At 69.1% G+C, this 57,671-nt stretch carries 49 protein-coding genes and 1 pseudogene (2 of these 50 only partly in view); 28 read left to right on the plus strand and 22 right to left on the minus strand.

The features are described 5' to 3' along the window. The 3 genes from ACFRAV_RS02625 to ACFRAV_RS02635 all read left to right on the plus strand — a co-directional run. Positions 1-1,701, plus strand: partial view of a zinc ribbon domain-containing protein gene (locus ACFRAV_RS02625; protein ID WP_382550845.1) — the 3' portion only. It extends 423 nt beyond the left edge of the window; the window shows 1,701 of its 2,124 coding nt (coding positions 424-2,124); its start codon lies off the left edge, out of view; its stop codon occupies positions 1,699-1,701. Positions 1,702-1,714: 13 nt separating this feature from the next. Further along, positions 1,715-2,173, plus strand: coding sequence for a hypothetical protein (locus ACFRAV_RS02630; RefSeq protein WP_382550847.1), 459 nt, complete (start codon positions 1,715-1,717; stop codon positions 2,171-2,173). 154 nt (positions 2,174-2,327) lie between these two features. After that, positions 2,328-2,708: an antibiotic biosynthesis monooxygenase family protein gene (locus ACFRAV_RS02635; RefSeq protein ID WP_382550849.1), complete on the plus strand. Its 381-nt coding sequence runs from the start codon at positions 2,328-2,330 to the stop codon at positions 2,706-2,708. On the opposite strand, the gene ACFRAV_RS02640 is transcribed toward ACFRAV_RS02635, so the two are convergent. The 9 genes from ACFRAV_RS02640 to ACFRAV_RS02680 all read right to left on the minus strand — a co-directional run bounded on the left by ACFRAV_RS02640 (position 2,697) and on the right by ACFRAV_RS02680 (position 12,623). Next, the gene (locus ACFRAV_RS02640) at positions 2,697-3,713 is read right to left on the minus strand and encodes an RNA-binding protein (protein ID WP_382550851.1); all 1,017 of its coding nucleotides are present in this window, start codon (positions 3,711-3,713) and stop codon (positions 2,697-2,699) included. The two genes, ACFRAV_RS02635 and ACFRAV_RS02640, sit on opposite strands and share 12 nt — an antisense overlap. Before the next feature lie 37 nt (positions 3,714-3,750). Beyond that, positions 3,751-4,746: a hypothetical protein gene (locus ACFRAV_RS02645; protein ID WP_382550854.1), complete on the minus strand. Its 996-nt coding sequence runs from the start codon at positions 4,744-4,746 to the stop codon at positions 3,751-3,753. 261 nt (positions 4,747-5,007) lie between these two features. Then, positions 5,008-5,637, minus strand: a complete 630-nt coding sequence (locus tag ACFRAV_RS02650) for a hypothetical protein (protein ID WP_382550857.1) — start codon at positions 5,635-5,637, stop codon at positions 5,008-5,010. Between the two features lie 83 nt (positions 5,638-5,720). Beyond that, on the minus strand, positions 5,721-8,078 hold the full coding sequence (locus tag ACFRAV_RS02655; protein ID WP_382550859.1) for a hypothetical protein: 2,358 nt from the start codon (positions 8,076-8,078) through the stop codon (positions 5,721-5,723). 20 nt (positions 8,079-8,098) lie between these two features. After that, a complete protein-coding gene (locus tag ACFRAV_RS02660) occupies positions 8,099-8,536 on the minus strand; it encodes a hypothetical protein (protein ID WP_382550861.1) in 438 nt (145 codons plus the stop codon). Between the two features lie 356 nt (positions 8,537-8,892). Further along, the gene (locus tag ACFRAV_RS02665; RefSeq protein WP_382550864.1) at positions 8,893-9,765 is read right to left on the minus strand and encodes a hypothetical protein; all 873 of its coding nucleotides are present in this window, start codon (positions 9,763-9,765) and stop codon (positions 8,893-8,895) included. Further along, positions 9,762-10,982: a hypothetical protein gene (locus ACFRAV_RS02670; RefSeq protein WP_382550866.1), complete on the minus strand. Its 1,221-nt coding sequence runs from the start codon at positions 10,980-10,982 to the stop codon at positions 9,762-9,764. Before ACFRAV_RS02670 ends, ACFRAV_RS02665 begins: the two co-directional genes overlap by 4 nt. Further along, a complete protein-coding gene (locus ACFRAV_RS02675) occupies positions 10,979-11,257 on the minus strand; it encodes a hypothetical protein (protein WP_382550868.1) in 279 nt (92 codons plus the stop codon). Before ACFRAV_RS02675 ends, ACFRAV_RS02670 begins: the two co-directional genes overlap by 4 nt. 733 nt (positions 11,258-11,990) lie before the next feature. Then, positions 11,991-12,623, minus strand: a complete 633-nt coding sequence (locus ACFRAV_RS02680) for an MBL fold metallo-hydrolase (protein ID WP_382550870.1) — start codon at positions 12,621-12,623, stop codon at positions 11,991-11,993. A gap of 113 nt (positions 12,624-12,736) precedes the next feature. On the opposite strand from ACFRAV_RS02680, the gene ACFRAV_RS02685 reads away from it, so the two are divergent. The 13 genes and pseudogenes from ACFRAV_RS02685 to drmB all read left to right on the plus strand — a co-directional run bounded on the left by ACFRAV_RS02685 (position 12,737) and on the right by drmB (position 35,958). After that, on the plus strand, positions 12,737-13,264 hold the full coding sequence (locus tag ACFRAV_RS02685; protein WP_382550872.1) for an STM3941 family protein: 528 nt from the start codon (positions 12,737-12,739) through the stop codon (positions 13,262-13,264). A 191-nt stretch (positions 13,265-13,455) separates the two neighbouring features. Then, a pseudogene (locus ACFRAV_RS02690) lies at positions 13,456-13,572 on the plus strand (IS5/IS1182 family transposase); the annotation flags it as partial. A 264-nt stretch (positions 13,573-13,836) separates the two neighbouring features. Beyond that, on the plus strand, positions 13,837-14,250 hold the full coding sequence (locus ACFRAV_RS02695) for a very short patch repair endonuclease (RefSeq protein ID WP_382551113.1): 414 nt from the start codon (positions 13,837-13,839) through the stop codon (positions 14,248-14,250). 206 nt (positions 14,251-14,456) lie between these two features. Then, positions 14,457-17,000: a Z1 domain-containing protein gene (locus ACFRAV_RS02700; RefSeq protein ID WP_382551116.1), complete on the plus strand. Its 2,544-nt coding sequence runs from the start codon at positions 14,457-14,459 to the stop codon at positions 16,998-17,000. Then, positions 16,997-18,028, plus strand: coding sequence for a PD-(D/E)XK motif protein (locus ACFRAV_RS02705; RefSeq protein WP_382550875.1), 1,032 nt, complete (start codon positions 16,997-16,999; stop codon positions 18,026-18,028). Before ACFRAV_RS02700 ends, ACFRAV_RS02705 begins: the two co-directional genes overlap by 4 nt. After that, entirely contained in the window at positions 18,025-19,974 is a 1,950-nt protein-coding gene (locus tag ACFRAV_RS02710) for a hypothetical protein (RefSeq protein WP_382550878.1), read from the plus strand. The genes ACFRAV_RS02705 and ACFRAV_RS02710 overlap by 4 nt, the downstream gene beginning before the upstream one ends. Next, positions 19,971-20,870 (plus strand): hypothetical protein, encoded by a 900-nt coding sequence (locus tag ACFRAV_RS02715; RefSeq protein WP_382550881.1) that lies wholly within the window; start codon positions 19,971-19,973, stop codon positions 20,868-20,870. Before ACFRAV_RS02710 ends, ACFRAV_RS02715 begins: the two co-directional genes overlap by 4 nt. Then, positions 20,867-22,780, plus strand: a complete 1,914-nt coding sequence (locus ACFRAV_RS02720) for a DUF6339 family protein (protein ID WP_382550884.1) — start codon at positions 20,867-20,869, stop codon at positions 22,778-22,780. Before ACFRAV_RS02715 ends, ACFRAV_RS02720 begins: the two co-directional genes overlap by 4 nt. Before the next feature lie 86 nt (positions 22,781-22,866). After that, on the plus strand, positions 22,867-24,291 hold the full coding sequence (locus ACFRAV_RS02725; RefSeq protein WP_382550887.1) for a DNA cytosine methyltransferase: 1,425 nt from the start codon (positions 22,867-22,869) through the stop codon (positions 24,289-24,291). A gap of 454 nt (positions 24,292-24,745) precedes the next feature. After that, a complete protein-coding gene (locus tag ACFRAV_RS02730; RefSeq protein ID WP_382550890.1) occupies positions 24,746-29,473 on the plus strand; it encodes a sacsin N-terminal ATP-binding-like domain-containing protein in 4,728 nt (1,575 codons plus the stop codon). After that, complete coding sequence (locus tag ACFRAV_RS02735; protein ID WP_382550893.1) at positions 29,470-30,987, plus strand: NERD domain-containing protein; 1,518 nt, start codon at positions 29,470-29,472, stop codon at positions 30,985-30,987. Before ACFRAV_RS02730 ends, ACFRAV_RS02735 begins: the two co-directional genes overlap by 4 nt. Next, positions 30,984-34,151 carry a helicase-related protein gene (locus ACFRAV_RS02740; RefSeq protein WP_382550896.1) on the plus strand — a complete coding sequence of 1,056 codons (3,168 nt, stop codon included), beginning with the start codon at positions 30,984-30,986 and terminating at the stop codon, positions 34,149-34,151. The genes ACFRAV_RS02735 and ACFRAV_RS02740 overlap by 4 nt, the downstream gene beginning before the upstream one ends. Further along, positions 34,138-35,958, plus strand: a complete 1,821-nt coding sequence (drmB, locus tag ACFRAV_RS02745; protein ID WP_382550899.1) for a DrmB family protein — start codon at positions 34,138-34,140, stop codon at positions 35,956-35,958. The genes ACFRAV_RS02740 and drmB overlap by 14 nt, the downstream gene beginning before the upstream one ends. A 53-nt stretch (positions 35,959-36,011) precedes the next feature. On the opposite strand, the gene ACFRAV_RS02750 is transcribed toward drmB, so the two are convergent. After that, positions 36,012-36,656: an ATP-binding protein gene (locus tag ACFRAV_RS02750; RefSeq protein ID WP_382550901.1), complete on the minus strand. Its 645-nt coding sequence runs from the start codon at positions 36,654-36,656 to the stop codon at positions 36,012-36,014. A 213-nt stretch (positions 36,657-36,869) separates the two neighbouring features. Here ACFRAV_RS02750 and ACFRAV_RS02755 point away from each other — a divergent pair, with 213 nt between their 5' ends. Both ACFRAV_RS02755 and ACFRAV_RS02760 read left to right on the plus strand, forming a co-directional pair. Next, positions 36,870-37,715 (plus strand): helix-turn-helix domain-containing protein, encoded by an 846-nt coding sequence (locus tag ACFRAV_RS02755; protein WP_382550904.1) that lies wholly within the window; start codon positions 36,870-36,872, stop codon positions 37,713-37,715. After that, on the plus strand, positions 37,715-37,954 hold the full coding sequence (locus ACFRAV_RS02760; RefSeq protein ID WP_382550906.1) for a DUF397 domain-containing protein: 240 nt from the start codon (positions 37,715-37,717) through the stop codon (positions 37,952-37,954). Before ACFRAV_RS02755 ends, ACFRAV_RS02760 begins: the two co-directional genes overlap by 1 nt. A 68-nt stretch (positions 37,955-38,022) precedes the next feature. Here ACFRAV_RS02760 and ACFRAV_RS02765 read toward each other — a convergent pair whose 3' ends face one another. Together ACFRAV_RS02765 and ACFRAV_RS02770 are read right to left on the minus strand one after the other, a co-directional pair. Continuing rightward, positions 38,023-38,334, minus strand: a complete 312-nt coding sequence (locus ACFRAV_RS02765) for a hypothetical protein (protein ID WP_382550909.1) — start codon at positions 38,332-38,334, stop codon at positions 38,023-38,025. Between the two features lie 153 nt (positions 38,335-38,487). Continuing rightward, positions 38,488-38,949: a DUF5707 domain-containing protein gene (locus ACFRAV_RS02770; RefSeq protein WP_382550912.1), complete on the minus strand. Its 462-nt coding sequence runs from the start codon at positions 38,947-38,949 to the stop codon at positions 38,488-38,490. A 327-nt stretch (positions 38,950-39,276) separates the two neighbouring features. On the opposite strand from ACFRAV_RS02770, the gene ACFRAV_RS02775 reads away from it, so the two are divergent. From ACFRAV_RS02775 to ACFRAV_RS02785, 3 genes are all read left to right on the plus strand, one after another. Then, entirely contained in the window at positions 39,277-39,891 is a 615-nt protein-coding gene (locus tag ACFRAV_RS02775; protein ID WP_382550914.1) for a DsbA family protein, read from the plus strand. 185 nt (positions 39,892-40,076) lie between these two features. Then, entirely contained in the window at positions 40,077-41,282 is a 1,206-nt protein-coding gene (locus tag ACFRAV_RS02780; RefSeq protein WP_382550917.1) for a hypothetical protein, read from the plus strand. A 217-nt stretch (positions 41,283-41,499) separates the two neighbouring features. Beyond that, positions 41,500-41,895 (plus strand): protease inhibitor I42 family protein, encoded by a 396-nt coding sequence (locus ACFRAV_RS02785; RefSeq protein WP_382550919.1) that lies wholly within the window; start codon positions 41,500-41,502, stop codon positions 41,893-41,895. Between the two features lie 111 nt (positions 41,896-42,006). On the opposite strand, the gene ACFRAV_RS02790 is transcribed toward ACFRAV_RS02785, so the two are convergent. After that, positions 42,007-42,384 carry a VOC family protein gene (locus ACFRAV_RS02790; protein WP_382550922.1) on the minus strand — a complete coding sequence of 126 codons (378 nt, stop codon included), beginning with the start codon at positions 42,382-42,384 and terminating at the stop codon, positions 42,007-42,009. A 121-nt stretch (positions 42,385-42,505) separates the two neighbouring features. Beyond that, the gene (locus ACFRAV_RS02795; RefSeq protein ID WP_382550925.1) at positions 42,506-43,012 is read right to left on the minus strand and encodes a DinB family protein; all 507 of its coding nucleotides are present in this window, start codon (positions 43,010-43,012) and stop codon (positions 42,506-42,508) included. A 264-nt stretch (positions 43,013-43,276) separates the two neighbouring features. On the opposite strand from ACFRAV_RS02795, the gene ACFRAV_RS02800 reads away from it, so the two are divergent. Together ACFRAV_RS02800 and ACFRAV_RS02805 are read left to right on the plus strand one after the other, a co-directional pair. Then, positions 43,277-43,924 (plus strand): hypothetical protein, encoded by a 648-nt coding sequence (locus ACFRAV_RS02800; protein WP_382550928.1) that lies wholly within the window; start codon positions 43,277-43,279, stop codon positions 43,922-43,924. 140 nt (positions 43,925-44,064) lie between these two features. Further along, positions 44,065-45,168, plus strand: a complete 1,104-nt coding sequence (locus tag ACFRAV_RS02805; RefSeq protein WP_382550931.1) for a MerR family transcriptional regulator — start codon at positions 44,065-44,067, stop codon at positions 45,166-45,168. Between the two features lie 89 nt (positions 45,169-45,257). Here the strand turns inward: ACFRAV_RS02805 and ACFRAV_RS02810 are convergent, their stop codons facing one another. Next, positions 45,258-45,938 carry an NAD(P)H oxidoreductase gene (locus ACFRAV_RS02810; protein ID WP_382550934.1) on the minus strand — a complete coding sequence of 227 codons (681 nt, stop codon included), beginning with the start codon at positions 45,936-45,938 and terminating at the stop codon, positions 45,258-45,260. A 130-nt stretch (positions 45,939-46,068) separates the two neighbouring features. Between ACFRAV_RS02810 and ACFRAV_RS02815 the strand changes: the two genes are divergently transcribed. Then, on the plus strand, positions 46,069-47,061 hold the full coding sequence (locus ACFRAV_RS02815) for an AraC family transcriptional regulator (RefSeq protein ID WP_382550937.1): 993 nt from the start codon (positions 46,069-46,071) through the stop codon (positions 47,059-47,061). 112 nt (positions 47,062-47,173) lie between these two features. Here ACFRAV_RS02815 and ACFRAV_RS02820 read toward each other — a convergent pair whose 3' ends face one another. Both ACFRAV_RS02820 and ACFRAV_RS02825 read right to left on the minus strand, forming a co-directional pair. Further along, positions 47,174-47,644: a MarR family transcriptional regulator gene (locus tag ACFRAV_RS02820; protein ID WP_382550939.1), complete on the minus strand. Its 471-nt coding sequence runs from the start codon at positions 47,642-47,644 to the stop codon at positions 47,174-47,176. Between the two features lie 170 nt (positions 47,645-47,814). Beyond that, complete coding sequence (locus ACFRAV_RS02825) at positions 47,815-48,558, minus strand: SDR family oxidoreductase (protein ID WP_382550941.1); 744 nt, start codon at positions 48,556-48,558, stop codon at positions 47,815-47,817. A 104-nt stretch (positions 48,559-48,662) separates the two neighbouring features. Here ACFRAV_RS02825 and ACFRAV_RS02830 point away from each other — a divergent pair, with 104 nt between their 5' ends. Further along, the gene (locus ACFRAV_RS02830) at positions 48,663-49,511 is read left to right on the plus strand and encodes a LysR family transcriptional regulator (RefSeq protein WP_382550943.1); all 849 of its coding nucleotides are present in this window, start codon (positions 48,663-48,665) and stop codon (positions 49,509-49,511) included. Between the two features lie 130 nt (positions 49,512-49,641). Then, positions 49,642-50,184, plus strand: a complete 543-nt coding sequence (locus tag ACFRAV_RS02835; RefSeq protein ID WP_382550945.1) for a GNAT family N-acetyltransferase — start codon at positions 49,642-49,644, stop codon at positions 50,182-50,184. An 87-nt stretch (positions 50,185-50,271) separates the two neighbouring features. Here the strand turns inward: ACFRAV_RS02835 and ACFRAV_RS02840 are convergent, their stop codons facing one another. Next, positions 50,272-50,787, minus strand: coding sequence for a hypothetical protein (locus ACFRAV_RS02840; protein WP_382550948.1), 516 nt, complete (start codon positions 50,785-50,787; stop codon positions 50,272-50,274). A gap of 232 nt (positions 50,788-51,019) precedes the next feature. Beyond that, on the minus strand, positions 51,020-52,108 hold the full coding sequence (locus ACFRAV_RS02845) for a peptidoglycan-binding protein (protein ID WP_382550950.1): 1,089 nt from the start codon (positions 52,106-52,108) through the stop codon (positions 51,020-51,022). A gap of 688 nt (positions 52,109-52,796) precedes the next feature. Between ACFRAV_RS02845 and ACFRAV_RS02850 the strand changes: the two genes are divergently transcribed. Continuing rightward, positions 52,797-53,117 (plus strand): hypothetical protein, encoded by a 321-nt coding sequence (locus ACFRAV_RS02850; RefSeq protein WP_382550953.1) that lies wholly within the window; start codon positions 52,797-52,799, stop codon positions 53,115-53,117. 72 nt (positions 53,118-53,189) lie between these two features. Here ACFRAV_RS02850 and ACFRAV_RS02855 read toward each other — a convergent pair whose 3' ends face one another. Next, a complete protein-coding gene (locus ACFRAV_RS02855; RefSeq protein WP_382550956.1) occupies positions 53,190-53,903 on the minus strand; it encodes a hypothetical protein in 714 nt (237 codons plus the stop codon). A gap of 215 nt (positions 53,904-54,118) precedes the next feature. After that, positions 54,119-55,417 carry a trans-sulfuration enzyme family protein gene (locus ACFRAV_RS02860; RefSeq protein ID WP_382550958.1) on the minus strand — a complete coding sequence of 433 codons (1,299 nt, stop codon included), beginning with the start codon at positions 55,415-55,417 and terminating at the stop codon, positions 54,119-54,121. Between the two features lie 117 nt (positions 55,418-55,534). On the opposite strand from ACFRAV_RS02860, the gene ACFRAV_RS02865 reads away from it, so the two are divergent. Beyond that, entirely contained in the window at positions 55,535-56,032 is a 498-nt protein-coding gene (locus tag ACFRAV_RS02865) for an Lrp/AsnC family transcriptional regulator (protein ID WP_382550961.1), read from the plus strand. Between the two features lie 158 nt (positions 56,033-56,190). Here the strand turns inward: ACFRAV_RS02865 and secD are convergent, their stop codons facing one another. After that, a protein-coding gene (gene secD / locus ACFRAV_RS02870; RefSeq protein WP_382550963.1) for a protein translocase subunit SecD crosses the window boundary here: on the minus strand, positions 56,191-57,671 show its 3' portion. It continues 1,012 nt past the right edge of the window; the window shows 1,481 of its 2,493 coding nt (coding positions 1,013-2,493); the start codon falls outside the window, past its right edge; its stop codon occupies positions 56,191-56,193.

The raw sequence follows: 57,671 nt of genomic DNA on the forward strand, positions 1-57,671 counted from the left end.
CACCAGCGCACCCCGCAGGAATGGGACGCGGTCCGGGCGACCGTGGAGGGCGGGGAGCACCTTCCCGCGAGCGTGATCCGCGCCCGCACCCGCCAGATCGCCGCCTTCCTCACAGCCCACGGCCGGCTGCCGAACGACCTGTTCGAGGTGGAGGGTGTTCCGAAGGTGGCGCGGATGCTGACGCTGGCGGCGGTGGACCGGCAGCAGGCCACCCTCGAGCGCCTCGCCCACGCCCCCACCCGGGCGGTGCTGCGCGTGCAACTGCCCACCCGCCCCGACCCGCGCAGTCACGGGGACTGGGCCTGGGTGACGTGCCCCATCAGCCTGCCGCCGACGGTGCCGGCGAACGCGGTCCTGCACCTGCCCACCCTGCGCCCCACCGGCACCGACGGCACCGACGGCAGCAACGGCAGCAACGGCAGCAACGGCAGCAACGGCAGCAACGGCAGCAACGGCAGCAACGGCAGCAACGGCAGCAACGGCAGCAACGGCAGAAGGGTGCGGGCGGATGTCGCCTACACCCATGCCGTTCCCCGGCGCGCCCGGACCGGTCACACGGTGGCCCTCGGGGTCGACTGGGGCCTGAACACCCTGCTGTCCGCCGGAGCCGTCCGCCTCCACGAGGACGGCACGATGACCGCCCTCGGATCCGGCGGCCAGTTCCGGGCGGCCGGGGTGATGGCGAAACAGCACCGGCTGCGCCGCCACGGCGAACACCTCCACGCGAAGACCAGCCACCTCCAGCGCGTCCTCGACGGCCGCACCGCCAATCGCCCGGCCGACCGCGTGAACGTGAAGCGGGGGGTGCTGGCCGAGGAGTCCCGTCGTGTCGCCGCCCGGCGCAGCAACATGAACGAGGCGTTGGCGTGGTCGGCGGCCCGGTGGGCGGTCGACCAGGCGATCGCCGCCCGCGCCGGCGTGATCTATCTCGAGGATCTGCGGTCGATGGAGGCCAAGGGCATGGGGCGCACCGTGAACACGCGGCTGTCGCAGCAGGTCCGCGGCCGGATCGCCGAACGCATGCGTCACCTCGCCGCCGAGGCCGGGATCGCCGTCGTCACCGTTCCCGCCCGTGACACTTCCCGTCTCTGCCCTCAGTGTCTGACCCCGCTCCGGCACCGCAAGGCCCCCGACAAGCCCACCACTGCGGGCTGGAAATGGGCCCTGTGCCCCAACGGTTCCTGCGGCTGGCAGGGGGACCGGGACCACGGCGCGTGGCGGCGCATCGCCGCCCGGGGCCTGGCCCACCAGTCGAAGACCGTCACCGACCGCACCACCGGCCACACCGTCATCCGCACCGTTGTCGACCGTCACGAACAACGCGCCGTCGTCACCCCCACCACCGGGACGACGGCCGCTTCTGATGCCTGCCGCAGGGACCGGTCCAAGACCGGACCCACCCGGCACCACACCACTTCACGCCCCGCGCCCAGGCGACGCGGGGCACCCTCCCCGGCACCCTCCCCCACCGGTGGTGCCGGTCAGCGTCCGGAGGGACACGCTCCAACGGACCAGCAGGTGCTGCCCCGCGCAGCACACCGCAGGCACCAGGACGTGAACACGATCAGCACACCCCCCATCCGCCGACACCGGCCACGAGGAGCAGCACTGGGCGCGGGATTCCACCTCCACGCCCACGCCAGCCCACCACGATGGGAAACGATCCCGGAAACAACCTCCGACACAGGATCCCTAAGCTGATCTGAGACGCTCGATGAACAGTGATCTGCGGCGTGCGGTCGTCGTGACGCTCGGCGAACTCGGGCGGAGCGGCGACTGGCGCGACCGGGCGGACGCCGGGCACGGCCTGGCAGGGTTCGCCGAGATGCCGGAGGCCGTCGAGCCGCTGCTGGACCTGCTGCTCCACGGCGACACCTTCGCCACCCAGCGCACCGCGGAGGCCCTGCTCCGGCGCATCGACAGGGCCGGTCTGGTGATCGTCGCGTCCGCGATGGCGGTCGTCGACGACGACCACGTCGATCACCTCCACGCCGCTGTCTTCCACGTCTTCAGCATCTTCGAGCGGGACCTGGACGAGGCGCTCCGGATCTGCGGGGAGCTGAAGGGCGATGCCGACCCCCGCGTCGCCCGGGGAGTCCGTCTGCTGCACGCGACGCTGGCCGAGATCGACCCCGTCCTTCGCCCCGTGCCGCCGGACTCGACGCCCTCGTGAGGGCCGTCCCCCCGACGGCAGAGGCCGAGCACGACCTCGGCTCGGTCCCACGGCGGGTGTCGCAGGCGTCCCTCGGTAAAGACTCGGATCCCTTCCCCCTCCCGTTGGGAAAAGACGCTGGAGAACGGGGGCGAGCCGGTCCTAGCGTGACCGCATGAGCGATCACCAGGACGCCGCCGTCACCCCCGTCGAAGCCTTCGAACCCCCCTACTACGCAGCCGTCTTCACCTCGGTCCGCACCACCGACGAGGACGGCTACGGCGAGACCAGCGCACGTATGGAGGAGCTGGTGAAGGAGGTCCCCGGCTTCCTCGGCATGGACCACGCGAAGACCCCCGGCGGGCTGAGCATCACCGTCGGGTACTTCCGCGACGCCGACGCCCTCACCCAGTGGCGCTCCCACGCCGAGCACCGCTCGGCGCAGGAGCGTGGGCGCGCCCAGTGGTACGAGAACTACACGCTGCACGTCGCGAAGGTGGAGCGGAGCCACGCGTTCACGCGGACCGAGACCTCCCGGGCGCCGTCAGCCGGCTGAGTCGTCCCGGGTCCCGCGACGGAGGGCCCACAGCCGGTCGTCCGGCGTGGACGTCGTCCGCCAGCGGGCCCGCAGGACGCCGTCGTCGTCGGGCATGACGGCGGTCATCAGCGGCATCCGCTCGTCGACAACGATGGACACCACCGCGGCCGCCCGCGCCCGGGACATCTCTGCGACGAGCTGCGGGAAGGACTCCTCGTCGACGAACGCGCTGCGGAGGCGACCGGCGTCGTCCTGCCAGACCCCTTCGGCGTAATCGTCGGCCGACAGCCCTTTCAGCACCGACGTGACGTCGGTCGACAGCGGCGGCCACACCTCCACGCGGGCGCGCGATGCCAGCCCGGCGCGGACCGTGGCGAGGCTGTCCGGAGTGAGCCGGTGCCATCGGGTTGCGTTGTCGGCGTACGTCTCCTCCAGCACCCCGGCCTCACCGGCGCGCACGGCACGGTGAACGCAGGCCCAGAACTCGTCGTCCCCGGGCCGCTGGACGCCCTCTTCGTCGTCCTCGAAGGCGTAGGGCGAGGAGTTCAGCGGCTCGGGGAAGAGACCGAGCTCGCGCGTCCGCGCCACGGCCTTCGCGCACGGCACGTTGCTGCTGACGTAGAGGTACTGGTCCCAGCCCACGTGCACGGCGAAAACGTCGTCGACCTCCAGCCTGCACCAGGCGCCGTTGTCCCGGAGCATGGCCCGCACCAGTTCCAGACCGGTGTCGAGCGACACCTCGACGCCGTCGTGGAAGTCCTCCAGCCCGGACGGGAAGAGTCCGTCCAGTCCGTAGCCCTCCACCACCGGTTCGAGGCCGAAGTGCACGTAGGACGCGACCTGCGGCTCGCGCACGACGAGCCGCCCGACGCCGGTGTCCTCGGCGAACGCGGCGACCGCCCGGAGGTACGCCGCCTCCACCTCGCCGTGGTCGCGGTCCGTGTCCTCCGGGCCCTCGTAGCTCCCGTGCTCGTCACGGTCGGCGGGGTCGTACTTCGTGACGCGGTAGACGTAGGTCGGCATGCGCACATCCTTCAGTGAGCCCACAACGGCTGCCTAGTTAGGTGAGCACCCATCGCGGCGTGTGTCCGGGGCCGGACGGGCAGGTGAAGACGTGCAGGTCACGGTCCCGGCCGAAGCGGAGCCGGGTGGGTTGGGCCACGGACCGACCGCCCCGGATCGAGGCGATGCCGTGCAGGTCCGGGTCACGGTCCTCCAGCGGCACCCAGCTGTGCGAGCCGGCGTCCATCTCGCCGCTGTCGGCGGTCAGCAGCAGCCGCATCGGGGCCGCGCAGGACGCACAGTCGATGGTCATCGGGCCCGTCGACGCCCAACTGGGGTAGCCACCGACCCGCCAACCGGGCGGGATCGACAGGTCGTCCTGGTAGCTGAGGGCCTCGGAGCCGAGTGCCTCCGCCTGGGCGTCGTCCCACGCGTCGATGCGTGCGATCAGCGGGGCGGGCAGGGTGTCGTCCTCCGCCCAGGGGTAGGTGTCCACCTCCTCGGGGTGCAGGACACACGGCTCGGGGAGCTCGTCATGCCACCGCAGCTGAGGCACCTCGGGCGGCGCGGCGAAGAAGCGCTCCGCGCTCTCGGCCTCCGCGGCCCGCCGCCACCGGAGCCGGTAGCGCCGCTCCAGGTAGGGGCCGTGGGTGAACGGACACCGGAAGAGCTGCACCAGGTCGGCGCCGCCGGGACCGGACCCCAGGCCCGGGATGTCCCGGCGGAACAACTGGGCCAGTCCCACGAAGGGCACCGGCCCGTCCGCCCCCGGCGCTCCGGCACCACGCCACGGCCGACTCTGCGGCCACGCTCCCGCGGCCCGCGCGGCGCGGATCTCGCCCGGGGCGTACCCCTCGGTCTCGGGCTGGTGAGGATCGTGGCAGACCGGCCACGGTTCGGCATCCGGCCACAGCATCGGTCCACCGACATGGCTCTCGCGCATGCCGGGCCGCCCCGGCCTCGGATGCAGCCGTGTCGTCCGACCGCGGTAGGCGGCCAGCTCGGGGAACACGGCCTCCACGGACACAGGCCTGGCCGGCGTCGTCCTCGTCATGCGCAGACGGTACGCGGCCGGGTGAAAACCAGGCGAGCGGATTGGCGCGGACCGGTCCAGCCGTGACAGCGGTGCATGGCGCGCGCCTGCCTACGTCAGGCAGAGGGGCGCGTGCCTCGCACTCGCACCTGATGGAGGCACGCGCCCCTGCCCCGGATAACAGATGCTCTCGAGACCGAGGTACGAAGCCACCCGTAGGAGTCCCGGTCCCCCGTCAAGCCCTTCAGGAGTAGCTGGGCCGCGCCGGGAGCCGCACGCGCGTCACGCGGGATCCAACACCGGCCGCTCAGGCAATCCGCCGTTGTTCTCGCACCGCAGTTCCTTCGCCATGGCCAGCGAGACGGAATGGGCCACGGTCGCATAGGCGTCCTTCAACGCCTCGACGTCGCCTTCCGGCTCCACCGGCATACCCCCGCGCTCCACACTGAGGAAGATGTGCGCCTCTGCCTCCGCGGTGCCGAACCTGTTGCTTCGGCATTCGAACTGGACGTATGCCTTGTCCGCCGCGGCCCCGGCCCTCTCACCCATTTTCAGCGGCGTGTACTTTGCGGCCGGCCTGCCCGTCGGGGGACCGTCGACCAAACTCCAGGTGACTCTGAGCTCGAAGTCCGGCGCGTCAGCGGCCGTGTAGATGCGGCAGACGTCTTCCCGTATGACGGAGGACGGCCACGCCTCGGCAAGGAGCGCGGCCGCCTGCTCGACGCTGTACTCCTCACCCGACGCCTCGAACCGCGACGACCCAGTGATCACCTTCAGCGCCCTGGACGCCTCGGCAGACATGGCATCACCACCGCAGAGCTCCGTCCCCGCCACTGCCTGATCGGGCACGTCCTCGCCATCGCCCCCCACCCCTTCACAACCGATGCCGCCCAGCAACAACAAGCCTGTCATGACTGCGGCAGAGAGAGCACTGGATACCGACCTGCGCCTGATCACTGTTCGCACCACTTCGTCTCCTCAGCCGTCCATCAGTGTCAGCCGGTCTCCGGGGCGTTGCCCTGCTGATCCTCCCGGTCATTGCCAGTCCCATAGCCGGTCAGCATCGACCCGTACAACTCCTCCCCCAAGTCACTGTCAAGGGCTATACCTTGCCGCGCCGCAAACTGTTCCAAAGGCGCCTCTGCCATGCTCTCACCGGCGCTGTACACCTTCTTTTTCTCCAAGTGGGTGAGGTCTTCCATCTTCTCCGCGTGTTCATCCACCGAACTGCCGGAGACGTCACCGATCACCTGGCCTATGACCTGCTCGACAGCGCCACTGGCGGTATCGGTCGCCAGCGGGATGAGCACCGCGGCCGTTCCCGCGGCCGCTGCCGCGGGGAGGAACGCGACCCCCGCCGCAACACCCGCCCCGGCCCCGAACGCGACCCAGCCCGCCCGCTTCTCGACCGCGTCCTGGTACTCCTTGTGTGTCTTCAGGTTCGTCGCCTCCACCTGGTCGGCCCGGGACTGGTCGAGCATGCCCTGCACCTCGGCCCCCACGCGCACGGCCGCCCTGGCAGCGCCCTCATGGATCCTGCCGTCCGGGCTCACTGTCCCTTCCAGCACGCTGCGGGTGTAGACCTGCTCCGCGGCCGACACCGTCGCGTAGGCGTCCGGGTGTTGGCCAAGAGTGCTGAGGAAGCCGCGAACGATACTCCGCCCGTCCTTTTCCCCGTCCTCAGACTGCGCGAAGTAGAGATGCCCGTCCGGGTTCCGCCCCGGCGCGAACACGCTTTGCGAATCGTTCTTTTGCAAGGCCCAGTTGATGTCGTCGATATAGCCCGCCCCCATGACCCCCAGGCTGTCGGCCAACGCCTCGTGATGTTCCTTGAGCAGAGCTGGGTCCGCACTGTACTTCTCCATCACCTTCCGCATCACCGCGGCGTTGTCCGCGTCCCGTACCACACTGTCGTCAGGGTGTCCGGCCGGGTAGCCCAGGGTCGCTGCCTCCAGGGCGTGGCCGAGGGCGTCGGGCATGTGGTCGGCGGACGCCTTGCGCTCCTTTTCGTCGCCGGAGTTGACGTCGGCGAAGGACTCCCACTCCTCGTCGCTGAAGAAGTCGAGGTAGTTCCGGATCGCGTCGCCGTCCTTGTTCTCACCGAGATCGACCTGCGCGTCGCGGTTGACCGACCCGTCCTCGTTGTACGCGGTCGGGGGGTCGGTGAAGAACTTCTTCGCCGCTTCCGGGCTGTTGCCGAGCGCTTCCAGCATGGCGATGGTCGGGTCGTATCCCGCCCCGTTCACGCCGGAGGGGTTGAACGGATTTTTGAACGGGCCGTTGTGCTGCCTGTTGGCGGCGAACAGGTCGGGGTTCTTCTGGTGCAACTGCGCGACATGCTCAGCGATCGGGTTGAGAAACTTCGCGTCGTAGTTCCCGTACCGCATGATCCCGCCGAGCAGCTGATAGCCGAACGGCCCGCCGTAGTCGTTCTTCGTCAGCGGAATGCGCTCCGTACCGAGCTTGCGCAGTTCCGGCCCCCACTTCTCGGTGAAGTCCTTGTCGTGGGAGGCGGTGGCCAGGTTGAGGCCCAGGTTTCTCTGGAGCTCCTGGACGTCCTTGAGCCGTTGTGCGTCGAGCTTGCCGCTCGGCTCATACGTGTCCGTGGAGAGCTGGCCGAAGAAGGCGAGCGCCTTCTCGGGGCCGAGCTTCTCGTAGAAGTCCTTGGCGAACTCTTCCGACTTGGCGTTGTCCTTCAGAAGTTCGTTGAGCGCCTGCAGTTCCGCATGGGTGAGGTCCCGGCCCTTGGCTGCCAGGGCAGCGGCGCGCGCGGCCTCCTCCTGGTCCAGCTTCGTGTAGGTCGGTGCGCCGAAGTCCTTGCGTTCGGTGACGTTGGCCTGAAGGGCGTTCTTCAGGGCGAGGTCGGTGTCGTTGCAGTTGTCGACGATGAGGTCGATCCGCTTCTGCCACGACTCCAGGTTCTGCCTCTCCTCCCGCAGCAGGTCGTCGTAGTCGGCTTCGCGCCGCGCCGCGTGATTCTTGGAGATCGGCTTCAGCGCGGAGACCTTGCCGCTCGTGCTCACGTGGACTCCCGCCGCGGGTGCCTCCTGGTCCCGGATGTGGATCAGATCGGCCTTGGCCTTCTTGATGGCCGCGCAACCGTCCTCCAGGATCAGCTTCACCCCCTTGGCCTCGGCCGCGGCGTCCTTCAACTCCTTGGCCGTCTTGCCGATGAACGCCTTGGTGACGCCCGCGTTGACGCCTTCCCAGGACGCCTTGTCCGCCTTGGCCTTCATCCCGTCAGCGGCGTCGGTGGCGAGCTCGTCCAGCTTCTTGGCCATCTCCGACCAGTCGTCGACGGCCGCCGTCAGCTTCCCCACCGGCGCGTCGACGATGTCCTCGTACTTCAACATGGCGCACGCTCCCCCGAGCCCTACTTCATGTACTTCGTCAGCACGGACACACGCGTCAGGTCCCCCTCGACCTTCGCCTCGTCCTTCGCGCTCTGTGCCTTGCTGAAATCGAGGTGGTTCGAGATCTGCGCACAGGAATCGAGCAGCGTCTTCAGGTGGGAGTCCCAGAGATCCCGCACCTTCAGCAGGGCCGGCCCGCTCTCGAAGTTCCCGCTGGACAGTGCCGTCGCGGCGTCCGACGTGGAGGTGCGGGCGAGGTCGCCCACCTTCCCCAGCCGGCCCAGCAGGTCGTACGCGTCATTGCCGATGGCGCCGAGATCGTCCCGGTTGACGACCAGGTCGTCCCCACCGCCACCACCGCCGCCCCCGTCAGTGGTGGCCGGAATGCCGTTCAGCCGCATCCCCGCCCGCTCGGCCGCGGCCGCGCGTAATCCTGCCCATTCCTGCTCGAACGCCATGAATTCCCCCGAATTCATTCGGGCGACCGCTCCACCGTGTGCACGCGGCCACCGACTCGAGAACTCGAACACCCGTTGCAGGCATCATCGCCCTCGCTCGGGAGCGTCGACAGCGGGATTGACCGAAGCCGTCCGAGGGCGTCCGAAAGCCAGTGGCTCGGGGTTCACGAATCGCAGAGTGTGAGAAACGCGGTGGCCCACGTCAGGCCCTGTCCGTCGACGCGGCCAGCGGCACAAGCGGCGGGACCCACACATGGCGATGACCGGCCGACGATGGCCTGAACCAGCCGCTTTGTCTCAACTGGACAGGTCCGACGTCCGTGGGGCTCGGTCACCTTCTCACCCCCGCGCTCCCCTCACCCCTCTCCCAGCCCCTCCCCCCGCGGCTGGGCCGGCAGCCGGCCTCCCCCGCTTCCGGCGCCCCCAGCACCACCGGCATCACCGGCGCCCCCGGCACCACCGGTTCCGCCGACACCTCCCGAGCCGCCTCCGTCGCCCCGCCCGCCGTCCGGGCCGCCCGGCGTGCGCTTGCGATGGCCGGGGCCGCCGCTGAGGAGGGCGCGGACCCGGTCGGCGAACCCGGGTTCCGGGACCGGCAGGTCGAACGCGGGGTACCGCGCATGACCAGGGGCGATCGCGTCCGGGACGTACTCGAGCAGCGCCTCGATCACCTCGCCCCGGTCCCGGTCCCGCTCCCCGTTCCGGGGCCTGAGCCCGGCGAGGATTTCGAGCAGTTCGGGGAAGTTGAGGTCGAAGGCGAGGCGGACGTCCCGGGGGCGGCCGCCGAGACCGTTCCACCGGTCGACCCGGCTGCGGTCGAGCCACCACTTCGCCAGGTCCCCCTCCCCGTCCTTGCGGTGCTGGAGGTGGAGGCAGTACGGCGACAGTTCGTCCTCGGCCCCCGCCGCGTACTGCCACCAGGCGCGGGCGCCGTCCTCGTCGTCGGCCAGCTGCAGGATGCAGCCGACCAGCCGGGCGCCGACGGGTTCCGGGAGCCGGTCGGTGAGGAAGGAGCGGAGTTCGGTGTACGCGTAGCGGGCGAGCAACATCTCGCAGAGCGCGACGAGTTGTCCGCCGGCGCGCCGCTCGGCCGCGTCCCGCTGCGGGTCGCGCAGCGGATCACGGACCCGGGGCACGCCCGGACCTCCGCCCGTCGGCACGATGTCGGGCGGCATGGCGCCCCCGTCCGGTATCCACGCTCCGGCGAGCAACTGCTGGACTCGGCTCATGTCGTCATTCCTCCCGTGGGGGTCCTGAAGTGGGGGACCTGTTCCAGTTGCTGCAGGGCTTGCTGGCCCCACAGGCCGACCATGCCGAGGTCGGTACCGAGCACTGCGGACGTCTTCAGGGCGCTGCGCCGCAACACGCAGCGCAGGATCAGCACGTCGGCGTGGCGGGGGGCGAGGCCGCATATCGCGCGGAAGAGGTCCGTCTGCTCCGTCAGCCGGACGAACTCGTCCCGGACGCCCGCCGGTTCGTTCAGGCCCGGCAGGCCGGGCGGGACGTCGGCATCGCGGTGATGGCCCGCATGGGCCGGGGTGGACCCGTTGGGCAGGCCGGGGAGCTCGGCGAGGCCCGGCACCTCGGGAAGGTCGGGGATGTCCGGCAGGCCGCCGGGCCGGCTGAGGATCCCGGGCAGCTCGGCGAGACCGGGCAGCCCCGCCACGCCCGGCAGACCCCGCCCGCCCTCGGCGCCCGGAGCATCCTCCGCGTCCATGGCGTCCGGCACGCCCAGCACGCCGAACACGCCCGGCAGGCCCGGCACGTCCGCCAGACCCGGCACGGGAGACAGGTCGTCGCGCCGCCACCGCACGGACAGCGTCCGGGACGCGGCCACGCCGTGTGCCGTCGAGAGATCGGCCCAGGCCATGACCCGCTCCCTCAGCACCGCCCACACGTTGCCGACGGCGCTGGCGCCCGCGAACACCACCTGGATGCGCGCCCACACCACGGTCAGCGCCTGGTCGACGACCCGGTCGGCGACGTCCGGCTGCAGAAAGACGCGCGCGTAGGCGCGGTACGTCCCACCGTGCACATGGTGCAGCGCTTCCAGGCTCTTGGGCAGCGGGGCGCGCCAGTCGCCGTTCGCGCCGTCGTTGCCCTTGATCCACTTGTCCGTCTTGCGCGCCTCCCGGGCGCCGGCGTGCCACAGGCGGCACAGCGGCGCGATCGGCAGGCCCATGGCGATGGCGACGCACCGGGTGATCTCCCAGCGCGGGTACTTGCCGCGGTAGCCCGTGAGCAGCTCGGAGATCTTGCCCTGGACGAAGTTGCTCTCGTCGCCGAGCTGGCGGACGGTGCGGCCGTCCCTGTGGTAGCCGTCGCGCAGAATGGTCACCAGGAGCCGGTGGGTGCCGGTGACCCGGGCATCGATCTCACTCAGCTTGCGGCCTCGCCTGCGCCCTCGCGCGGGCTCGCCGGTCTCCGGTACGGGCAGGTTCGTCAACTGGACCGCTCCTTGTTCGGCTCGGGCTCCGCGCCCGGCTCCGGCCCCCCGGACTCTCCCGCCCCTTCCTGCATGCGCCGGGCGGAGTCACCCTGCGTGTCGCCCCGCGCGTCACCCTGCGTGTTGCGCCGCGCTCCCGCGAGCTGCAGGAGGGCGGGCAGTGCCACGGGCACCACCGCGGCCGCCACGGCTTCGTGGCCCAGCAGGACCATCACCGTGCTCCACACGATCGTCGCCACCAGCACCACGTACGGCCAGACTTGCCTTGCGGACATTCGCTCACATCCGAAATCGTGCAAACTGATGAAACCGCCCCTTGAGCCGAACAGGTACTCGGCGGTGACGGATAGTCAGCATGGGACGTGAACAGAAGATCACGCAATGTGATCATGCGGTTCGGGGAACATTGCGCCCGCGTACGCACGGGTTCGGCGGCCGATGCCGGGATCCACCGGGCGTACGCCTCCGTGACGACAGGGCCGCACCGGTCAGGTGACCCCTCCGGTCGGCCCGTCTCCCCTCCGGAAGGCCCCTCCCGTGCGCAGACGACATGCCGTCGGCGGGGCAGCCGTGTCCCTGGCGACGGCCACCGTGTCCGCCCTCGCGTCGACCGGCCTCGCCGCCACGTCCGCCCAGGCGTTACGGGCCACCGAGGTGCTGCGAGACCTCGAGCAGTCGGATCCTCGGTGGGGTGCAGGTGAGCCGTGAAGGGGGCACCGGCTACTTCAAGGTCTCGGCCCAGTGCGCGGACGTCGACCAGGAGCCGCCCAGCGTCCGGGTCCTGGACGGTGGCCGAGGACGGACCTGACCGACACCGTGTATCGCCCGCCCTCGGCCGCCCGCCGCCCGCCCGCCACGCTCGTCTCGGACGGCGGCCACCACGTCACCGCAATCCCCACGGACCACACGAAGTGACCCGCGGCGCCGCAGCAGGGACCGCTCCGCGGCGGCACCCTGCCGTCCCGGGTACGTCGCGTGCCCGGAGCCGGGTGTCCTCGTCGCGCGTCCTCAGACCTCGATGTCCACGCTCTCGCCCACGCGGAGCCTTCGCATCTCGGTACCGGCCCGCTCGGCCTCCATGGCCAGGACGCCGTCCAGCACCTTGAGGCCCCACTCGTTGACGAGCCCGTCGTGAACGGCATAGGTCCGCCGCGGCGCCATCAGCCGCAGGTAGCCGATCATGGCGGGCGTCGTCAGCCACGGCGCCTGCCCCGGCAGCAGCAGCGTCGGCGCCTCGGCCTCCGTCAACGCGTCGCCCGGGTGGAAGACCTCTCCGTCGACCAGGAAGCCCACGTTGTCGACCGGCGGCACATCCGGATGGCTGAGGTGGTGCTTCTCCCCTCGCACCGACACGTCGAAGCCCGCGACGGAGAACTCGTCGCCGTCCCCCACGACACGCACCCGCTCACCGAAGGCGCCCAGATGCCGGGCCACCCCTGCGCAGGTGTAGACGTCCACGCCCTCCCCGAGCTCGCGCAGGCGGTCCGGGTCGAAGTGGTCGAAGTGCTCGTGCGTGACGAGGACGGCTGCCACCCCCTCCACCGCGCCCGGTTCAGGCGTCATCACCCCCGGGTCGATGACGATCGCCTGGCCGGCCTTCTCCAACCGCACGCACGCGTGCCCGTACTTGGTGATCCTCATGGCTCCCACCCTGCCACCGGGCAGGTCCGCCCCACCCTGCGTTCACTCGCCTCTCACGGGCCGTCCGCCAGGGACTTCCACCGACGAGGGGCGCAGTCGTACCCTCTGACCTCGTGATCAACGACGGCGCCCCGCTGCCCCCGACGGTCTACCCGATCCCCAAGGGGCGCGTGTGGGCCTTGCTGGCCGGCGCTCTGGCCTTCGTCGCCGTGGGGGTCGCCTTTCTGGTCGTCCACAGCAGCGTGAAGATGACGGTGGCGGGCGCCCTGGCCGTGCCCTTCTTCGGGGTCTGCGCCTTGATCATCGCCCAGCGCCTAGTCCGCGACCGGCCGGAGCTGGTGCTGGACGACTCGGGAGTGGAGCACGTGCGGCTGGGACGGTTCACCTGGGACGAGATAGCCGCCGTCCGGGTACGCGAGCAGTGGGTGCGCAACACCTCGCAGCAGTTCATCGAGCTGGTGCTGCACGACCCGGACGCCTATCTCGCCCGCGCGCCCAGGCTCGTCCGTAGCACGGCGTCGATGAACGCACGGCTCGGCTACGGCCCCGCCAACATGCCCATGAGTACCCTGCCGGTGCCGGCGGAGGCGGTCGTGGACGCGATGCGCCGTCACCACCCGGGGCTCGCGACGGAGCGCTGAGGCCGCCCGTTCACCCTGGTCCACGGGTCGGCGGAAGGAGCGCCCGCGGAGCCGGGGTACTCACTCGTCGTCGGCATCGGCACGTCCGTTTGGCAGCCTGCTGCCATGCCATGGGTGCTGCGAGAGCACGCCGGCCGTCACTACGCCGTCCTGTTCCAGAACGCCCTGCCCGATGGAGCTGCAGCAAGTACGACCACCTGGGCGACGGACGTAGCGACTACTTCCACAGGCACCAACGCCATGGCGTGAACATGCAGGTCGTGACTGATCCCGAACGTCTGCTGCTGTGGATCCGGTCGACGCTGCCGTAACGACATCGGAGCCGGCTCCTGGTACCGCCGGCTCGCCCTACCGAGTGGGGAGCGTGCCGTGCTGGAGGAGGTCCCTGTGGGCGGCGAGGTCCGAGCGGAGGCGGCGGGCACGCCGGCGGCCTGGGCAGGGAAGCTGCCCTTCGAGGTGGAGCCCAAGCTCTGACGAAGGGCTGCAGCGACCGCCCACACCGCCTGCCACCGCGCCGGCAGAATGAGAGGGTGAGCAGCGTCGTCCCCTCCTCCCCAGCCGTCTCGGCCCGCATGAGTAGGCAGGGTCGCCGGGACACGGTGCCCGAGGTGGCGGTTCGCAAGATCCTCCACGCCTCCGGGCTTCGCTACCGCGTCAACGTGCCGGTCCCGGGGATGCCCCGCAGGACCATCGACATAGTCTTCCCTCGGCTCAAGATCGCCATATTCATGGACGGCTGCTTCTGGCACGGTTGTCCCCAGCACGCGACACAACCGAAGTCGAACGCCGAGTGGTGGCGCGTGAAGCTGGACAAGAACATGGCTCGCGACCGGGAGACCACAGAGCACCTTGAGGCCGAAGGCTGGACGGTGCTGCGCTACTGGGAGCACGAAGCTCCGGCCCGGATCGCGACCCAGATCTCGTCCACCGTCGCTGCGGCTCGCCATGTTGACAACATAGCTGGCACCCGTCACAGCAGGCACTGATCGAGGACACTGCGTCATCACTCGTAGGGGCGGGTCACCTCCCGTCGTGAACGCGGGCATTACCGGGTTCTGTGGTGCCCGCGTGCCGTTAATGTTGATGGTTGAACAGGGGTGGGGAGTCTACGACCGTCGACGCTTCGGCGTTGCTGCATCAGCGACGCCGTGAGCCGGCCGTAGACCGACGAGAAGGACCAGGGGTGTGCGCCATGGGCGACGATTTCGAGACGGTGTACGACACGTTCAAAGCGATGTTGGACCTCTTCACGCCTGCGGAAGCGGTGAAACGCCTCGAGCAGTTTCAGACGCCGCCCGAGATCATCCAGCAGATCCGCGCCCGTCACGAGCAACAGATGATCAAAATCAAGGAGCTCGCAGAGCCCCTTGCGGTGATCCGCGACAACCGGGACACCTGGTACACAGGCCCGCAGAAGAGGGACAAGTGCTGGCCGGCAATCGTCTCGCAGTTGGAGCACGACGGTTGGCCTGAGCAGTCCCTGGAAAGTCTGGACGACTCCTCCACCCGCGTGATGTCCCTGCTCAACCACCCCAAGGAGAAGGCGTTCTCGACGCGGGGCCTGGTCGTCGGCTACGTCCAGTCAGGAAAGACGACCAACTTCACGTCCGTGATGGCCAAGGCCGCCGACCGCGGGTACAAGCTCTTCATCGTCCTCGCGGGTATTCACAACGGTCTTCGACGCCAGACACAGGCTCGCCTGGTGGATCAGCTGGTGAATCCGAACCCGTCCATGTGGTCCCAGCTCACCGGTCTGGACAACGACTTCGTTCCCCCGAACAATGCTCCCTCGTTCTTCGGCAAGGCGAACAAGACCCGCGTCCTGTGCGTGGTGAAGAAGAACGCCACTGTTCTGCGCAAGCTGGCTTCCTGGCTCGAGGAAGCCTCCGAGTACCTGACCGACTGCCCCACGCTGATCATCGACGACGAAGCCGACCAGGCCACCGTGGCCACCAAGTCGATCAATCCTCTGATCCTTCGGATCATGGGCAGCCTGCCGAGGTCGGCCTACGTCGGCTACACGGCGTCCCCGTTCGCGAACCTGCTGATCGACCCCACGGCGCAGGATCTCTATCCGCGGGACTTCATCGTCAATCTGCCCAAGCCGAAGGGCCATTTCGGTACCGAGGTGCTCTTCGGCCGCTACGCCCTTGAAGGTGAGGACCCCGAGGACGTCTTCGACGGTCACGACATGATCCGCAGTGTGCCGACGGACGACATTCCGTGTGTTCGTCCCACCTCCAAGGACGACGTCGATGGCTTCCAACCGATCATCACCGAGGCCCTTCAGAAGGCCGTCCACTACTTCTGGATGACCACGGCAGCTCGGCAAGCGCGCGGTACCGGCAACCCGCACAACACGATGCTGATCCATACCAGCGTCAACACGAGCGTGCACAACAGCTTCAAGTTGCCTCTGGAGAACCTCCGCGAGAAGGCGTTGAAGGCATTGGACGACGAAAAGTTCGTCGCTGCCCTGCGCCGACTCTGGGAGGAGGAGATCGCCCGCGTGCCCGCCGAGGAGTTCGGCGAGGAGACAGTCGGCTTCGACGCACTGAAGGCCGAGCTTCCCGGTGTGCTCCGAAGCTGCCGGGTCATCATGGACAACTCGGAGAGCATCGACCGCCTCGACTACGAGAACGGCCCCGTCGTGGCCATCGCGGTCGGTGGCAACACGCTCTCCCGAGGCCTCACCCTGGAAGGTCTGTCGGTCAGCTACTTCGTTCGCGCGGTCTCCGCATACGACACCTTGCTGCAGATGGGCCGCTGGTTCGGCTTCCGTAACGGCTACGCCGACCTCCCGCGCATCTGGATGACAGACGAGCTCGCGGAGTGGTTCCGTCACCTGGCGACAGTCGAGACAGAGATGCGCCGGGACATCGACGTCTACCTCACCGAGGCCGAGACGCCCCTGACCTTCGCAGTCAGGCTCCGGACACACCCGAGCCTCCGCGTCACAGCCGCGGCAAAAATGAAGGCCGCCGTCACTGCCGCCTCCTCCTACGGTGGCAAGCGACTTCAGACCCACGTGTTCCACACGGACGCGGACTGGCTGCAGGGAAACCTGAAAGCCGCCCAGACGCTGCTGTCGGCTTCCAAGGCGCACGCTTCTCGTATCGAGGAGCGGCCTGATGAGGGCCGCCTCGTCTTCCGGGACGTTCCGTACGAGGCAGTGCTTGACTTCCTCCAGGAGTACAGCTTCCACGAGAAGTCCCCGGAGCACGACGCCGACCTGATCAGCGCCTACATCAAGAAGCGGACCGGCTTCGGTTCGCTGCGTCGCTGGAACATCGCCGTCGTCGGCAATCCGAAGGGTGAGCCGTTCGAGTTCATCCCCGGGGTGGGCGTCGGACGCAACACCCGTGCTCGACTGAAGACAGCCACGGAGCCGGGCTCCGCAGACATCAAGACGCTGATGAGCCGCAGGGACGCCGCCGTGGACCTCACCGGCGACACGGCATCGATGACCGAGAACGACATCAAGAAACAGCGCCGTCTACAGCTCCCGGACACCGGGCTTCTCGTGCTGTACCCGATCGACCGGACTTCGCAGCCGAGCCCGAACAAGAAGCTCCGTGCCGCGCTGAACGCGGAGGAGCACGTGATCGGTCTCGGCCTCGTCTTCCCCGAGCCGAGCAACGAGGACAGCACCGTGGAGGGCTACGTCTCCGCCGACCTCTCGGGCGTCGTCCTGGAGGACGAGGACCTCGCTCCGCTGGAAGGCGACGCGGCTTGAGCGACTACACCTTGCGCGAGCAGCTGCGGACGACATGGACCCGACTCGAAGCAGAGCAGACCACAGGCGAGCATCGTCTGCGGGTGGCGCCGCTACCGGTCGTAACCGATCGCGGACCGTTGATGGCCGCCGTGGACCACGAAGGACTGCGCCACCTGCTGGTTCCCGTCGACAGCCGGAAGAAGCTGTCCCGGGAGTTCCGCGGTCAGGTGTTGCATCTCAGGAAGCGGCCCCTGGAGGACGAGGACAGCTATCAGTCGTACGCGGATCTGGCCTGTCTGCGGGCCGATTTCTGGGACCTCTTCACGGAAATGTGCGTGGACGTCCTGGAGACTACGAGGCCATTGCCGCGGTACCCGGTCAAGGCGCTTTACCTGGTCATCGACCGCTGGAAAGCACTCTTCCACCGGCAGTCGCCCGTCCTCGGGCCGGAACAGTTGCTGGGCCTGTTCGGGGAGCTCCTGGTGCTCGCCCGTCTGCTTCGCATCGACGCCCAGGCGCACCGCCTGTGGCTGGGTCCGGACGGGCACCGGCACGACTTCTCGTCCGACTCGGTGGCGGTGGAGGTGAAGGCCTCGACCGCCACCGAAGGACGTCGACCTCGCATACACGGACTCGACCAGTTGGACCCGGTCGCCGAGGGTGGCAGCATCGCCCTGGTCTGGGTCCGGTTGTCCAGCTCACTGTCCGAGTCTGCCGGCGAGAGCCTCCCCGAGCTGGTCGAAAGGGTCCTCGAGCTCGCCGACGACGACGGCAGCCTGCTCGGTCGGCTGGCGCGGGCCGGCTATCAGCCGTCCGACGCGGAGCACTACCGGAGTGTGCGGTTCGTCGTCGAAGAGCAGCGGTGGTACCGGGCGGACTCACCTGGCTTCCCCGGGCTGACGACCCGAACCCTGGCGGAGGCGGGCGTGTCCGTCTCGGTGCTGGACGTCGAGTACACCATCGACCTCTCGGGAGACCTTCCCGCGCCGATGCCCGTCGGCGATGTCACCAAGTTGATCGAGCAGATGACCCTGGAGAACGCGTGACCCAAGTCGGCTGGTCCTCCCAGCAGTACCCGCCCGAGGGAGCCAGCGCGGCCGAGGGCATCCGCAATCAGCTCGGTCGCCCCGAGTTGGACCTGCTGACCATCCTCGTGCGCGAGTCGGCTCAGAACAGTTGGGACGCACGGATCCACGACTCCGACGACGCGGTCGACTACCGGATCGACCTGTGGACTGTCGGACCCGCGCACACTGCGGCATGGCGAGAACTTCTGCTCGCGGGTGCGCCGGCCAACGCGGAACACTTCCCGCTCAGCGACACCGTGCGTAAGGGCGCGATCCGAGTGCTCTCGGTGACCGACCGGAACACCCGCGGTCTGGGCGGCCCCACCCGGGCCGACGACGCCGTGGGGACGGAGCGTGACTTCGTCTCGTTCGTCCGCAACATCGGCGAGCCCCGGGACAGGACCCTCGGAGGCGGCACCTACGGCTTCGGCAAGGGCATCTTCTACCTCGTCTCACGGCCCGGAACGGTGCTGATCCATACCCGCTGCCGTACGCCGGACGGCGGCATGGAGACCCGTCTGGTCGGTTGTACCCTCTGGAAGAGCTACCTCCACACCGACAAGGAGGGAACACGCCGCTACACGGGCCGCCATTGGTGGGGCGATCTCTCCGGCCAGGTCGTGGAACCGCTCGTCGGGCACGCCGCCGAGCAGGCCGCACACCGGCTAGGGCTGAAGCCTTTCGGCGCGGAGGAAACCGGAACGACCATCGCGGTCATCGACCCGAACCTTGACGATCTCGATCCGGTCGAAGCAGCCGACTACCTGGGAGAGACCATCTCCTGGCATCTGTGGCCGAAGATGATCCCTACCTCCGACAGACCGGCGACGATGCGGTTCACCGTCACGTGCGACGGCATCCACCGCGAAGTGCCGGAGCCCTCGGAGACACCGCCGCTCAACATGTTCGTCGCGGCATACAGGTCGATGGAAGGCCAAGACGGCCTCCCGGTCGACTGTCTCAATCCCCGTAAGCACCTCGGTCGGCTCGGGCTCGTAAAGCGGATCATGCCGCCGCTGGAGCCCTCGCGGGCTTCGCGAATGCTCGACATCGAGGACATGGTCCACCACGTCTGCCTGATGCGGCCGGCCGAGCTGGTGGTCACCTACCACGCCGGCCCCAAGCCGCCCAGCATCAACCAGGGCTACGCAGGCGTCTTCCGCGCCGACGTCGCCATGGACGGCGTGTACGCGCGTGCCGAACCACCTACGCACGATGCCTGGAACCCGCACTCCCTTGACCGGCCCGAAAGCACCTACGTACGCACCACGTTCAAGAGAATCAAGGAGAACGTGGACAAGTTGCTGTCCCTGGGCGGCGTAGCCCGCCCGGGTGCCAGCAACGTGGCCTTGGGCGCCGCGAGTTCGTTCTTCTCCGGTCTCGTCGGCGGAGCCTGGGGAGTCGGAGGAGCCACGGCCTACTCCCACACCGACTCCGACGGCGAAAAGCGTGGCAGGTCGCGTTCCAGGCCGGTACGCAACTCAGGGAAGGCCGTGGCAACGGACACCCCCGGCGATACGGACAACGAGAACGGGTTCGGGAGCGACGGAACGGGGCCCGGCGGTGCCACCGCTGCGCGCCGACGTCGGCCGAGGGTGCAGTACGTGGGGGAGCCGTTCTACGACAGCCGGGGCGACACCGACATGCTGATCCAGGAATTCACCCTCCCCGTGGCCGGACCCCAGAGGGTCCGTGGAGACCTCGCGGTCACCCTGCCGGGGACCGGCGGGCGGGAGACCGACCCTCCGATCGGCGCAGGTATCCCAGTCCTAATGGGCTGGGAGGACGGCGACGGCGCATTCCACTCGTCCGAGACGCTGGTCATCGAAGGTGGTGACGAGACTGTCTGGCGAGCCGTTGTCCGCCCGGCGCCCGACACGATGACGGAGGTCGGCATCAAGGTCGAAGCGGTGGTGACGGCATGAGCCGACACGTACTCCCGTATCGAGCCGCACGTGAAGATGTCGTCGCGGCCGAGGATTGGCGACTGATCCTCGACGACGGCGAGATCCCTTTGCCCGAGGCGCTGCCGGACTGGGACTACCAGATGGACCTGCACCTGCGTAGGACCGTCGAGGTGGACCTCACCTCCGTCCGTCGGCAGTCGGGGCTGCCGGACGGGACAGCTCTCTCGCTGGCCGTCGTCTGGACGTCGACCGGATCGAACCTCAGCGGACCGGCGCAACGCCTACGGTTGACCGAGTCCGGGACGTCACGCACCGAACTGGACATCATCCTTCGCGGCTCGGACCTGGGTGGGCTGCTGCTGCTCGATACCGTCCTCGTTCTCGCCGAGCGTCGCCCCCACGCCCGCCCGTCCTCCCCTCGGCGTGCCGGCTCCGTGCTCTGGAGCGACCGGGTGGAGTTGCGCCTGCAGGGTGACGCTCCCCAGTTCCCCATGGCGATCATCGACTTCTCCCTGACGTCGTTTCCGAACGACGCGGCCTGGCACCTGCAGATCACGGGGGACTTGCAGAGCGCCACCATGGGTGCGCTACTCCTCCTCGTCAACGAGCGCAACACGGTCACGGCGGCCGCCTTCCAGAATGCTGCGCGCCCCCGACCCGTCGACCGCATCGTCCTGTCCGCCGTGCATGCCGACGCAGCCCGCGTGATGCTGGAGCATGCTCTGACGGACGAGGAGTTCACGGACGACTCCGACTTCCCCGACGGCTCTCTCGGCGCGACCCTGCTGAGCCTCTTCGAACGGCTCTTCCCTGGGCAGTTCATTTCGGACATCAGATTGCGCAGACAGCAGTCCCCCGCCCTGTTCGCCTCCGACCTACAGGCCGCGGTCAGGATCTTTGAGGTGTCCGAATGAGTTTTCTCTACCCTCGTCTTCTGGCCGCCCAGGCACGGCCACTCTTCGAGCACTACAAGGACCTGTCGGTTCTCGAACTGTCTTCGCAGATCCGCACCTTTCACGAAGCGAGCGTCTATGTGGCGACCGGTGGCGACCGCGTCCCTGAGAGCCGCCTTCGCGAACTCCGTGAGGCCGTCATGGACCTGGCGAAGCAGGCCGGCTTCCCCGACGACTCGGACCGTATCCGTAACGCCGATTTCGACCTGCGTCTTGCCGCACTGCTGCGCAGCGAGACGGGTATGGTGCCCGCGGAGGCCGCCTCCCGCGACGTGTGGGCCTTTCTGGCCCTGGTCCTCCTGCCGGACGTCGCCTACTGGCGCTATCCGCAGCCACCGAGGGACCGTGTCCTGGGCACCGACCTCACCCGCCACGTCTTCGGCCGGCTGTGGTGGCGTGCCCACCTCGTCCGTGATCCGGACGCGCCCGACCCGTACGCCGCGCTCGCTGTCCTCGGTGAGGCCGCCTTCGACCAGATCTATGCCCGCCGCACCGCACTGGGTGGCAGCCCTCACTTGGTGCGCGCCATCCTGCGCGTTTGGAAGGATCTGGATCTCAGCGGGCTGAACGAACGCGAGACGCTCCGCGACTTCCTCAAGCGTCTTCTCCGCCTGGCGCCGTTCGTTGTCTTTGACGGAGTCGGTGAGCAGGCTCTGGACGAGGAATTGCGTGCGGTGGCGGACGAGGCCATCGCCGCGCAGAGGCCGGATGGCTGGGAGTCTGCGGCTGCCAACGCCTCGGCCCGCGGGCCGGAGCCGACACCGCACTCGCCGTCCGAAAGTGGCGACTACCTGCTTCCTAGCCCATCCGCGCCTGCACCGGTGTCCTCGCCAGCAGTACCGCAAGCTCGATCCGCGGCCATGGGATCCTTGCCCGTCCAAGGTATTCCGGATCCCCCCTCCGAGACTCCGCAGTTCTCGTCCGTCGAATTCTGTGCAGGCTGCGGCGCCCAAGCCTACGGACTTGAGCAGGCCGGGTTCCAACCACGTCTGCTGATCGATTCCAAGGCGGACGCCTGCTTCTCCATCGACGCCAATCGCCCGCAGTGGGACATCCTCTGCATGGACATCAACGAATTTTCCTTGGCCGACCGACCTGAGATCCTGGGCGTCGACCTCGTCAGCGCCGGTCTCCCCCGAGTGAAATCCGCCGCCACGGTCGGGACTGCGGAGGACTCGGAGGAGCGCAAGGTTCTGCGCACCGTGGTTCGACTCACGTGTGAGATCCGTCCGAAGGCCGTCCTCCTGGAGAACCTGCCGGACCTCGTCGAGAGCGACGCTTTCGCAGCGGACAGGGCCTGGCTCGAGGAGGAGCTCGCGAAGGTCGGTCTACGCTCGGCATGGCAGGTACTGAACGCCGCCCAGTTCGGGGTGCCGCAGAACCGCAGCAGTGGCTTCCTGGTAGCGCTGCAGGAGCCTTACTCGTCACGGTTCTCTTGGCCGCAACCGACGAACTTCGCCCCGCCGACCGTCGGTGAGGTGCTCGGAGCCTCCATGGCTGCCGGCAGCTGGCCCGGAGCGGACGCGTGGGCCCGGGAGGCCAGCCGTACGGGCCCCGCCCTGGTCGGAGGCTCGGACCGCCGGGGAGGCGCCGACCTCGGCCCCACCGGCAGCAAGAACGCGTGGGCCGCCCTGGGAGTGAACGGCAACAGCCTGGGTGACGCCCCTCCGGAACCGGACTTCCCGGTGGACGGTCAGCCGAAGCTCACCGTGGAGCAGGCCGCCCTCATCCAGGCCATCCCCTCCGACTGGCAGCTGAGCGGTGGCAAGACCTCGCGCTACCGCCAAATCGGCCACGCCATGCCTCCGCCGCTGGCAACGGCCGTGGGCAGCGCCATCGCGTACGCTCTACTGAATCCGGAGCGACCTTGAACGAGTCGGCGACCACAAGGGCTTCTTTTCCCTCAGCCGACCTCGCGGTTTCGGGCCGTGCCCGCCGCCGGCTAGACTCCCACCCCATGACCAGCCAGGCAACATCCGTTTCGCATGAATCCCCAGCCGGGGAAGGTGAAGATGAGTATCGCATCTTGGACCTGTTCGCCGGTCCGGGTGGACTTGACGTAGCTGCGCGTCACCTCGGAGTGGAATCCATTGGCATCGAATGGGATGACAACGCATGCGAGACCCGCTACGAGGCAGGCCTACAGACAATCCACGCCGATGTACGAGACATGCGGGCCGATCCTCCGGACCCGCGTCACCAGTATCTGGGTGGTGTGAACGTTCTCGTCGGAGGTCCCCCCTGCCAGACATTCTCAGTCGCCGGAACAGGGTCGGGCCGTGACGCATTGGATGAAGTCAAGAAGTACTTGAAGTCCTTCGTCGCCGCCAGGGACGACCTCGCCGAGCTCAGAAGGCTCGACAGAGAACTTGCCCAACCAGAGTCCACCGGCGAGGCCGGCGAAAAGCCGGATCCCCGCACTGGACTCGTGCTGGAGCCACTGCGATGGATCATGGAAGCAATTCGGAAAGGCACCCCGTTCAAGGCGATCATGCTCGAACAGGTCCCAACCGTACTTCCGGTATGGCAAGAATACAAAAAGGTACTCGAAAGCGGTGAGCTGGGAGTCGAGTACAAGGCGGTGTGCGACGTTCTGAACACTGAAGAATTCGGTGTTCCTCAATCCCGCAGGCGTGCCGTACTGATTGCACGGTTGGGCAAAAATGCCGATGTTGCAATTCCGGAAGGGAATTACCTGCAGTTCAATCCTCGCAACGCCGACATCCGAGACATTGACGCTAAGGTCCGATATTCACTACCCATTGATAAGAAAGCGGAATTTATAGACGGAGTTAAGCAGAAGTCCCGCTGCGTGTCAATGCACGAGGCTTTGATGGACTGCAGGAGCCGACTGGCGGAGAGCGACCCAGCCTTCCTCCTCAGCCCACCAGGCCCTACGGCCGACTCGGGATTTCCGGATCGGTGTGGCGACAGATTTTACGTCGTATCGAACTACGGCACCGGGGGAAACCCCCAAGCCCGAGGGCGACGCTCCTATAGTCAGCCAGCATTCACCGTCACAGGAAAAATCAGAAGAAACCTGTTGCACAATTCCACACCCGAACGCTTCACGATCCCCGAGGCCGGAGTTCTGCAAACGTTCCCCGGAAATTACCCGTGGTCCGGAAACGACCGCGCCCAACAGGTCGGGAACGCCGTTCCTCCGCTTTTTGCCATCCATGTGCTGGCTGCCGCACTAGGCGACTTCGGGAAGTCCCGACTTCCGCTTGGTCTCAAAGAGCTCGCAACCTGGCGCTGGGAAAAGGCATCTCCCGAGCGCGCGAAGGAACTTAAAAGGATCGGCCGCGGAGGCAAAAGCGACTTGCCGCCTGACTCCACACATATCCGCGCATTTCGGACATCCGCCGCAGAGCCGATCTGACGGGACGCAGGCAAGGCGGTACGTCAATTTCACCTCCGCGCCGTCAGACGGGTGCATCGACATCACTCACCCCGTCCGACGGAAGCCAGATGGACCCAGAAAGACCCTTGTTCCGGCGCTCTTCCGGGCAACCGAACCCACTTGCAGCACAACGTGGCGGCATATGCATGTAGTTGACCGCCTGCCACAGTGCGCGTTCACGACCTCTCGAACGAAGCCGCCCTCCGGCCTGGCACGACGCCGTCCTTGGGCGTACATTCGTGCCTTCTACACGGACCTTACCGATCTGGGGGATCGGAGCCCACCTGTCAGTGGTGGGGTCTAAGGTCCGAACGGGGGCGGGAACGTCACATACGTGGCGTACCCGCAGTGTGAGATACGCAGGTCCGGGGAGCCAGTAGGTGCAGTTCTGGCAGGGGGGCATTGTCGTGCCCTTGACTGAGGGGGTTCGGTCATGACGACAGCAGGTAATTGGGGGGACTGGGTTCCGGATCCGGGACTGGTGCGGGAGGTTGACTCGATCGCCGAGCGGGCGATCAGCGCCTATCGGGCGAACCCCCACCTGGTCACGGAGCACGCGAACCAGGAGGAGTCCATCAGGGTCGGCGGGTACTCGAACCGCACCCTGCTGGAGCTTGTGCAAAACGCGGCCGACGCCATGTCGGGCTCCTCCGAGCACGAGGAGGGAGCGGGGCGGGTCGAGATCGTCCTTGATCTCCACAACGACACTCTCTACTGCGCGAACGCCGGGCGTCCGTTCTCCAAGTCAGGTCTGACCACCCTGACCCATGCCCACATCAGCGGTAAGCGTGGCGACGAGATCGGGCGCTTCGGCCTCGGCTTCAAGTCCGTTCTGGCCGTGACCGAGACGCCCCAGGTCTTCAGCCGGTCCGTCTCCTTCGAGTTCAACTCCGACAAGGCGAAGGCCGCCCTGCGATCGGTCGGCGCGAGCGCCGCCAGGCTGCCCGCGTTGAGAATCGCCACCCGTCTCGATGCTGCCACCGAGTTCACCAAGGACCCGGTCCTGGCCGAGCTGGCGAAGTGGGCCGTCACCGTCGTCCGGCTGCCGCGTGCCTCGAAGCTGAAAAACCTCAAGGAGGAGATCGAGAAATTCCGCTCCGAGTTCCTCCTGTTCGTCACCGCCGTCCGTGAGGTACGGCTTCGGGTGATCGGGGAGCACGGCTTCAGCACCAGCCACGTCTCTCGAGACCTCGGAGACGGCCGGTTCAGGGTCGAGCGCCCGAATGGTGATCACGAAGAGTGGTACGTCGCCAGTGGCATGCACAGCCCCTCTCCCGAGGCGCGGAACGAGGTGGGCCAAGCAGTTTCCCGCGACCAGATGAAGGTCACGGTTGCCCTGCCTGCGCGCTTCTCGCAGCAGCGAATCGGGGAGTTCTGGTCGTACTTCCCGCTCCAGGACAAGACCTCCGCGTCTGCGCTATTCAACGCGCCGTGGAGCGTCAACGACGATCGCACCACACTGTTGGAGAACAACTACAACCGCGAGATCCTCACGACTCTTTCCGAGATGTTCGTCGAGATACTCCCGCGAGTGGTGTCGGCCGACGACCCAGCAGCGCACCTGGACTACATGCCGGCTCGTGGCCGCGAGACCCACTCGTTCGGCGACGGGATGCTCTGCCAGCACATTCCCCGCCAGTGCGCCAAGCAAGCCCTGGTTCCGGACTCGCGTGGGGCGATGCGTCTGCCTCAGAACCTACGTCCCCTCGACTTCGCCATCACGGACGCTGCCAGCGAGCGGGACCACGAGGACTGGATCAACTCTCCCAACACCGGGGATGATGTCCCCCACTGGCGCTGCTACAGCAACAAGCAGCGCGTTGCTCGTCTTCGACAGCTCTACCAGCACAGCATCACCGATGCGTTCCTGGAGGTGGATGGCAGGGACGAGCTGAAGGCGTTGGAGAAGATCGCCAAGCGAGGTGTCCTCTCGTGGCTGCGCGAATGGGCCGATGGCCCGGACCTGGCTTCCGCCGTGAGAGCCCTCGACTTCGTCCTCCGCAACTCGAAGGTCGCCGAGATCAGTGCGGCGAAGGTCATCCCGACGACGGATGGCCTGCGGTCCCTGAAGGACAGCCGTGTCGTGTTCCTCGAGCGTGTGGACGACGACGACATCGAAGGCGCCAGCTTCGTCGACCCCGCCTTCCTCGAGATGCCCGGCGTGCAGCAGAGGCTCAGCGAGAGGGGGTTCAGGGACCTGGACCCATTCGCAGTGCTGCAGTCTCGGGCGGCAAAGCTCGCCTCCGATACCGAGGAAGAGTCGCTTCCCAAGTTCTGGGAGGCTGCTCAGAACGTCTCGATGAAGCAGGCCGAGGGCCTCGTGTCGGGAGACAAGGCACGGCATCTCAAGGTACCGACTCGTGATGGCGGATGGGCAGAGCCCAGTGATGTCCTGGACATCGAGGGCTTGGCCGACGGCATCCCGCACCTCTTGTTGGACCATGATCGTTGTGTTCCGCAGCTGGCACACTCCGCGGGCGTCATCACACGCCCTCGCCGGGCGTACCCCGTGGATCAAGAGATTCACTTCGACGACTACGCACAGCACGTCCTGGCTGAGCTGAACCGCAGACTGGGACCTGGCGAGCGCCCGGTCGAGCGGATCGAGTTCTATGAGTTCGAAGGCCCTGGCCCGGTCTCGGTGCTCCATCTGCTGATGCAAGCCGGCGCGCCGGAGCGCGTCCGCGAGTCTTGGACGACGCAGCTGCTCACCTTCGAGAACGCCAAGTACTGGACCTGCACCGACCCGGACACAGGTCTCACGCACCGAGTCATCTCCCCCGTCCGCTGGGCGGTGGAACAAGCCGGTGTCCTCATGTCCAACCGCGGATACCGGCCCGCGGACCAAGTTGTCTCGGCTTCTCTCGTGGAGTACGAGGCTGTGCTGCCGCTCTTCCGCGGAGCACGCCCGGTCGAGGATGCGCTGGGCCTGCCCAAGGACCTGTCCGCGGTTCCTGCCGATGTGCTCCGGGAAGCACTCCAGGCGGAGGTGACCAACCCCATCAAGAACTCCGCCCTGACTGGGTTCATCCTGACCGCTTCGACGATCGCCTTCCCCGACGGCCGCCCGCCGGTGATCCCCGCCCGGGTCGGTCGAGTCATCGAGAGCAAGCGGCCAGCCTCGGTATACCTGGCGACCACGGAGGACGAACGGACTTACCTCAGCTCCAAGCACAAGCCTCACCTCCGCGTGGTTCCCGAGGAGGCTGATGCCTTTGTCGAGGTCGTCGGGTGCCGTCGCTTCGAGGACAGCTTCTCCTTCTCTGTCCAGATCGACGGCCAGCAGGCCGCCGAGCCGGTCATCGACCGATACACCGGACTGCGCTCGACGTTCGTTGCGGACAAGGTCATGAACGCCACCGTGACCAAAGCCGGTTACATCGCGAAGCGGGTGACCACCGAGAACGGCGTCGACGACGAATCGCTCGAGTGGCACCTTGACGGCGTGAACCTCGTGGTCCGTGCGGACTTCGACGAGCGTCGCGTCCTGGAGATCGTCAATTCGGCGTTCGATCTGAGTCTCTCCAACGCCGAACTCGACGACGTCATCCGGACGGGAGTGAACCAGCGTCTGGAGGAGCAGCGGCAGAGCGCCCGGGCGGCCTCCAGCGATGCCGGACGTCTCGACGTGTACTTCGGAGATGACACTCTGAAGGAGAACCTGCCGAAGGGACTCTGGCAGGCACTGGAGAGTCAGAGTCTGGTGGATGAGGACACCTCCGTGTCAGAGCTCTTCCTCACCGTGTACGGCAGTGACTCCGTCAAGCTTCTCGCTGACGAGTTCCGTACCGAAGGCTACGACGACGTCCCCACAACATGGGCGGGTGGCGCATCAGCCATCGCTTGGTTGCGCAAGATGGGATTCGGGTCCCAGTACGCCGGGCGTCGCACTCGACACCAGGACGACGAATTCGTCGTACCTGGGGCCGTCAAGCTGAACCCTTTGCACGACTTCCAGGAAGAGATCCGTCAGCAACTCAGCAAGGTTCTGACGTCCCGAGACGGGGACAACCGTGCACGCAAGGGCATCGTTGAGCTCCCGACGGGTGCCGGCAAGACTCGCGTGGCAACGGAGACCGTGCTCCGACTCTTCGTCGAGGGAAAGCTGAGCGGCACAGTCCTTTGGATCGCGCAGTCGGAAGAGCTCTGCGAACAGGCGGTACAAACCTTCAGCACGGTTTGGCGCTGGCTGGACGACGAGCGTCCGCTCACGATCGGCCGCCTCTGGCACGACAACGTCGTGCACGAGCCGGACACCGAGTGCAGTGTGGTCGTGGCAACCGATGCCAAGCTCAAGAACGCGATCGGTGCCCCGGAGTACGAGTGGCTGCGGAACGCCGCCGCCGTGTTCGTCGACGAGGCTCACCGCGCGGGCGGCTCCACCATGTACACCGATATCCTGCGGAATCTCGGAATTGACGGACGCAACTGGGAGCGTCCGCTGGTCGGCCTAACGGCGACGCCATTCAAGGGGAACGTCGAGCGGGGCGAGCAGACCAAGGCGCTCGCGGCCCGTTTCGGCCACTACAAGATGCAGGCCTTCGACGGCAACGCCTACGAGGAGCTCGCCGATATGGGCGTGCTGGCTCGGGTCGAGCACCGAGTTCTGCCGGGCATCGACGTCACACTCGCACCGGAGGAGAGCCGGCAGGTCCAGTCCCGCCGGAAGCTCGAGCCGAAGGTACTCGACCGGATCGGCCGCGACCAGGCGCGTATGAGGATCCTCGTCAATCACATCCTGGAGGAGAACCCTGAGGACTGGCCCATCCTCGTCTTCACCCCGAACGTCCTGTCTGCCCAGGTGCTGGCCGCAACACTCCGCTATCGCGGCCGCGAGGCCGCTGCCATCAGCGGGCAGACCGGTCGCCAAGAGCGTCGGGACGTCATCAAGAAATTCAAGGACGGCAAGATCCAGGTCCTCACCAACTGCGACTTGCTGATCCAGGGCTTCGACGCCCCCGGCGTCCGGGCCCTCTACATCGCCAGGCCGACGTTCAGTCCTAGCGCCTACATCCAGATGGCCGGCCGCGGACTGCGGGGCCCCCAGAACGGCGGCAAGCCGGAGTGTCGCATCGTCGATGTCGCCGACAACTTCGGCGCCGTCAACGACTTCCTCGGATACAAGGAGTACGAAAAGCTCTGGCGGGAGCAGGGAGCATGATCCTCATACCTGACCTCGCAGAGATCGAGGCAAGGACGAACAGCAGCGCCGAGCGCCGGGTGGCCCGTCTGCTGGCATCTGTGGAAGGCCCGAACGACGCCGTGGCCTTCCACTCCGTAAAGCTACGGAGCCACTCGGTCAAGCAGCAGGGTGAAGCCGACTTCGTCGTCCTGTGGAACGGCATGGTCATCCTGATCGAGGTGAAGGGCGGTGGTGTCAGGAAGCACGACGGTGCCTGGTACTCCGTCGACCGCCGGAGCGACTGGAAGAAGCTGCGCGAGTCCCCGATGGACCAGGCGCAGTCCGCCATGTACGCCCTCCGGGACATTCTGCAGGAGGAGGGCGTCGGCTGGTTCGCGTCCGAGGCCGTCGCGCTGACCCCTGACATCGACGCTCCTCCTCCCGCGGTGGAATGGAAGGGCAGCCACTGGTGGGCCAAGGACCAGATGAGCATCGCCGCCATGACCGAAGCGATCGAGCAGGTTGCTGCCGGTGCGAGAACTGCTCCCCACGGGGTCAAGGTGGCCCGCTCCGAGGCCTTGCGTGCGCGGCTCTTCGGTGAGTTCACCCGCATGCCGGTCATCGATGCCCAGCGCGGTGCCGTCATAGAGGAACAGAACCGCGCCACAGAGGGACAGGCCCGCGTGCTTGCCGCCTTGTCGCGCAATCCGAGGATGCTCGTCTTCGGTGGTGCGGGAACCGGCAAGTCGCTGGTTCTGGTCGAGGGTGCCAAGCAGGAGGCGTCGGCGGGGAAGTCGGTCCTCATCACCTTCCACTCGCCCTCCCTCGTCGACTTCTTCGGGCCGCGGATCTCCGACAAGGAAATCGACCTGAAGCCGTTCGCCGACCTGTCCGGCGACAAGCAGTACGACGTCGTTTTCGTCGACGAGGCACAGGACCTCATGAATGCCGCCGGCATGGACGCGTTGGACGCAGTCATCCGTGGAGGTCGCGCCGGCGGGCGGTGGCGGATGTTCCTCGACCCCAACAACCAGGCACACGTCGACGGCGAGTTCGATCCCGAGGTGTGCGAGCTGATTCAGGAGGAGGCACTCCAGTACGACCTGGACCGCAACGTTCGGAACACCCGAGCCATCGTCCACATCGTGCAGGAGTATCTAGGGGCCGATGTCGGAGACCCCGGCATAGTCCATGGTGATCGGGTGCAGTGGCGCTGGTCGGAGGGCTCCGCCGATATCACCGCGGCCGAGGCCGTGGCGCGGCAGCTCGTGACGAACGGCGCGCGACGCAACGACATCTGGATCATCGGTGTCTCGGCGGACCAGGACCCGTGGCGGACCAAGTCCGGCTTCTACGTCACGATTCCTCGATTCGCCAAGGGGCTGGAGGCGGAACACGTCATCGTCTGCGACCTGCCGGACGAATATGACGACCCTGGTCTGGCCGCCTTTTACGTGGCCGTCACCAGGGCTCGGGTGACTCTCCACGTCGTTGCCTCGCCCGAGGACAAGAAGCGACTGCAGGCTCTGCTCGGAAAGCAGGTTGGCAAGTGACCCGCACCGTGGCCCAGGAGAAGGTCCTGGCGCATCTTCGCGCATCGTACGTCGGTCCGGAGGACGGCGAAGAGGAGATCACCTCGAACTACCCGCACCGGCAGTACGCCGTCGGCATGCTGTTTCCGGCTCATGCACCGGCGCCGGATCACTCGAAGGGTGAGGCACCGGACGGAACGGTCCCCCCGGACGTGCCCGAGGGCGATGTCGAGGAGACCGATGCGGGAGTGCCCCTGGCCGAGGACTGGAGGCCGTCGTCCGTGGCGATTTCCTTCGTCACGGACGGAGACTCCATCCAGGTCGACCTCCGCTGCGGCACGTACGAGCCCGTCGAAGGTGACGGTCCTCCCAGGTGGCGTCGCACCCCGTTCCGTGCCGGTGATCTTGTCCTCCGTCATGGTGAGGGTCCCAAGCCTCTGAACGCCAGAGGCGTGCCCCTTGAAGTGGGTGCGCGCTGGCGCGACCTCAACGGCCTCCACCTGGTCACCGTCCATGTCCGCCTCATGGCGAATTCCACGGAGGACGAGCGTCAAGACATCGCCCGCATGCTGTTCCAGGTGCGTCTTGCGGTCTCTCCGTGCGCCGGGGCGGCAATCCTCGAGTACGACACGGCACGATCGTTCGACACCGACGACGAGACGGCCGAACTGCGCCTCCGGTACCGCAACAGAAAGGTGTACGCGGTCGGACACGGCATGGCTGCGGACTGGGAGCTCGAAGACGGGCGGTGCACCGAGATCTTCCTCGATGCCGTACCGGCCTTCGTCGTACCCGCCGTCGAGACCACCGGATTCGTGGAGGGAACAGCGGAGGACCGTTCCCTGGAACTGGACCATCTCCGGCAGATCGACACCGACCCGGAAGTCGTGCTCGCGTCGCTCGGCGCGTTTGTGGACGCCTTCGCCTCGTGGGCATCCGACCAGATGACGCGGGCCGAGGCCTTCGACGGGGACAGGGACGCGGCCAGACGAATCGCCGGGCGTTCGCGGAGTGCGGTCGACCGCATGCGGGAAGGCGTCTCGCTCCTGCGCGACCGAAAGGCAATCCGAACTGCCTTCGCCCTTGGCATGTCCGCCATGCGACTGCAGATGAAGCAGGCGCGGATCAACGACGGGACACCTGTCGAACAGGTGAAGGAGCCGCGCTGGCGTCCCTTCCAGCTCGGCTTCCTCCTCGTCTCCCTGGCCTCGACCATGGACCCCACCCACGAGGACCGGGATCTCGTCGACCTGATCTGGTTCCCCACCGGTGGCGGAAAGACCGAGGCGTACCTCGGGCTCTCCGCGGTCGAGATCTTTCGACGCCGGCTCGAGCATGGTCTGGCAGGCGGCGGGACTGCGGTGCTCACCCGATACACACTGCGACTGCTCACCTCGCAGCAGTTCCAGCGTGCGGCCGCTCTGATCTGCGCGATGGAGATCCTGCGTCACACGGACGAGCGCGTGAAGGGAATGGCGCCGTTCACCATCGGTCTGTGGGTCGGAAACGAGGTGACACCCGGCACACGCGCCGAGGCGAAGAAGGCTTTGGTACGTCTGCAGAAGGCCGCCCGTCCGGAGGAGGCCAACGAGTTCCAGATCGAGAGCTGCCCGTGGTGCCTGACGCCGCTGGTTCCCCGCACCAGGAGCAACAGGCCCGAGGACTACGGCATGCGCCTCGCGGGCCACGACGTCGCGGTCCACTGCGTCGACGAATCCTGCCGGTTCAGCGGCGGACTCCCGCTCGCCGTCGTCGACGAGACTCTCTACCAGGACCCGCCGACCATTCTGCTGGCGACCGTCGACAAACTCGCACGTCTCCAGTTCCAACCGGAGGCGGGCAAGCTCCTCGGGTTGGGGACCGTTTTCAAGCAACCGTCGATCGTCATCCAGGACGAGCTGCACCTCCTGTCGGGTCCGCTCGGCACGACCGTGGCGGTCTTCGATGCCGTCATCCAGCTTCTGCTGAGCCGCACCGGTAGCAGCCCGAAAATCATTGCCTCCACGGCCACCATCCGGGCGTCGGAGGAGCAGGTTCAAGGCCTGTACGGACGCGCTGTGGCCCTGTATCCACCCTCGGGCCTCGATGACGACCGCACCTTCTTCTCCCGTACGGTAGAGAGCGGGGAGGGACGTCTCTACGTCGGTTTGATGCCGCAGTCGGTCTCCCAGCCCTCGGCAGTCATCTCGGCGGTCACGCCCATGGCGGAGGTTCCGGAGGTACTGGAGGCCGAAGCTCCGTCCGCAGCAACCCGCGACGCCTACTGGACCTTGGTCATGTATCACAACAGCCTCCGCGAGCTGGGACGCACCGGCACGCTGGTGGTGGACGACGTCAACGGACGCCTTGATGCCCGGGCTGCGCGATTGGGGATCCCGCTGCGGCCGATCAGGGCCGACAAGGTGCTCGAGCTGACCAGCCGGCGGGGCGCGGAGGAACTCCCGAAGGATCTCCGTGCTCTCCGCGTCCGTGCGGACGACTCCCGCGATGCCGTGGACGTCGTCCTCTCGTCCAACATGCTCTCCGTCGGCATCGACATCCCGCGACTCGCCCTCATGCTCATGGTCGGTCAGCCGAAGACCACGGCCGAATACATCCAGGCGACGAGCCGCGTCGGGCGTGGTGACACCAAGGGCGTCGTGGTGACGCTCTTCAGGTCCAGCCGCGCGCGCGACCGCTCGCACTTCGAGACCTTCCGTGGCTACCACGAAGCGCTCTACCGCAGTGTCGAACCGACGAGTGTGACGCCATGGTCGTTGGCCTCGCGTGAGCGCTCCCTCGCCGGCGCGCTGGTGGCGCTCCTGCGCCAGGCGTTCCCACCCCTCGCGAAGAAGGACGCGGCAGGCGTCCTCGACCTTGCGAAGGACAGCATCGGCGGAGCCGTCGAGCGGCTCGTGGACCAGTTCGTCGAACTCGTGAAGCGCGCGGACCCGCTCGAGGCGCAGGACACCGAGGACGCCGTCTGGCGACTCCTCCGGGGCTGGGACAGTCGAGCAGCGGAGGCGCGCGAGGCGTACGAGCCTTTGTACTACCAACGGACTCAGAAGGAACAGACAGCACTGTTGAAGAGGTTCGGGCAAAACGGTGAAGGGTGGCCCGTCGGTGATTCCATGAGGTCCGTGGAGCCCAACGTGGCGGTCGAGGTCCAGGAACCGCAGGAAGAGGTGCACCGTGGAGCGAATTAAGCACGACCTGCGACTCTCGGAGGCAATCTCCCCCTTCGGGGTCGGGGCCATCGTGGACGTCCGAGGAGCATCCCTCATCGCTCCCGACACCTCCTGGTGGGACAGGAAGTTCTCCCCCGAAATCAGTTGCGAACGTCTGATGGCCCGGCTCGGCCCCGGCATGCTGCGGCAGCCGCCTGCCCACGCAGGCACGGCAGCCAAGGAGACGCCGGCCCTGCCGTACTGGCGGTTCCCGGCCTGGCGCTTCTGCGAACGCTGCAACAAGCTTTCGAAACTCACCGGCAAGAACAAGGGCAAGTGGAGCAACACCTGCGACTGCGGCGGCATGTTGGTGCCGATGCGCTATGCCGCCATCTGTGAACAGGGCAGCCACATCCAGGACATCCCCTGGTTCCAGTGGGCACACCGAGGCCGCGGCGCCACGAACCAGGCCGTGCAGTTCTGCAAGGACTACAAGGCGCTCCGGTTCAGAAAGCGGTCCGGCCGTGGTGAGGGCCTGTCCTCCCTGGAGGTCAACTGTCACGGGTGCGGCAACTCTCGCACCTTGGCCGAACTCGTCACCAAGGGCGCCCTGCAGCGGGAGGGCATACGCTGCGCCGGGCGGCAACCCTGGGAACCCGAGAGCGCGGTCAAACACCCCTGCCCACACGAGTTGAGGGCCGTACAGCGTGGCGCGACCGGCAACTACATCGCGGAGCGCGTCTCGGCCCTCGACATACCCGAGGAGCGTCCGCCGTCCGAGGAGCTGGCGGACAAGATTCGGAGCCACATCTACTTCAGCAGGATGGTCACCGACAACGGCGGGCCCCAGGCGGAGATGCTGGCCGGCTTCATCGCCGAGGAACTCGGCGTAACGCCCGAGGCCGTCCTCGCAGTGGGCGCGGAGCAGGAGACCTCAGCCAGCGAGATGCTGCTCGATCTCAAGGACGGCGAGTGGGCGGCGTTCCTCAAGAAGCTGCAGGCCGGACGTGACCGCTCCGGAAGCAACTTCGTGGTTGACGGATACGACCTCGAAGGGGTCGCAGGACCGAAGGCACTCCTGGATCACCTCGACGGGATCGGTCAGGTGCACCGGGTCCGTGAGGTCAGGGCGCTCAAGGGCTTCCGACGCCACAGCGGCGAAGCCGATCTCATCAAGGCTGATCTGGGTCCCGACCAGGGACGTTTCCCGACCTATCCCGCCATCGAGCTTTTCGGTGAAGGTATTTTCCTTCGTTTCGACGAGGGGAAGCTTGCCGAATGGGAAGCGAGGCCGGATGTACAGGCTCGCGCCGGTGTCCTCACGAAGCGGCGCACGGACTCCCCATGGGCAAGCCGTCTCAACGTTCCAGAGCCCAGGTACATCGCCCTGCACACGCTGTCGCACCTACTCATCCGACGGCTGGCCTTCGCCAGTGGGTACGCGTCCGCCTCCCTGCAGGAGCGCGTCTACGCGAACTCCGACCGCACGGACAAGACAGCCGGGATCCTGATCTACACGGCTGCCGGCGACGCGCAAGGAACGCTTGGCGGCCTCGTCCGGCTGGGGGCGCCCGGCAAGCTGATCCCTCTCCTGATGCACGCGCTCGACGACGCCGACTTCTGCTCCAACGACCCGGTCTGCATCGAGAGCGACCGACAGGGTTCGTCCCAACTGAACCTTTCGGCCTGCCACGGTTGCTCCCTGGTGAGCGAGACCTCCTGCGAGACCGGCAACCGCCTGCTGGACCGACAGCTGGTGCTGGGCGGCAGCGAGGTCACGGGGCTGTTGGAGAAGGTGCTACCGGAGGTTCGGCAGGGCGGGCTGACGCCAACCGCCCCGGTGTAGCCACGGGACGGCGGCCTCCGGCACGCGGCCGGGGGCCGCCGCCCCGTCCTTCCTCAGGCGGCTTCGGCCTTGGCTTCGTAGTAGGCCATGACGCGATCCAGGAAATCATCAGGATCCTGGCCGCGGGCAGCTGTCCAGTGCAGCAGGTCACAGATCAGCTCGATCACCGACTTCTCAAGGCCGAACTGTTCGGACCTGCCTGGGTACGGAGTAAGCAGATCGGCGCCGCAGTAACCCTGCACGGCCCGTGCGGCCCTCTCCACCCGGTCACAACTGATGCCTTCCGGCAGCGTGAATTCACACCACACCACCTTCCCCCCGGCCGTAGGTACGGTCCCCCATGCCTCAGCCAGCGCAGACACGATGTGCAGCCCGCGCCCGCACTCGTCGTCACAGCCGGTTGTGAGGAGCACGGGCACCTCTCGACCTTTGTCGTGCACCTCGATCTTCAGGCGGCCCGGCCACCACTCGACGATCAGGACGGCTGATACGCCCTCGCCGACATGCTTGATGACATTGCCTGCCAACTCGGCGACCGCCGGCTCCACCGCCTCGACGGCCGTCTCAGCAGGCACCCCCCAGTCAATGAGCTGGGACGTGACCGCCTTCCGCAGCAGTCTCACCTCGCCGGCGTCGGCATCGAAGGGCAGCACACAGCGGAGACGGGGACCCGCATCGGTGACTCCGTAGGTGAGCACGGGCCACTCCTCCCTACCAGTCACGCACGGCTGCGCCTGCCGTATCCGTACCGCTCCGTCGAGTGACGTCCTGCGTCGCAGAATGGCACAGAGACATCTCGCCATGTAACTTCTCATAACTCTTCTATCGGGTGAATCCCCAACAAGCCGTGCCGCTGCTTCCCTAGCTTGATGGCGATCTCCGGACCCCGACCGGAGACGAGAGGGAGACAGATGTCGCAGCGCGTGACTACGCGACGGCGCCAACTAGGCGCGGTGTTGCGCAAGTTCAGAGTCCGGGCAGGGATGACCCTGGAAGAGGCAGGCCGACGGGTCGATGTGTCCAAGGCGACCGTGAGCCGGTATGAGACCCAGTCCGGCCCGGTCAAGTGGGTTGTGGTCGACGCACTCTGCCGCGAGTACGGCACCTCCGACGCAGAGCGCGAGGCGGTCGTGTCGCTCGCCAAGGAAGCCAAGAAGCAGGGCTGGTGGAGCTCGTTCGGCGACGCGATTCCCGAGAGTATGAACCTCCTGCTGACGTTGGAGGACGAGGCCGTTCGGCAAGATCACTTCTGCAGCGTCTACGTGCCCGGGCTACTTCAGACCCGGGGTTACGCCACCTCCCTCCAGCAGGCCAACGAGCGGCGCCGGTCCCGCGAGGACATCGAGCGGTTGGTCGACATCCGCATGAAGCGGCAGCAGATCCTGGACCGCCCGAACCCTCCGCACGTGTGGGCCGTTTTCGACGAGTCGGTCATCCGCCGCGTGGTGGGCTCGCCCAGCGTCACGGAGGAGCAGCTCGACCGACTCCTCACCTTCGACGGTTCGCCGCAAGTGACCTTGCAGGTCCTCCCTTTCTCCCGGGGCGCGCATTGCGCCGCCCTCGGCAGCTTCGTCGTGATCGGCGGCACCGAGCCCTCGTTGGACGTTGCCTACGTCGATCTGCACGTCGGCTCCGTCTTCCTGGAGAAAGAGGAAGAACTAGAGCGTTACCGTCTTGCCTTCGACTACCTCCGCGCACAAGCCTTGGACATCGATGCGTCCATGGCGATGGTCAAGCGAGCGCGAGAGGAATTGTGATGGCAATCGACCCGCCCGAGGTCGACCAGTGGTTCAAGTCGTCCTACAGCGGCGGCAACGAGACGGAGTGCGTCGAATGCTCCGTCTCCGAGCACAGGGTCGTGGTCCGGGACTCCAAGCGTCCGGCCTTCCCGAATCTGAGTTTCCGACCCTCGAGCTGGCGTGCGTTTGTTGGAGGTGTCCGCGACGGTGAGGACGGCAGTGGTCCACGAGATGTGGCTGTCGGACCGATCGGGTAGAGGAAATCGAGGAAGGGGCAGGCATCGGCTGATGAAGCCGCGCCGGCCGCCGGAACCAGCACTCGGCGCTACCCCATGCCAGTGGCGGCGGACCGCATCGCCTTCGTCACCAATGGCAGTGCCCAGATGTGCGCCTTCTGCACAAGCTCCACGGCCACCACGCCGACAAGGAGGAACAGGGCGGAGTTGAGTCCTGGGACCGTGGAGCACAGGATCCCTGCCACGGTTCCGCCTACCAACATTCGCGGCACGGCACGGACCGCGAGAGATCGCACGTCTTCTTCCGTCCATTCGCACCGTTCGCTCGACTTGTAGCAGTCGGCGATTTCCCTGCAGAACGCACCGGCCACCCCGATACCGATCGCACTGAGCACTCTCATGTGGCGAGCGTAGAAGTGAGGAGGCAGGACAGCGGCTACTTCCGGCAAACCGCCTCCTGTTCGCCGGCTTCGCCAGGGTGCTCGCCACGGCCGTCGGCACCACTCTGAGGGGGCAGGGCCCACCGCCGAGATCGCGGTAGGCCCGGCCCGCCGTCACCGCACCGTGAAGGTGGCCGTCCGGTCGGCGAAGGTGGTGGTGCCGTCCTCGGCGGTGGCGAGGGTGGCGATGTGCCAGGTGCCGCGCGGGGACTCGGTGAGGTCCTTGGCGGTCACGGGGGCGTCGTAGGTGCAGACGACGGTGTCGTCCTCGGCGTCGACGCAGTCGGCGGACTCGACCTCGGCCAGGTCCTTCGCGGTCAGCTTGTTCTTGGCCTCGCTGAACGGGCCGTCCTCCGGCCAGGCGAGGACCTTGAGGCTCTTCACGCCGGAGGGCGCGGTGACGTCGGTGATGAAGACGAGGCCGCCGTCCCGCTTCGCGGTGGGCGCGGTGAAGCGGGCCGCGCTCTCGGAGAGGACGGGCGGCTCGTCCGCGGTGCGGGCGACGGCGAACGCGCCGGCGCCTCCGACGAGGAGCGCGGCGGTGAGCGTGGACAGGACGACGGTACGACGAGACATGGCAGAACCCCCGTTGGTCATGCGGTCATGCGGCAGATGAAGTCGGTGCGGCAGGCGGTGCGCCGTTGCTCCGCACCGCTGTACTGATCCTCGCGGCCCGTGGCCGGAGCGGCCTGAGCACGGATACTCAGGTCGGTCTGAGTGACCTCGCCACCGCAGCGGAGGATGGGGAGAAACTCCGTGCGGGTTGTGAGCCCGGTTGCTTACACTCCGTGCGGTCAAGGGGAGGGGAACCCGCAGGTGAGGTTTGTAAGAGGGCTGTCCGCCGCGCTGGCGGCCGCTGTAGCCGTGGGCGTGGTGGCGGGGTGTGGTTCAAGGGTGCCGCCCATGAAGGCCGAAGAGGTTCCAGAGGTGCTGGCGGCGGACGGTACGACCATCGTCGTGGGTGACGCCGACGCAGCGGTCACGGTCGAGCTGTACGAGGACCCGCGCTGTCCGGTCGTGGAAGAGTTCGAGGCGACCGGTGGCCCGGCGTTGCGCGAGAAGCTGGCCCGGGGAGAGGTGCGGGCCGAGTACACCTTGGCGTCGTTCAAGGACGACCGGATAGGTGGGGACGGTTCGAAGAGGGCGGTCAACGCCCTTCGGGCGGCGCTGGAGGCGGACAAGTTCGCCGAGTACCACGCCGTGTTGTTCGAAAGCGCGGGAGCGATCGAATTCGCGGGCGGTTTCACGACTGCGTCACTGCTGTCGCTGGCCGACCGGGTCGATGGGCTGCGGAGCAAGACGTTCGACCACGCCGTGAGGACGATGAAGTACGAGGACTTCGTCACCGCGTCGGAGGAGGCGTACAAGGCCGCCGACGGTGAGGATCCGCGAGGTCCGGGCACTCCCACGGTGGTCATCAACGGCAGCCGGATGACCGGGGGTATGTACGACCTGCTCTTCGACAAGGAGTCGTTCGGCATGCTGCTGGAGGCGCGGTTCTCGACGGACAGTGAGTAATCCGCAGGGGTAATCCCTCGGAGGTAATGGTCACGTTCCGCATATGCCACGCGACGTTGTGTGTTGTACGGTCGCGACGACAACGTGCTCCGGCGTGCCGAGGGTTGGGTGCGTATGGAGCGGCCCCCGCGTGCGGTTGCAGCCGTTCGCGAGGGCCTGGACCACGAGTGGATCGGCTTCCACCAGTGATTTACCGGCACTTTATCGCGCCTACGCGCGGCTATACGGCGTTCTCCAACGCCATCATTCGGCACCCGCGGCTCAGTTCCGACGCCTGCCGTTTGTTGACTTGGCAGCTCTCGCTGCCGCCCGAGGCCAGGGAATGCCTCTCGCGCACGGCGGAGCGCTGCGGGATCGGCGCGTCCGCCTTCACCAAGGCCAAGCGGCAGCTGATGGCGGAGGGCTTCGTGCATGAACGGCGGGTGCAGGCGGCCAAGGGGCGCTGGGCCACGCAGCAGCTCGTCTCGTGCGTGCCGCTGGGGGCGGCGGAGGCGGTCAAGATCATGGCGGGGCTGCCGTTGCCGGTCGGGGCGGAGGGCACGGCGAGGGTGTTTTCGCAGGTCGCGCCGAGTGGCCGCGTTCCGGCCGTCGGCGGGCCGGGTGGTCGGCCGGCCGACGGTCTTCCATCCCGCGATGACTGTGTTGAGAAGACTTCCCACCGTCCCTCCCCGGCGGAGGCGGGTGGTTCGGCTGCGGCTGCGGATGAGCCGGGGGTGGAAGCTGAGCCTTCCGGGCTCGAGCCCTCGTGGGAGGGGACGGAGCGGGGGCCGGAACCTCTGCCGGAGTCAGGGCCGGAGCCCGACGCGGAGCCGAAGCCGGCCGCGGAGCCGGAGTCGAGGTCGGAGTGGGCCGCGGAGGCGGATCGGAACCCGGACCCTGAACGGGAACCGCGGCCCGAGCCTCACCCCGCGCCCGATGCCCTCGGCGCCCCCGAGCTGCACGCCCAGGCGCGGGAGCTCGTGGAGTCGCTCCCCCGGCTGACGCCGGACCTGCGCGGCGTCCCCGTCGGCATGCGGCGGGAGCTGACCGGGCTGGTGCTGCGCTGGCTGGAGGCCGGGCACAGCACCGGTGACATTCGCACGCACCTGCTGCGCGGCATGCCCTCCGACGGCTCGCCCGTGTTGCGTCCCGGCGGCCTGGTCCGGTACCTGCTGCGCGAGGTACCGCCCGTGTGGCCGCCGACCCCGGCGGCCGTCGATTCCGACCGCCGCGACGCCATGCCGCCTCTCCCGGCGGCGGTGGACACCGACCTGCGGGAGTGCGAGGGCGAGCACTACTCCGTGACCGTCTTCCGCCCGACGGGTGACGAGACGCTCTGTGGCCCGTGCCTGCGCGAAAGGGCGTGCGCGGGTGGGGAGTTCGCGGAAACTGGACCATTGCCCGCGTTCTGACGAGCACGCGGCGAGAGGGCTGAGGGCCGTGACATGCTGGCCTCGCCGACAGCGAGCCGGGAGATCCGGGGTTCAGGAGGTGACGCGGTCTGCCGTCGGGCACTCGGGGCCACGGCCGCCGGGGACGGGCGACCACGAACGGACGGAGAGGCGTCACACCATGACCGCTTCCGCACCCATACCCTCCGGCGGGATACGCAGGCCCAGAGGTGGTGCCGTGGCGACCGCGGCGGCCGCCGCGCTCCTCGTGCTCGCCACGGCCTGCGGCTCCGGCTCTCCGACGAGCCGCCCGCTGGACAACACCGGCATCAACGCCGAGCCCGGCGAGAAGTTCACCCTCACGGTCACCGAGAACCCGTCCGCCCGCAGGACCTGGCACCTGGTCGATCCCCAGCCGGACAGCTCCGTGCTGGTCAGTCACGGCAGCCGTCACGTGGACGCAGACGAGTACAAGGACCAGCCCGGCAGCAACATCCCGACCGTCTTCACCTTCGAGGCCAAGGGCAAGGGGACCACGCAGTTCACCCTGCTGCAGTGCTTCAAGACCTGCGACGCCGCCTCCGACTCCCCCGACGCCCCCGAACGCATCACCTACACCGTCACCGTCGGATAGGCGGCAACGGCGCGGACGGGCGCACGGGCGCACGGGCGGGCACGTGGTGGCGCAGATGCTTCTGCCGGGCCTGGCCGGCGCCGTGTCGCAGGTGCGCTGCCGGACGGCTCGTCAGTCCTCCGCCATCTCCGCCGCGCTGCGTTCCACGCAGAACTCGTTGCCCTCGGGGTCGTGCAGCGTGACCCACCCTGATCCGTCCGGCCGCCGGTGGTCGGCCTGAAGCGTGGCACCGAGCGAGAGCAGGCGCTGGACCTCCTCGTCCCGCGTGCGGTCCTGGGGCTGGAGATCCAGATGCACGCGGTTCTTCACTTCCTTGCGGTCGTCGACCTTGATGAGCAGCAAGGTGGCGCCGGCACTCGTGACGAGAGCCATCGGGTCCCCGGGGAAGTCGTCGTCGGCCAGTGAGCCGTCCAGGGCCTGGGCCCAGAAGCCCGCGAGAACGTAGGGGTCCGCGGCGTCGATGGTCACATGACGTATCAGGGAGCTCATGCGCCAAGTCGATCACGGCGGCCTCCCGCCGTACAGGGGGCGGACGGACGAGACAGCAACCAGCGGGAGGGAGCGGGGAGTTGCGTGATGCGAGGTGCCCCGGGGCCGGGCCGGCCGGGCGCTAGTCGCCGGTCGTGCCGTCGAGCAACTCGCGCAGGATGTCCAGGTGGCCGTTGTGGCGGGCCGTCTCCTCGATGAGGTGGAGGAGGATCCAGCGCAGGTCGGGCTGAAGGCCGTCGCGGAGGGTTCGCCGGGCCCGCTGGTCAAGGGCGGTACCGGCGACCAGTTCGCGGTAGCGGGCGCTCTGTTCGGCGTACTCGTCGAGCAGTTGCGTCAGGGGGAAGTCGACGGCGACGCGCATCTCGCGGTCGGGGTCCTCGTCGGTGCAGGGGCTCTGGTCCTCCTCGCCGAGGAAGACCACCTGGAACCAGTAGTTCTCGACCCAGCGGAGGTGGTTGACCACTCCGCACAGGGTCATCAGGGGTGAGCCCGGCAGGAGGGCCTTGCGTGCGTTCTCCGCGGAGACGCCCTCGCACTTGGCGCGGACGGTGTCACGGGCGTAGTCGAGGAAGGTGACGAGCTGGGTGCGCTCGTCCCAGGCGGGAGGGGTGTCGCCGATTCTGGTCATCGTGTGCAGCGTCCCCGATCGCCGGGGCCGGTGTCGAGGCGTTTGCCCCGGCAGCGCCCGCTCCCGATGCCCGGAGCCGCACCGCCGGGCGGGGGCGCATCGGTCGACCGGCTCCACGGCATTGCTTCCCCCCGCGGGATGGCGGACGCTGGTTGGCCGGACGAGCCGGCGAGGCCGGTCGGGGGGGTCGTAGGGGTGTTCTTACGAGGCATGAGGCGTTGGTCCCGGAACCTGAGCCGGACGCAGAGGAGGGTGCTCCACGCGGTGGCACGGGTGCTGACCCTCGCGGTGGCGGTGCCGGGGTTGTTCCTGTGCGTCGACCGGATCGGGGACAACGCGGACGGCGTGGCCCAGCAGTGGAGGGCCCCGACGTGTCCCGTCGGCACGTCGTGGCGGACGGCCGAGGACTGCGTCGCCGAGGTCACGGCCGAGGTCCTGGGCCTGGGCAAGAGCGTGTCGTGCACCACGGACTCCAACGGGGCGCAATCGTGCACCACCAACTACTCCGCGCGGGTCCGCTTCGGCGAGCGGACCGAGAAGCTGGGCGTCGGAAAGGCCTTCTACGACGACGTGGAGCGGGGGGACCGCGCCGAACTGCGGCTCTGGCGGGGCGACGTCGTGCGGATGACGGCCGGCGGTCACATCGAGAGGTTCTTCACCACCACCGAGTTGGCGTCCGCGGGGTGGCTGATCCTTGGCTGGGTGCTGCTGGGCCTGGCGTGGGTGGCGGTGCTCGGGCTGCGGCTGTTCCCGTTGCTGGGCGGATGGATGGTGTTGTCGGTCCCGTACGTGCTGTTGGCGTACAACGTCCTCGGGCTGAACCCGATGGGCGTGCTCGGGTGGAGTGCGGCGGGGGTGTTCACCGTGGCGGGGGTCTGGGCCATGGCGGCGACGCGGGAAGCGCTGCTGTGACGCTGCGGGCGCTCCGGGCCCGGCCCGGCGGAGCGACCCACGGCCGTGCCCGACGAAGCCGTTCGCGACAGCGGGCGTGAACGGCCACTGTTGACCCTCGACCTGGTCGAGGGACCAGGCTCCTGGGTGTGGAGAGCGACATGCGCAGCATTGGTGAGATGGCCCGGGACAGCGGGCTGAGCGTCAGCGCCCTGCGGTTCTACGACCGTGCGGGCGTGCTGGTGCCGGCCTGGGTGGATCCGGTCAGCGGCTACCGCTGGTACGCGCCGGAGCAGCTGGAGGAGTCCCGGTTGCTGGCCCGGCTGCGCCGGGCGGGGATGCCGCTGGCGGACATCCGGCTGGTGCTGGCCGGCTGGTCCGGCACGGACACCGGTCTGGTGCGCAAGCTGCTGGAGGCGCACCTGCGCCGCCTGGAGCTGGGCCTGTCCGACGCCCGCAGGGAGCTCTCCGCGCTCCGAGCGCTTCTCGACGACAGGGAGAAACCCATGACCACGGTCCGTACCGACGCCGTCCGGCTGACCGTTCCCGCCTCCGCGCTGGCCGCCGCGGTAGACGCGGTCCGCTTCGCCGCGGGCACCGATCCGGAGCTGCCGATGCTCGGCGGGCTCCTGTTCGACCTGGAGGGCGACGTGCTGCGCGTCGTGGCGACCGACCGGTACCGGATGGCCGTCGCGCAGGCCGGGACCGCCGGGCACGGCGGACCGCGGGTGCAGGCGGTCGTGCCGTCGCCGCTGGTCGACGCGATGCGGGCGCTGCTCGGCGAGGACGTGTCCGCCCAGCTCACCGTGGACGGTGACCGCGTGGCCCTGGAGGCGGGCGGCCGTCAGGCCGCCGGGCCACTCCTCGACCACGAGTTCCCCGACTACCGCCGCCTCGTCAACCTGCCGGCGGGCCGCCGCGTCGTCGTCGACGTCGCAGACCTGCGGGAGGCGGTGGAGACCGGGCCCGTGCGGGCGAGCGAGGTGCGTGAGCAGGACGGGGTCACCTTCGACGTCACCGTGCTGGAGGTCGCGGACGACGGCACGGTGGGCGTCCGCGGGGAGGGTGACGGCGGGGAGGACGGGACGGGCGGGAAGGACCACGTTGCCGTCAACCGGGTGTTCCTGTTGCAGGCGCTCGCCGCGGCCGGGGAGACGGACCGGCTGGTCCTGGAGTTCGGCGACCCCACCGCGCCCATGGCGGTCCGCCGGACCGACACCGAGGACGCCTTCTCGATCCTGATGCCGGTCCGGCTGGAGGACTGACCGCGGGGCGCAGCGGGGGGGGGGACGCGCCGCACGGACCGTGCCCCCTCGCCGGCGCGTCTCTCCGGGCGCCAGGCCTCCCCCGGGCGTCAGGCCGCGACGAGTTCCTCGGCGATGAAGGCCTCCACGAACTCCTGCGCACGATGGTCGAACGCCGTGTACTGGGCCTCGCGGTCCGCGCCCGTGATCGCCTCACCGATCAGGAGGTTGCCTTCGGCGTCGACGCGCTGCGGGCGGTCCTCCGCGTCGGTGAGCAGGCCGACGGTGGAGCGGGAGAAGCCGCAGTAGTAGGCGATGCCCTCGCTCAGGTGGTTGTCGAGGACGGTCCGCATGTCTGCCACGGCCGGATCGTCGGAAGGGGCGCCGGCCAGGCCCAGCCACAGGATGCGCTTGCCGGCGAGCCGGGGCTTGCTGCGGCCGTAGGCGAACCCGTAGTTCCACACCCGGTCGATCCAGCCCTTGAGAAGGGCGGGCACGCTCTGCCAGTACACCGGGAAGACGGCGACGACGGCATCGGCGTCGAGGACGCGTCGCATGTGGGACTGGACCTCTTCCGAGTACCTCTTCTCCCGGTTGCCCCAGTCCGGCTGGTCCGCCGCGCTCATCCGGGGGTCGAACCCCTCGGCGTGCAGGTCGAGCAGGTCGACCCGGTAGCCGGCGGCTTCGAGCTGTGCGGCGGCGCGGCGGGCCGTGTGCGCGGTGAGGGAATCGGTGCGGTGGTGTGCGACGACGACGAGGGCTGTCCTGGCAGGGCTGTCGTGCTGCGTCACTGTGGTCTCCCGGTTGTCTCGGTCAGTTGTCCTGGTCGGTTCCGGTGCAGGAGTCCAGTTCAGCCGTACCGGCGCAGATGATCCATGGGAGAACCGCTCCGGAACATAGGAGTTCGTCTACGGTCGCTCCATGGATCCTTTGAGTTCGCTGCTGGGCGGAATCCGGGCCGAGGGATCGGTCGTCAGCAACGTCGTGCTCACGGAGCCCTGGGCCGTCCGCTTCACCGACCTCGCGCCCCTCACCATGATCACCGTGCTGCGCGGCGGGGGCGGCGCCCTGGTTCTGCCCGACGGAACGCGACGAGCCATCGGCGCGGGTCACACCGCCCTCGTGCAGGGCCCCGGGCCGTTCCACCTCGTGGACCACCCCGCCACTTTGGAACGCTCCCACGCCGCGTACGAGATCAGCTGTTTCGCCGAGAGCTCCGAGTGCGGCGCCCAGGAACTCGGGGGGATCCGGTGGGGCGACGACTCCGAGGAGGCGACCGCGCTGGTCGTGGGCGCCTACCGTGCCTCCGGCCACCGCCACGAGCGGCTCCTGCGTGCCCTGCCGTCCGTTCTGGTGGTCGAGGAGGACGCCGAGGTGTGTGCCTGGCTGGAGACGGCCGCCGCCGACGCCGCCCGTCTCACGCCCGGTTCGCAGGCGTTGATGGACCGGCTCCTCGACTGGGGCCTGGTGTGCACCCTGCGCAGTTGGTTCGACAGGGCGGGCGCCGACGCGCCCGTCTGGTACCGGGGTCTTGCCGATCCGGTCCTCGCTCCCGCGCTTCAGTCGTTCCACGACCGGCCTGCCGAGCCCTGGACGGTGGCCTCCCTTGCGGCTCGAGCCGGCGTCTCCCGGGCGCTGTTCGCCAAGCGCTTCACCTCTCTGATGGGCCGCCCTCCCCTCGCCTACGTCACCGAATGCCGCATGGACGAGGCCGAGACGCTGCTGTCCGACACCGACACCGACCTCGGCATCGCGCAGATCGCCAGGGCCGTCGGCTATGCCGACGCCTTCGGCTTCAGCGCCGCGTTCAAGCGGCACAAGGGCCGGAGCCCCAGCGTCTGGCGTCGCGCGGCGGCCGAGGCAGCGTCCGGTTCGCTCGCGTCGCGACAGGAGAGCGGTGCGGCGGCGCGGTAGCGGAGAACACCGTGTGCGGTGCGGTGCCGTGCGCTGCGAGGCGACCGGCCGCCGACCCGCGACGCCGCCCCGCGACGCCGCCCCGCGATGCCGACCCGTGACGCCGATCCGGTCAGGCGACCGTGCCGCCGCCCGCGTTGCGGATCAGCCGCCGCAGCACCTTCATCGTGGTGACGTAGTCCGCGTCGTCGATGCCCTCGTGGAGGGCGGCGCGGATCGCGGGGGCGTTGCGGGCGAGGTCGACGCGGGCCTGTTCCCCGGCCTCGGTGAGCCGCAGCCGGTCCGCGGCGTCCCTGGTCAGCCATCCCCGTCGCAGCAGCACCTCGGACTCCGCCGCCAGGTCGTCCTCCGGCCGGAGGTAGGAGGCCATGGCCTCCCGGAGCTGCGGGATGGTCATGCCCTCGCCGTCCGGGGAGAGGTCGTGCGGGGACAGGTTGCGGAGCAGCCAGAACTGGGGCTGTGTGTACCCGGCTTCGGCCTGCCGGACCCTGGTGTGGGCGATGAGCGCCTCGTGGGCGACACCGGTCCAGTACGCGGCGGGCTGTGCGGCGAGTTCGGCGTCGGTGGGGTGCGGGGTCGTCATGAGGCTGCCTCCCGGTGGTTCGGTCGGAGCCCGCGCTGTGCGCGGCACGGGAGGAACGTAGGACCTCGAGTTCGGTTGAGATCAAAGGGCGGAGGACGGCGAGGATGGCGAGGGGCGGCCCGGAAACCGCCCCTCGCCGTCGTCACGCCACCACGGGCCTCGCCGTCACCTCACCACGGGAGCTCGCCGTCGTCGTTGAAGAAGCGGCCCCGCGGTCCGTCGTCCGGTACGGTCGCCAGCCGGATCGCGGAGGCCGCGCCCTGCTGCGGGGTGCGCACTCCCCGGAAACCGTTGAGGTCGGTGGCGGTGAAGCCGGGGCAGACGGCGTTGACCAGGACGTTCGAGTCGGCCAGTTCCTTGGCGTACTGCACGGTGACGGCGTTGAGGAAGGTCTTCGACGGCGCGTAGGCGACGGAGATCGGGCCGGTGTCCGCGCCGGGCGTGGACTGCAGCGTGAGGGAGCCGACGCCGCTGGAGACGTTCACGATCCGCGGCGAGGGCGAGCGGCGCAGCAGCGGCAGCAGGGCGTTGGTGACGCGGATGACCCCGATCACGTTGGTCTCCACGGCCGCCCGGACCCTGTCGAGGTCGACGGTGGTCGGCTCCTGGGGTCCGCCGCCGGTGATGCCCGCGTTGTTGACCAGGGCGTCGAGCCGCCCGGCCCGTTCCTCCAGCAGCCGGGCCGCCGCCGTCACGCTCGCGTCGTCGGTCACGTCCAGCGGCACGCCGAACGCGTCGATCCCGTCCGCGCGCAGTTTCTCCACGGCGGCCTCGCGCCGCTCCTCGTTCCGTGCGCCGACCCCGACGGACCAGCCGAGGGCGCCGAGCCCGGCGGCGATCTCGTAGCCGATGCCCTTGTTGGCCCCGGTCACCAGGGCGGTCTTGTTCCGGTTCGTGTTCGCGTCCTCGCTCATGACCTCGATGCTGCTGCCGGACCGGGTGGAACGTCCAAGACCGATCCGGTGCGCGGCGATACCGGCCGGGTATCGCCGCTGATCGGCCCCGTTACGCTGGCGGGGTGGAGACACGTGAGTTGCGGTATTTCGTCGCGGTCGCCGAGGAGTTGCACTTCGGTCGGGCCGCGGGGCGGCTCGGGATCGCCCAGCCTCCGTTGTCGCGGGCGATCGGCGCACTGGAGCGGCGTCTGGGCGCCGCCCTGCTGGAGCGCGGGAGCCGGGGCGTCTCCCTGACCGAGGCCGGGGCGGTGCTGCTGCGGGAGGCGCGGGCGGCGCTGGACGCGGTCGAGGCCGCCGAGCGGCGCACCCGCCGGGCGGCCCTCACCGCCGTCGGGCGGCCCTCGGTGGTCCTGGCCGCGAAGGCGGGCGCCTCGGGCGAACTGCTGGCGAAGCTCCTCGACGTCTACGCCGCCGAACCCGGCGCCGTCGCCGTGGACGTCCTGCTGTGCGGGCCGGGCGAGCAGGCGGGGGTGCTGCGCGACGGCCGGGCCGACGTGGCCCTGCTGCACCGGCCGTTCGACGACACGGCCGGCTTCGACACCGAGGACCTGCACACCGAGGGGCAGGTCGTGCTCCTCCCGGCGGGACATCCCCTCGCTGTCCGCCCCCACCTGCGGCTCGCCGAGGTCACCGCGCTGCCCGATCTGCCGCTGCCCCGCTGGCCCTGTCCCGACGGGTCCTTCCCGGACGGCCCCGGCCCGCGGGTGCGCGACCACACGCAGCTCACCCAGCTCATCGCCCTCGGCCGCGCCTGCGCCGTCGTCCCGGAGTCCGGCCGCACCGGTCTGCGCGAGGACCTGGTCGCCGTGCCCGTCCTGGACGCTCCCCCGGTCACCACGGTGATCGCCTGGCCTCCCCACAGCCGGTCGACGGCGGTCGCGGGGCTGGTCCGCGCCGCCACCACCCGGTAGCCCGCCCGCTCCGCCACGGTCCCCCGCGCCCCGCGCGTGCCGCGCCCGGCCATGCGTGGGCCCCAGGCCCGGCCCGAATGCCCTGGTGGAGGGCAACTGGCCTGCGGAGCAGGCCTGTTAGCCTGCGCGCATGTACACCGAACTGGGAGTCGCCACGTGGCCGCCCGCGCCGATCAGGACCGAGCGGCTGGTGCTCCGCGCCTCGGAGGCGCGGGACCGTGCGGTGTTCGTCGAGCTGCTGGCGTCGGCGGAGGTGAACGCCTACCTGGGCGGCCCCCGGGACCGGGACGAGGTCGAGCGTGAGCTGCCCGAGGTGCCGGAGCAGTGGCCTGGGAGCTTCGTCGTGGAGCTCGACGGGGAGATGATCGGTCACGTCCTGCTCCGGCGGGCGGCGGGGCACCGGCGCCCGGCCGCGGCGGGGAAACTGGATCTCGGCTACCTCTTCCTGCCGCGGGCGTGGGGGCGCGGGTACGCCGCCGAAGCCTGTGCGGCAGCGCTCGACTGGCTGGACGGCGCGCTTCCCGGGGAGCCGGTCGTGCTCACCACCCAGTCCGCCAACGTCGGGTCCATGCGGCTCGCGGAGAAGCTCGGCTTCGGCGAGGTGGAGCGGTTCGTGGCCTGGGACGCCGAGCAGTGGCTCGGCATGCGGCCCCCGGTTACGCCCGCGGCCTGAACCCGCCGCCCGACCCCCGCCGCCCCGCCCGACCTCCGTCGTCCGACCTCCGTCGTCCGACCCCCGTCGTCCGAGCCCCGTGCGGGCTCAGGCGGCCCGGACGTCCAGGTGGTAGGTCGTGTCGACCCAGAAGCCGGACGTGGACCTGCCCTTGATCTCCAGGACGTACTCGCCGGGCGTCAGCGGGGCGACGGCGCCCCAGACTCCCCACGCGTAGCGGCGGGTCAGTCCCGTGCGGAACGGCCCGGCGAACTCGCGCAGGTCGATCGGGACGCCGTTGAGCGCGGCGGTGGCCTTCGCGACCGTCATGCGCTCGAACCTTCCCTCGTAGCGCGCCACGTACTGCATGTTGATGACGGGGAAGAACAGCGGCAGGGCCGAGGGCACCGTGCAGCGCCGCGTCACACGGCCGCCGTAGGTTCCGGCGAGGAAAAAGAGGTCCTTCGGCTGCTTCCAGTCGGCGTGCTCACCCGTCGTGTCGCTGACCGGGCTCCGGTCGGCGGGCGCGGACATGGCCCACTTCCACCACCGGCCCGCGAGGACCCCGCCCTCGTCGTAGGTCAGCTTCCAGTTGCTGTCGGTCGACTGGCCGAAGCCGTCCATGACACCCCTCCCGCGTCGCCTTGTGCAGGTACAGCGGGGTTTCCCGCCCCCGCCTCGAACAGGCGGACCATACTCCAGCCGGGTCACGACGTACGCCGACGGCCCCTCCCTCCGCGGTGGCGGGGAAGGGGCCGTGAGTCGGTCGGCGGGCCGCGGGTCAGCGGCTGCCGGGACGAGCGGGTTCAGCGGCCGGCGGCAGGAGTGCGCTCGGCGGCTGCCGCGTAGCGGGCGCTCAGCGGCTGCCGAGCAGGACGCGCCAGGTGTTCGGGCCGATGACGCCGTCCACCGTGAGGCTGTGCTTGGACTGGAAGGCGGTCGTCGCGGACTTGGTCTTCGTGCCGAACGAACCGTCCACGCCGAGACCGTAGTTGTAGACGTTCAGCTGGGTCTGGGCCGCCTTGACCGCCGAGCCGGAGGAGCCGGACTGCACGGTCTTGATCAGCTTGGCCCAGGTGAGGGGGCCGATCACGCCGTCCGCGGAGAGGCCGCGGGCCTTCTGGAAGGCGATCACCGCGGACTTCGTCTTCGGGCCGAAGCTGGCGTCCGCGTCGAGCGTGTAGCCCTGTGCCTTCAGCAGGTACTGCGCCGAGCGCACGTCGGCGCCCGAGGAGCCGCTCTTCAGGACCGGCCAGGCGACGCTGGGCGCCGGGGCCGGGGCCGGCGCGGTCCCGCCGCCACCGAACTTCACCGGACGGAACGGGTCGTAGTTGTCGTTGCCGATGCCGTACTTCAGCTGGCGGTGGGTGGTGCCGTAGGTGCCGCGCTGCTCGTAGGCCCAGTAGGCGCTGTGCGCCGTGTTGGCCCACTTCTCGAAGATCACCACGTGGCGGAAGTCGCCGTCGGTGGTGCTGTAGTCGATCAGCAGGTCGCCCTTCTGCAGCTGGCTGACGCTGCTGAGGCGCTTGGTGACGCTGCTGTTCGTGGCGAGACCGACCGTGTTCAGGCCCGGCTTGTTCAGGGCGAGGGCCATGGAGACGTAGCCCGAGCAGTCCTGGCGGTAACCGTCCTTCCAGTTCCGCTCCATGCTGTACGGGACCGGCTTGCCGTTGTTGGCGGTCAGCCAGGTCTGCGCCCGGGCGATCATCTGGTCGCGGGTGATGGTGGCGGCGGCCTTGGTCTCCAGGTCGCCGGCCTGGGTGACCAGCTTGCTGTCGGCCTCCGGCTCCGCCCCGTAGGCCGCTTCCTTCACCGCGACGTCCTTGCCGCTGCCGCTGTCGGTGAAGGAGGGCACGAAGGCGATCGCGCCGGCCGCGACACCCGCGGCGGCCACGCCTATCAGAGCGATGCGAGTGCGGCGCGCGGCGTTGCTGTTCGAAGACATGCTTCCCCCGAGGTCCTGTGTGACGGATGACTACCGCTGTGCGCCGGGGGCCTTCGGTGACTCCCGACGAGTCATGACAATGGCAAGGAACGGACCCCCGGCCCAGCGATGTAGGGAAGACGCATCCGCCGGTGACGGGCCGCGCGCAATGTCCCGTCCGTGTGACCGATCGTCACAGCGGCATCAGATGACGCAGGTTGAGACGGATTCCGTTGTTCGTCCTCCGGTGGCGTGAAGCGGTCGGTGTCCGGGGCGGGAGGGGTGGTCGGGGCGGGCGTGGAAGCCGTGTCCTCGCAGGTCACGGGGCCCGGACGGCGCCTGCGGCCCTCGTTCCCGGCGTGACGTCGGCGGGGTGCGGGTTCGTCCCGAACGGTGGGGCGTGGTCTGTCCCGACGGCCTTCTCGCGCGGCGGGGGCGACGGAATCCGTCGTCGCGTCGCGGTGACGCCACGACCTTCCGGCCGGTTCCTCCCACACCACGTCCGGCCACTGCCTTCGCAGCCCCTGCGTTGTCGGCACGCACGGAGCAACGCGACCGAGGTGGTCCAGACCACTGTTGGTGATGACCGCGGTATGGCCGGGCGGCAGAGGGCCGTGTGAGAGTGACGCGCGGACGATCGTTCGGGGGTGGGGGTTCCCGCGCGGGCGCACGGTGCCCGTCGGGTGCCGTGCGACGAGGGGACGGATGTATGTGGGAACCGGTGGTGCACATCGCGGTGAAGGGGGACGCGGTCGCCATGTGCGACGCGCCCATCGATGCGTGGACGCCGCGGGCGCAGGACCCGGAGCAGGCGACGTGCGGGGAGTGCGTCGAGGCCTGCATCGAGGGCTGGGACTCGGCGCAGGAGACCCCGGACGGGATCGTGCACCCGCCCGGGACGCCTCCGGACCCCGCCGGGCCGGACACCGGTGACCTGCGCACGCCTTCGCTGCTGCTGGCCTTCGGCGGGGTCCTGGCGCTGGTCGCCACGCTGGTGGCGCTGCTGGTCACCGGGGGCGGGAGCGGCTGAGGGCCGGGAGTCGCCGCGGAACGGCCGAGGACCGGGTCCCGGGCCGTGCCGACGCCGCGGACCGGCCGGTCGTCACCGCCGCACGTCGGGCTGGGTGAAGCAGACGAGGGTGTCCCCGTCGTCGGCGAGCAGGGACCAGTACCAGCGGCGGTCGCCCGCCCCGGTCACGCAGTCGTCGGCGTTCGCGCCGGGCGGCGCCTTGTACGCGCCGGAGACGACGAGGACCTGGTTGTAGGGGACCGACACCTTGGTGGCGTCGCAGTCGACCGCGGTCGTGTCGCCGATGGACGTGATCTTGTCGCCCTCCTGCTCGGCGAGCACGCAGTAGTTCTTCACCCAGACTCGGTCGAGGCACAAGGTGGTCGTCTCGCCGGTGATCGACGACCGGTGCGTCCACTCCGCGCGCCCCACGCCGGACGGGCAGGTCGCGGGCAGGGTGTGCACGGTGTCGACGTGGAAGAGGTCCGCCCGCTCGGTGCGGCAGCTCACCGGGTCCGGCGGGGTGGGCCGGCTCCACTGCTCGCCCGTCCTGTTCACCGGCAGACAGGTCCCGGCGGTGACGGCACGGAACGCGTCCTGGGTCGTGTCGACCGGGTCCGGGCCGGTGGTCGTCTCCGCGCCGCCCGCGCCGTAGCCGCCGCTGCCGCTGTTCGTGCCGCCGTCAGAGCCGCCGCCGGGCAGGTCGATGTCGAACCGTCCGCCCTTGCGGCCGCAGCCGACCAGCACCACGGCCGGCAGCAGCAGCCAGATCACCCAGGCCCGGCGTGCCCGTCGTTCGCCCCTCATCGGTCCCCCGTCCACCTGCTCCGTGACGTCTCCGGGCGCGAGCATCCCAGAACAGGAGCGGGTGGAAAGGGAGTTGAGACCGTCCGATGCGGGGTTTGACACATCGGAGCGCCGCGGACGGGGCCGGGGTCGCTCGGCACCCGGGGGGCGCGGGCGCGCACGGCGGCGGGGCATTCCCCTCCCAAAGACGTCCCGCCGCCGTGGTTCTGGGGGCGTCAGCTCACCGGCGCCGGGGACGGTACCGGGGCCTGCACTGGTCCGGTGGCGTGGGCGGAAAGCGGGAGGACCTCGGGCGTGACCGCGGGCACCGTGGGGGCCGCGGCCGGCGCGAGGGCCGTCTCGAGGTCGGCGATCAGGTCGTCGACGTGCTCCAGGCCGATGGACAGCCGCACCACGTTCGCCGAGGGACGTGCCTCGGGGGCCACCGGGCGGTGGGTGAGCGCGGCCGGGTGCTGGACCAGGGAGTCGACGCCGCCGAGCGAGACGGCGTGGGTGAACAGGGAGAGCGAGGAGGTCAGCCGCTTGGCCGCCTCGTAGCCGCCGCGCAGCGCGACGGAGATCATCGCGCCGGGGCCGCGCATCTGGTGGCGCAGCGAGCCGGTACGGCCGTCCGCGAGCACGGCGGAGTCCAGGTCGGGGAAGAAGACGCGTTCCACGGCCGGGTGGCCACCGAGCCAGGAGGCCAGTTCGCGGGCGGTCTCCTGCTGGGCGCGGACCCGGGTGGGCAGGGTGGCCAGGCCGCGGTGCAGGAGGTAGCCGGCCAGCGGGTGCAGCAGGGCGCCGGTGATCGCCCGCACCCGGCGCAGCGCCTCGGCGGTGGTCTCGTCGCAGGCGATGACGCCGCCGATGACGTCGCCGTGCCCGCCGAGGTACTTGGTGGCACTGTGCAGGACGAGCGAGGCGCCCAGCGTGACGGGGTTCTGCAGCACGGGCGTGGCGAAGGTGTTGTCGACCATCACCGGCACCGGCCCGGCCTGCCGCACGACGCCGGCGATGTCGACCAGGTCGAGGGTCGGGTTGGCGGGCGTCTCGAGGATGACGAGGGCCGTGTCGGGGCGGGCGGCGAGCGCGCCGGCCACCTCGGCGGGGCCGCAGAAGGTGGTCTCCACGCCGAGCAGGCCGGAGGCGAGCAAGTGGTCGGTGCCGCCGTACAGGGGGCGGACGGCCACGATGTGGCGCTTACCGCTCTCACCGGTCAGGGCGAGGATCGCGGCGGTGGTGGCGGCCATGCCGGAGGCGAAGGCTACCGCCGCCTCGGCCTGCTCGAGGTCGGCGAGGGCGGTTTCGAAGCGGGCGACGGTGGGGTTCCACAGGCGCTGGTAGACCGCGCCGCCGTCGGGCAGCGGACGGCCGCCGGTGGCCATCGACTCGTAGGAGTCGCCGCCCCGCTCGATGTCGGGGAGCGGGTTGGTGGAGGACAGGTCGATCGGAGGCGCGTGCACGCCCAGTTCGGTCAGGTCCGCGCGTCCGGCGTGGACGGCCAGCGTCTCGAAGCGCTCAGGAGAGATGCCCATGGCGGGAGCGTTGCACCAGAAACAGGAAGGACGCATGATCGCTGCAGAATCGGCAACGAGCCCGGCGACATTGGACGTCACCGGTGAGATCGGCCGCCCGTCGTCCTGGGGAATTCGTTGAAAAAACGAGAGCAGCGGCCGCTTCTCGACGAGCTGGACCGCCGGATCGTCGGTCTGCTCGCCGAGGATCCCGAGCTGACCAACAAGGCCCTGGCCCGCCGCCTGGGTCTCGCCGAGTCGACCTGCGCCTACCGGGTGCGGGCGCTGCGCGAGCGCGGGGTGGTGGAGGGGACGACGCTGCGGCTCGACCTCGCGGCGCTCGGACACCCGCTGCAGGCGCTGATCAAGGTGCGGCTGGAGCGGCACAACGCGGAACACGTGAACCGGCTCTACGCGAGCCTGGTGAAGACGCCGGGGGTCATCCAGGTGTTCCACGTGGCCGGGGCGGACGACTTCTACCTGCACGTCGCGGTGGCGGACGCCGAGGCGCTGCGGGACTTCGTCCTGCTGCACGTCACCGTGCACCGGGTGGTGCGGCAGACGGAGACGCACCTGATCTTCGAGCGCCGCGAGGGCGTCGGGGTGCTTCCGGTGCCGGACCCGGCGGCCGACTGAGCCCTCGACGCCTTGGACGCCCTCGACGACGGCGGGGCGGGCGGAGTGGGCGGGGCGGGCGGAGTGGGCGGGGCGGGCGGAGTGGGCGGGGCGGGCGGAGTGGCCGGGGCGGGCGGAGTGGCCGGCGCGACGGTGCCGGCCGGGCCGCCCGCCCGGGTTCACCGCCGTGCGGGCCGCGCCGTCCCGCCCCGGGCCGGGCGTCGTGCCGGGCGGCCGGTGGCGGCGGCCCGGGGACCCCCTTCCAGTGCGAGCGGCGCGGCCACGAAGACGGAGGAGTACGTGCCGACCACGACGCCGATCAGTGCGGCGAGGGCGAAGTCGGTGAGCGTGTCGCCGCCGAGCACGGCCAGGGCGGCGAGGACGAGGACGGCGCCCATGCCCGTGTTGACGGTCCGGGGCAGCGTCTGCAGGACCGCCGTGTTCACCAGGTCCGGCAGCCGCCGGCCCGCCCGTCCCTCCTTCCCGCCACCGCCGCGCAGCAGTTCGCGGACACGGTCGAAGACGACGACGGAGTCGTTGACCGAGTAGCCGATGACGGTGAGCAGCGCGGCCAGGAAAACGCCGTCGAGCGGCTTGCCGAGCCAGGCGAAGACGCCGACCAGCACCACCACGTCGTGGGCGAGGGCGCCGACCGCCGCCGCGCCGAAGCGGCCGCGGAACCGGGCGGCGAGGTAGAGGAGCTGGGCTCCCAGGGCCACGCCGAGCGCGATCAGGGCGTTGCGGCGCAGCTCCTCCCCCAGGCTGGGGCCGATCAGCTCGTCGCGGACCTTCTCCACACCGCCCGCGTCGCCTTCACCGGATGCGCCGGCCGCACCGGCCTCGGCGGCCTCGGCGGCCTCGGCGGCGAGGGTGCGGGTGACGGTGTCGGTCTCGGCGGCGGTCAGCCGCTCGGTGCGCACCGTCAGGCCGTCGCCGCCCGACGACTGGACGACGGCCTGCGGGAACCCGGCGTCGGCGAGGGCGGCCCGGGCCCGTTCCGGGTCCACGGGGTGCGTGGTGGCGTACTGGAGGAGCCGGCCGCCGGTGAAGTCGATGCCGAGGTCGATACCGCGGACCGCGATGCCGGACCCGGCGAGCACCAGCACGGCGGCGGAGGCGGCGAGCCAGCGGCGCGGGCGGCGCATCAGGTGGATGTCGCGGCGGGCGAGGGCGGTACGGACCCGTCCCGCGGTGGCGATGCCGGTGATCGCCGGGCGGCGGCGCACCCACCGCCGGGAGACGGCGAAGTCGGCGAGCACCCGGGTGACCACCAGGGCACTGACCATGGAGGCGAGCACGCCGATGCCGAGCGTGACGCCGAAGCCGCGGACCGGGCCGGACGCCAGCAGGAAGAGCAGCCCGGCGGCGATCAGCGTCGTCACGTTGGAGTCGACGATCGCGCTGAAGGCGTTGCGGAAGCCGGCCGCCAGGGCGGAGCGCAGTCCGGGCCTGGCGCGGGCGGCGTGCTCCTCGCGGGCGCGCTCGAAGACGAGGACGTTGGCGTCCACCGCCATGCCGATGGCGAGCACGAAGCCGGCCAGTCCCGGCAGGGTGAGGGTCGCGCCGAGAACGGCCAGGGCGGCGTAGGAGATCAGGCCGTAGCAGAGCAGCGCGACGACGGCCAGGACGCCCAGCAGGCGGTAGGCCCGGACGATGAACA

It is taken from the genome of Streptomyces sp. NPDC056600, assembly GCF_042792855.1.
GTDB lineage: Bacteria > Actinomycetota > Actinomycetes > Streptomycetales > Streptomycetaceae > Streptomyces.

Bases quoted from the DNA above. Each gene is read 5' to 3' on its own strand.
- ACFRAV_RS02630 (WP_382550847.1), top strand. From the start codon at position 1,715: ATGAACAGTGATCTGCGGCGTGCGGTCGTCGTGACGCTCGGCGAACTC.
- ACFRAV_RS02635 (WP_382550849.1), top strand. From the start codon at position 2,328: ATGAGCGATCACCAGGACGCCGCCGTCACCCCCGTCGAAGCCTTCGAA.
- ACFRAV_RS02640 (WP_382550851.1), bottom strand. From the start codon at position 3,713: ATGCCGACCTACGTCTACCGCGTCACGAAGTACGACCCCGCCGACCGT.
- ACFRAV_RS02645 (WP_382550854.1), bottom strand. From the start codon at position 4,746: ATGACGAGGACGACGCCGGCCAGGCCTGTGTCCGTGGAGGCCGTGTTC.
- ACFRAV_RS02650 (WP_382550857.1), bottom strand. From the start codon at position 5,637: ATGACAGGCTTGTTGTTGCTGGGCGGCATCGGTTGTGAAGGGGTGGGG.
- ACFRAV_RS02655 (WP_382550859.1), bottom strand. From the start codon at position 8,078: ATGTTGAAGTACGAGGACATCGTCGACGCGCCGGTGGGGAAGCTGACG.
- ACFRAV_RS02660 (WP_382550861.1), bottom strand. From the start codon at position 8,536: ATGGCGTTCGAGCAGGAATGGGCAGGATTACGCGCGGCCGCGGCCGAG.
- ACFRAV_RS02665 (WP_382550864.1), bottom strand. From the start codon at position 9,765: ATGAGCCGAGTCCAGCAGTTGCTCGCCGGAGCGTGGATACCGGACGGG.
- ACFRAV_RS02675 (WP_382550868.1), bottom strand. From the start codon at position 11,257: ATGTCCGCAAGGCAAGTCTGGCCGTACGTGGTGCTGGTGGCGACGATC.
- ACFRAV_RS02680 (WP_382550870.1), bottom strand. From the start codon at position 12,623: ATGAGGATCACCAAGTACGGGCACGCGTGCGTGCGGTTGGAGAAGGCC.
- ACFRAV_RS02695 (WP_382551113.1), top strand. From the start codon at position 13,837: ATGAGTAGGCAGGGTCGCCGGGACACGGTGCCCGAGGTGGCGGTTCGC.
- ACFRAV_RS02700 (WP_382551116.1), top strand. From the start codon at position 14,457: ATGGGCGACGATTTCGAGACGGTGTACGACACGTTCAAAGCGATGTTG.
- ACFRAV_RS02715 (WP_382550881.1), top strand. From the start codon at position 19,971: ATGAGCCGACACGTACTCCCGTATCGAGCCGCACGTGAAGATGTCGTC.
- ACFRAV_RS02720 (WP_382550884.1), top strand. From the start codon at position 20,867: ATGAGTTTTCTCTACCCTCGTCTTCTGGCCGCCCAGGCACGGCCACTC.
- ACFRAV_RS02725 (WP_382550887.1), top strand. From the start codon at position 22,867: ATGACCAGCCAGGCAACATCCGTTTCGCATGAATCCCCAGCCGGGGAA.
- ACFRAV_RS02730 (WP_382550890.1), top strand. From the start codon at position 24,746: ATGACGACAGCAGGTAATTGGGGGGACTGGGTTCCGGATCCGGGACTG.
- ACFRAV_RS02735 (WP_382550893.1), top strand. From the start codon at position 29,470: ATGATCCTCATACCTGACCTCGCAGAGATCGAGGCAAGGACGAACAGC.
- ACFRAV_RS02755 (WP_382550904.1), top strand. From the start codon at position 36,870: ATGTCGCAGCGCGTGACTACGCGACGGCGCCAACTAGGCGCGGTGTTG.
- ACFRAV_RS02760 (WP_382550906.1), top strand. From the start codon at position 37,715: ATGGCAATCGACCCGCCCGAGGTCGACCAGTGGTTCAAGTCGTCCTAC.
- ACFRAV_RS02765 (WP_382550909.1), bottom strand. From the start codon at position 38,334: ATGAGAGTGCTCAGTGCGATCGGTATCGGGGTGGCCGGTGCGTTCTGC.
- ACFRAV_RS02770 (WP_382550912.1), bottom strand. From the start codon at position 38,949: ATGTCTCGTCGTACCGTCGTCCTGTCCACGCTCACCGCCGCGCTCCTC.
- ACFRAV_RS02775 (WP_382550914.1), top strand. From the start codon at position 39,277: ATGAAGGCCGAAGAGGTTCCAGAGGTGCTGGCGGCGGACGGTACGACC.
- ACFRAV_RS02790 (WP_382550922.1), bottom strand. From the start codon at position 42,384: ATGAGCTCCCTGATACGTCATGTGACCATCGACGCCGCGGACCCCTAC.
- ACFRAV_RS02795 (WP_382550925.1), bottom strand. From the start codon at position 43,012: ATGACCAGAATCGGCGACACCCCTCCCGCCTGGGACGAGCGCACCCAG.
- ACFRAV_RS02805 (WP_382550931.1), top strand. From the start codon at position 44,065: ATGCGCAGCATTGGTGAGATGGCCCGGGACAGCGGGCTGAGCGTCAGC.
- ACFRAV_RS02815 (WP_382550937.1), top strand. From the start codon at position 46,069: ATGGATCCTTTGAGTTCGCTGCTGGGCGGAATCCGGGCCGAGGGATCG.
- ACFRAV_RS02820 (WP_382550939.1), bottom strand. From the start codon at position 47,644: ATGACGACCCCGCACCCCACCGACGCCGAACTCGCCGCACAGCCCGCC.
- ACFRAV_RS02825 (WP_382550941.1), bottom strand. From the start codon at position 48,558: ATGAGCGAGGACGCGAACACGAACCGGAACAAGACCGCCCTGGTGACC.
- ACFRAV_RS02835 (WP_382550945.1), top strand. From the start codon at position 49,642: ATGTACACCGAACTGGGAGTCGCCACGTGGCCGCCCGCGCCGATCAGG.
- ACFRAV_RS02840 (WP_382550948.1), bottom strand. From the start codon at position 50,787: ATGGACGGCTTCGGCCAGTCGACCGACAGCAACTGGAAGCTGACCTAC.
- ACFRAV_RS02845 (WP_382550950.1), bottom strand. From the start codon at position 52,108: ATGTCTTCGAACAGCAACGCCGCGCGCCGCACTCGCATCGCTCTGATA.
- ACFRAV_RS02850 (WP_382550953.1), top strand. From the start codon at position 52,797: ATGTGGGAACCGGTGGTGCACATCGCGGTGAAGGGGGACGCGGTCGCC.
- ACFRAV_RS02855 (WP_382550956.1), bottom strand. From the start codon at position 53,903: ATGAGGGGCGAACGACGGGCACGCCGGGCCTGGGTGATCTGGCTGCTG.
- ACFRAV_RS02860 (WP_382550958.1), bottom strand. From the start codon at position 55,417: ATGGGCATCTCTCCTGAGCGCTTCGAGACGCTGGCCGTCCACGCCGGA.